At 63.5% G+C, this 41866-nt stretch carries 33 protein-coding genes and 3 tRNA genes (1 of these 36 running past the window's edge); 18 read left to right on the top strand and 18 right to left on the bottom strand.

From position 1 onward, the window contains the following. Positions 1-1220: 1220 nt before the first annotated feature. The 3 genes from LG30_RS0110515 to LG30_RS0110505 all read right to left on the bottom strand — a co-directional run bounded on the left by LG30_RS0110515 (position 1221) and on the right by LG30_RS0110505 (position 5139). Complete coding sequence (locus LG30_RS0110515) at positions 1221-3065, bottom strand: peptidase U32 family protein (RefSeq protein ID WP_033130642.1); 1845 nt, start codon at positions 3063-3065, stop codon at positions 1221-1223. Positions 3066-3419: 354 nt separating this feature from the next. Further along, a complete protein-coding gene (locus tag LG30_RS0110510) occupies positions 3420-4028 on the bottom strand; it encodes a LysE family translocator (protein WP_033130641.1) in 609 nt (202 codons plus the stop codon). 148 nt (positions 4029-4176) lie between these two features. Then, positions 4177-5139, bottom strand: a complete 963-nt coding sequence (locus tag LG30_RS0110505; protein ID WP_033130665.1) for a LysR family transcriptional regulator — start codon at positions 5137-5139, stop codon at positions 4177-4179. Between the two features lie 205 nt (positions 5140-5344). Between LG30_RS0110505 and LG30_RS0110500 the strand changes: the two genes are divergently transcribed. The 5 genes from LG30_RS0110500 to LG30_RS0110480 all read left to right on the top strand — a co-directional run bounded on the left by LG30_RS0110500 (position 5345) and on the right by LG30_RS0110480 (position 7474). Next, positions 5345-6430, top strand: coding sequence for a ketoacyl-ACP synthase III (locus LG30_RS0110500; RefSeq protein ID WP_033130640.1), 1086 nt, complete (start codon positions 5345-5347; stop codon positions 6428-6430). 296 nt (positions 6431-6726) lie between these two features. Then, a tRNA-Tyr gene (locus LG30_RS0110495) sits at positions 6727-6811 on the top strand. A gap of 32 nt (positions 6812-6843) precedes the next feature. Further along, positions 6844-6928: transfer RNA gene (locus LG30_RS0110490), tRNA-Tyr, on the top strand. A gap of 38 nt (positions 6929-6966) precedes the next feature. After that, a tRNA-Tyr gene (locus LG30_RS0110485) sits at positions 6967-7051 on the top strand. A 135-nt stretch (positions 7052-7186) separates the two neighbouring features. Continuing rightward, positions 7187-7474: a hypothetical protein gene (locus tag LG30_RS0110480; protein WP_033130639.1), complete on the top strand. Its 288-nt coding sequence runs from the start codon at positions 7187-7189 to the stop codon at positions 7472-7474. A 3-nt stretch (positions 7475-7477) separates the two neighbouring features. Here LG30_RS0110480 and LG30_RS0110475 read toward each other — a convergent pair whose 3' ends face one another. Next, positions 7478-8353, bottom strand: coding sequence for a patatin-like phospholipase family protein (locus LG30_RS0110475; RefSeq protein WP_033130638.1), 876 nt, complete (start codon positions 8351-8353; stop codon positions 7478-7480). Positions 8354-8618: 265 nt separating this feature from the next. Between LG30_RS0110475 and LG30_RS0110470 the strand changes: the two genes are divergently transcribed. Further along, positions 8619-9992, top strand: a complete 1374-nt coding sequence (locus LG30_RS0110470) for an endonuclease/exonuclease/phosphatase family protein (protein WP_033130637.1) — start codon at positions 8619-8621, stop codon at positions 9990-9992. A 51-nt stretch (positions 9993-10043) separates the two neighbouring features. Here the strand turns inward: LG30_RS0110470 and LG30_RS0110465 are convergent, their stop codons facing one another. Genes LG30_RS0110465 through dsrO form a run of 3 tightly spaced genes read right to left on the bottom strand, consistent with a single transcriptional unit; the run spans position 10044 to position 15050 of the window. Further along, positions 10044-13151, bottom strand: coding sequence for a tetrathionate reductase subunit A (locus tag LG30_RS0110465; protein ID WP_033130636.1), 3108 nt, complete (start codon positions 13149-13151; stop codon positions 10044-10046). After that, positions 13151-14278 (bottom strand): NrfD/PsrC family molybdoenzyme membrane anchor subunit, encoded by a 1128-nt coding sequence (nrfD, locus tag LG30_RS0110460; RefSeq protein WP_033130635.1) that lies wholly within the window; start codon positions 14276-14278, stop codon positions 13151-13153. The genes LG30_RS0110465 and nrfD overlap by 1 nt, the downstream gene beginning before the upstream one ends. Continuing rightward, positions 14268-15050 carry a sulfate reduction electron transfer complex DsrMKJOP subunit DsrO gene (dsrO, locus tag LG30_RS0110455; protein ID WP_033130634.1) on the bottom strand — a complete coding sequence of 261 codons (783 nt, stop codon included), beginning with the start codon at positions 15048-15050 and terminating at the stop codon, positions 14268-14270. The genes nrfD and dsrO overlap by 11 nt, the downstream gene beginning before the upstream one ends. A gap of 228 nt (positions 15051-15278) precedes the next feature. Here dsrO and LG30_RS0110450 point away from each other — a divergent pair, with 228 nt between their 5' ends. The 3 genes from LG30_RS0110450 to pepE all read left to right on the top strand — a co-directional run bounded on the left by LG30_RS0110450 (position 15279) and on the right by pepE (position 18650). Then, complete coding sequence (locus LG30_RS0110450; RefSeq protein ID WP_052100981.1) at positions 15279-17153, top strand: sensor histidine kinase; 1875 nt, start codon at positions 15279-15281, stop codon at positions 17151-17153. A gap of 1 nt (position 17154) precedes the next feature. Next, positions 17155-17763, top strand: a complete 609-nt coding sequence (locus tag LG30_RS0110445) for a response regulator transcription factor (RefSeq protein ID WP_033130633.1) — start codon at positions 17155-17157, stop codon at positions 17761-17763. A gap of 158 nt (positions 17764-17921) precedes the next feature. Then, entirely contained in the window at positions 17922-18650 is a 729-nt protein-coding gene (gene pepE, locus LG30_RS0110440) for a dipeptidase PepE (RefSeq protein WP_033130632.1), read from the top strand. Between the two features lie 92 nt (positions 18651-18742). Here the strand turns inward: pepE and LG30_RS0110435 are convergent, their stop codons facing one another. Genes LG30_RS0110435 through LG30_RS0110425 form a run of 3 tightly spaced genes read right to left on the bottom strand, consistent with a single transcriptional unit; the run spans position 18743 to position 21850 of the window. Next, positions 18743-20284 (bottom strand): DHA2 family efflux MFS transporter permease subunit, encoded by a 1542-nt coding sequence (locus tag LG30_RS0110435; protein ID WP_033130631.1) that lies wholly within the window; start codon positions 20282-20284, stop codon positions 18743-18745. A gap of 7 nt (positions 20285-20291) precedes the next feature. Then, positions 20292-21383: an HlyD family secretion protein gene (locus LG30_RS0110430; protein ID WP_033130630.1), complete on the bottom strand. Its 1092-nt coding sequence runs from the start codon at positions 21381-21383 to the stop codon at positions 20292-20294. Positions 21384-21421: 38 nt separating this feature from the next. Next, positions 21422-21850: a MarR family winged helix-turn-helix transcriptional regulator gene (locus LG30_RS0110425; protein ID WP_081966142.1), complete on the bottom strand. Its 429-nt coding sequence runs from the start codon at positions 21848-21850 to the stop codon at positions 21422-21424. 119 nt (positions 21851-21969) lie between these two features. On the opposite strand from LG30_RS0110425, the gene fumC reads away from it, so the two are divergent. After that, complete coding sequence (gene fumC / locus LG30_RS0110420) at positions 21970-23361, top strand: class II fumarate hydratase (protein WP_033130628.1); 1392 nt, start codon at positions 21970-21972, stop codon at positions 23359-23361. Between the two features lie 65 nt (positions 23362-23426). On the opposite strand, the gene LG30_RS0110415 is transcribed toward fumC, so the two are convergent. Beyond that, on the bottom strand, positions 23427-23864 hold the full coding sequence (locus LG30_RS0110415; protein ID WP_033130663.1) for a VOC family protein: 438 nt from the start codon (positions 23862-23864) through the stop codon (positions 23427-23429). A 363-nt stretch (positions 23865-24227) separates the two neighbouring features. Between LG30_RS0110415 and putA the strand changes: the two genes are divergently transcribed. Continuing rightward, complete coding sequence (putA, locus tag LG30_RS0110410) at positions 24228-28184, top strand: trifunctional transcriptional regulator/proline dehydrogenase/L-glutamate gamma-semialdehyde dehydrogenase (RefSeq protein ID WP_033130627.1); 3957 nt, start codon at positions 24228-24230, stop codon at positions 28182-28184. A gap of 256 nt (positions 28185-28440) precedes the next feature. Here the strand turns inward: putA and alr are convergent, their stop codons facing one another. Further along, complete coding sequence (gene alr / locus LG30_RS0110405) at positions 28441-29514, bottom strand: alanine racemase (protein ID WP_033130626.1); 1074 nt, start codon at positions 29512-29514, stop codon at positions 28441-28443. Positions 29515-29685: 171 nt separating this feature from the next. After that, on the bottom strand, positions 29686-31080 hold the full coding sequence (dnaB, locus tag LG30_RS0110400) for a replicative DNA helicase (protein ID WP_033130625.1): 1395 nt from the start codon (positions 31078-31080) through the stop codon (positions 29686-29688). A 424-nt stretch (positions 31081-31504) separates the two neighbouring features. Here dnaB and LG30_RS0110395 point away from each other — a divergent pair, with 424 nt between their 5' ends. Beyond that, a complete protein-coding gene (locus LG30_RS0110395; protein ID WP_033130624.1) occupies positions 31505-32359 on the top strand; it encodes a Tim44 domain-containing protein in 855 nt (284 codons plus the stop codon). A gap of 216 nt (positions 32360-32575) precedes the next feature. Here LG30_RS0110395 and ushA read toward each other — a convergent pair whose 3' ends face one another. Then, complete coding sequence (gene ushA / locus LG30_RS0110390) at positions 32576-34246, bottom strand: bifunctional UDP-sugar hydrolase/5'-nucleotidase UshA (RefSeq protein WP_033130623.1); 1671 nt, start codon at positions 34244-34246, stop codon at positions 32576-32578. Between the two features lie 260 nt (positions 34247-34506). On the opposite strand from ushA, the gene LG30_RS0110385 reads away from it, so the two are divergent. Beyond that, the gene (locus LG30_RS0110385) at positions 34507-34845 is read left to right on the top strand and encodes a DUF2956 domain-containing protein (protein WP_033130622.1); all 339 of its coding nucleotides are present in this window, start codon (positions 34507-34509) and stop codon (positions 34843-34845) included. Positions 34846-35064: 219 nt separating this feature from the next. Beyond that, entirely contained in the window at positions 35065-35400 is a 336-nt protein-coding gene (locus LG30_RS0110380) for a hypothetical protein (protein WP_033130621.1), read from the top strand. A 139-nt stretch (positions 35401-35539) separates the two neighbouring features. On the opposite strand, the gene LG30_RS0110375 is transcribed toward LG30_RS0110380, so the two are convergent. Continuing rightward, the gene (locus tag LG30_RS0110375) at positions 35540-36946 is read right to left on the bottom strand and encodes a sigma-54-dependent transcriptional regulator (protein WP_033130620.1); all 1407 of its coding nucleotides are present in this window, start codon (positions 36944-36946) and stop codon (positions 35540-35542) included. A 152-nt stretch (positions 36947-37098) separates the two neighbouring features. After that, on the bottom strand, positions 37099-37905 hold the full coding sequence (gene fkpA / locus LG30_RS0110370) for an FKBP-type peptidyl-prolyl cis-trans isomerase (protein ID WP_033130619.1): 807 nt from the start codon (positions 37903-37905) through the stop codon (positions 37099-37101). A 119-nt stretch (positions 37906-38024) separates the two neighbouring features. On the opposite strand from fkpA, the gene LG30_RS0110365 reads away from it, so the two are divergent. Together LG30_RS0110365 and LG30_RS0110360 are read left to right on the top strand one after the other, a co-directional pair. Further along, positions 38025-38993: a WD40 repeat domain-containing protein gene (locus LG30_RS0110365; protein WP_033130618.1), complete on the top strand. Its 969-nt coding sequence runs from the start codon at positions 38025-38027 to the stop codon at positions 38991-38993. Between the two features lie 15 nt (positions 38994-39008). Next, positions 39009-39224 carry a SlyX family protein gene (locus LG30_RS0110360; protein ID WP_005330500.1) on the top strand — a complete coding sequence of 72 codons (216 nt, stop codon included), beginning with the start codon at positions 39009-39011 and terminating at the stop codon, positions 39222-39224. A gap of 70 nt (positions 39225-39294) precedes the next feature. Here the strand turns inward: LG30_RS0110360 and LG30_RS0110355 are convergent, their stop codons facing one another. Next, entirely contained in the window at positions 39295-39933 is a 639-nt protein-coding gene (locus LG30_RS0110355; protein ID WP_033130617.1) for an FKBP-type peptidyl-prolyl cis-trans isomerase, read from the bottom strand. A gap of 144 nt (positions 39934-40077) precedes the next feature. Continuing rightward, entirely contained in the window at positions 40078-40284 is a 207-nt protein-coding gene (locus tag LG30_RS0110350; RefSeq protein WP_033130616.1) for a YheV family putative zinc ribbon protein, read from the bottom strand. A 39-nt stretch (positions 40285-40323) separates the two neighbouring features. On the opposite strand from LG30_RS0110350, the gene LG30_RS0110345 reads away from it, so the two are divergent. Both LG30_RS0110345 and LG30_RS0110340 read left to right on the top strand, forming a co-directional pair. Continuing rightward, positions 40324-40992 carry a hypothetical protein gene (locus LG30_RS0110345; protein WP_033130615.1) on the top strand — a complete coding sequence of 223 codons (669 nt, stop codon included), beginning with the start codon at positions 40324-40326 and terminating at the stop codon, positions 40990-40992. Positions 40993-41135: 143 nt separating this feature from the next. Then, positions 41136-41866, top strand: the 5' portion of a protein-coding gene (locus tag LG30_RS0110340) for a chemotaxis protein CheV (protein WP_033130614.1). It continues 169 nt past the right edge of the window; only the first 731 of its 900 coding nucleotides appear in the window; it begins with the start codon at positions 41136-41138; the stop codon falls past the right edge of the window.

The following is a 41866-nucleotide window of genomic DNA, read 5'->3' as shown; positions in this document are numbered from 1 at the left end:
ATTTAGTTGACCACTACAGGTAGCCCCTACAGTACTTGTTCTAGAGGCAATATGGAAAATGCACCGCCCTCAATGCATTACCCGCACCGACAGACTGCTGGCTATATTTTACAATCCATCGATTGGCGTTGGCGCAATTACTCTTCCCCCTTAATCCCAACACTGTTATGTCTGCATCCATCGCACAAGATAGATAAAGAGTGACTGGGCCATCGAAATTAATTTTGATATGGAATAAAAACATTGATATCGTTTAGTAAACCTTAGTCTTTATAAATTTAAACAATCTACGAAACTACTCCCTCCGACACCTCAATCGTCTAACGCATAAATAGATGATGTAGATGGGGGGTGTCCAAAGCAGGAGGGCTATAGGGAAAAAGAATGGGGAGGATAGCGAGGCTGCCGACAACTGCACAATCAATAGCACGAAGTTAAGAACAGCAGAAGCTACCCACGCACCATTAAAACCTTGGCAACGAGCACCGTAGAGAAGCGCATCGTAGAAATTGCAACCAGGGATACTGTAACCTCCGTATTCACTCGTCGTCGCAACCAAGATGCCTCCAAGTGCCCCTGTGAACAGAAATCCCGTATAACCGATAGCAACCCAGTATCTTACGGTTGTGAAAATCGATGAAGTGATGGACTGACTTTGAGGTGCGTACTCTGCCTCTGTGAGCTTGACGGTAGCCAGCAGGATGACGGCCGGAGTGACGATAGCCAACACAAGAATAAACAGTACTATCATTGCATACCTCCGCTACAGGTAAGGATTCTGGCTACCTCCCCCTTTGGATATAGAAATGGCCACATTTTTCATCTGACTTTATCGCCAAACAGGATCACTCGCAGAGAATGCAGCCACGAGGTCCTACACCGCACAGGATAGATAATGACTGGACCATTGAAGCCAATTTGGATATGTAATAACAAATTTAATCTCGCTTGGTAAATATTGGATTTCATAAACTCAGAGCCGCTGGTTTGATAAGCGAGGCGTAATCAGACGTTCGGAAAGAGAATTTTCAGACAGTTCAGTCGAAAACACTCTTCCCTGGAACACTGCACATTTACGCCCCCTCATCCCCAGCCCCTCCCCCATTTTTCAAAAGTAAGTGGGAAAAGGGAGTAGATACCACCGCTGGTAATGGATGGCACTATACAGATTGATCTCCTCTCCCCTAGTAAGGGAGCTAGGGTGAGAGGCCGCAAACGGATTACTTTTTCAAACTCCCCATCACCTGCATCTCGCAGCGCTTGCAGTCGAAGCGCAGGCGGAAACTGTCCTTGCCCATCTTGAGTTCGAGAGGCTCTGGCTTGAGGCCGGGCACCTCCTTGGGGCAGAGGTGCTGGCTGTAGCGGATGCAGTGCTTGGTGATCATCAGCATCACCTCCCCCTCCTCCTTGTTTGCCTCATAGGCGGGGGCGATGCGCTCCACCCCGTGCTCACGGAAGAAGTCCTCGGCAGCTTTGTTCAGCACGTTGCCAAGGTAGGAGAGCCGATGCTGGGGATAGGCCACATCCCGCAGCGCGATGCGCCGCTCTGGTCGTCGGTAGCTGGCGAGACGTGCCGCCTCCAGCGCCGCTATGCCGTCCCGGCGCAGGCCGTTGAGCATGGACACGGCAATAAACAGGGGAGAAGTGAATGCCAACTCAATCTTGCGCGCCACGAACAGGCTGTTGCCGAGCTTGGCGAGCTGATCCCGCGCCTGCTGCAGCGCCCGCTCGGGATTGTCGGCAGGCCGCTTGTCGTACGCCAGGGTGACGCTGGCCTCCACCCCCTGCTCGTCGCAGAGCGCGAGCCGCAATCCGGCGTCGCACTCCGATAACCGCATATCGACCCGGATGCGGCGATCCGCGCTCGGCTTTTCCAGCAGCTTGCTGAAGGCCTGATCGTGATTGCGGTAGATTTCGGCGCCGACCTTGAGCCCGGGCACGGGCACCGACAGCAGTAACTGCTTGCCTTCTACCTTGTTCAGCCGCATCCCCACCAGCTCGTCGTTCGGTTTGAAGAAGCCGAGGCCGTCGCCGTTGTTGAGGCTCAGGGCCTTGCCCTCTATCTCTATGCCGTCCCGGCTGATCTTGCTGACCCGACCGAGGGATTCGCCCAGGTATTTCGGGCTTCTGGGAGAGTCGATCCCCGGCTGGCGACCGTGCAGGAAGTAGTCGGTACTGCCCCGGTTGAAGCTCTTCTTCGGATCCGGCGTGAAGCCGTAGGAGCAGCGACCCGCCGACGCCGCCACCAGATCCGGGCGCCTCTCCAGGATGGCGTCCAGCTTCTGGCGATACCAGGCGGTGACGTTCTTCACGTAGTCCAGCCCCTTGAGCCGCCCCTCTATCTTGAAGGAGCGGATGCCCGCGGCGATCAGCGCCTCCAGGTTGTCGGTCTGATCCATGTCTTTGAGCGACAGCAGGTGGCCGCTCTCCACCAGCACCTCGCCGTCCGGCTTTTGCAGCGAGCAGGGCAAGCGGCACAGCTGGGCACACTCGCCCCGGTTCGCGCTGCGGCCGGTGCGGGCATAACTGATGTTGCACTGGCCGCTGTAGGAGACGCAGAGCGCGCCGTGGATGAAGAACTCCAGTTGCACATTAGTCTGGGCGCTGATCGCGCGGATCTGCTCCAAGGAGAGCTCGCGGGCCAGCACCACCTGGGAGAAGCCCACGTCTTGTAGAAACTTCACCTTCTCCGGCGTGCGGTTGTCGGTCTGGGTGCTGGCGTGCAGCGCGATGGGGGGCAAGTCCAGTGCCAGCAGCCCCATGTCCTGCACGATCAGCGCATCGGCCCCGGCTTCGTAGATCTGGTGGGTGAGGCGTCTGGCCTGCTCCAGCTCGTGGTCGTGCAGCAGGGTGTTGAAGGCGACGAACACCTGGGCGCCGAAGCGGTGGGCATGGCGCGCCAGCGCTTCTATGTCTTCGAGGGAGTTGCCGGCGGCGCTGCGGGCACCGAAGGCGGGGCCGCCCATGTAGACGGCATCGGCGCCATGGTTGATGGCTTCGATGCCGTAGGCGAGGTTCTTGGCCGGGGCCAGCAGTTCGAGGCGATTCTGGGTCTGATCGTGCATAGGTCTGGTTCGCAGGCGGCAGCAAAGGTGCCACTCTAGCGAGGACAGCGCCTCCCTGCCTTGATCCCGCTTAAGATCACCGCAAGATACAGGATTGGATCCGCGGCAACCCCGGAGCAGAAGATGCGGCTCTCGCCGGGCCGAGGCAAGCTTATATGCCCCCCCCTCATCCCCAACCCTTCTCCCGCGAGGGGAGAAGGGAGCAGAGAGATTGCGCGGGCTGCCCTGGCGCCAAACGCGGGTTTAGATCACCACCTTGAGCGCCAGGTCGATCAACATCAGACCGCTGACTTTATCGATGACGAAGGGTTTCGCCTTGCGTCAGGACCGCGATGGCTCGGCCGTGGGAGCACCTCAGATCACGACTTTCAGCGCCAGCCCCAACAGCACCAGGCCGCTGATCTTGTCGATGACGAAGGACTTCGCCTTGAGCCAGGCGAGCACAGGGCCGCGGGAGAGCACCAAGGCCACCAGCACGTACCAGACGGCGTCTATGCCCCCCGCGGTGAGCATAATGATGATGCCCTCGCGCCAGCCGGTGTCCGCATGGACGAACTGGCTGAACAGGGCGATGAAGAAGATGGCGAGCTGGGGGTTCAAGAAGGCCACCATGAAGCCCTCGAACGCCCCCTGGCGACCCTTCAGCCCATGGCCCTCCTCTTCCGCCCCGCCACTTGCGGGTTTCGCCAGCAACGCCTTGATGCCAAGCCAGGCGAGGAAAGCGGCGCCACCGTAGCGAATGATGTCGAACAGCAGCGGGGTCTGGGTGATCAGCAGCGAGAGGCCGAAGGCGGTGATCAGCGCGTAGATGCCGACCCCGAGCCCATGGCCAAGTGCCGTTACCACCCCATGCCCCTGTCCGCCCTGCACCGTATTGCGGATGATCAGCGCCAGACTGGGCCCCGGGCTGATGGCCCCCATCACACAAATTGCCGCCAGTGCCAGCCAACTCGTCAATTCCATACCCGTTCCTTGCTCACCTGAAAATGGATGTCGGTCCTCAGGTTAAGGGGGACAACATCATGCAAGAAGTGAAAGTTATGAATAGATCCCATAGCCAATGGTGATGAAACAGCACAATCGACTATTTGATACCGGAGTTCAGGGTTATTTAGACCCCGGGGCCTGTTGCCTGTGGCTTTCGCCCCAGGGTCTTGCGGCTCTCGTCGACGGTGCGCTGCAGGTGATCCCGCAGGAAGGGATAGGCCAGCTCCCGAAACCAGCGGTGGGCCGGATCCTGATGATGGCGCTGGTGCCACAGCAGATGATACTGCTGGGAACGGGTGGCGAAGGGCAGATCGCAGAAGCTCAGCTCGTGCTCCCGGGAGAGCTGCCAGGCGATGTGGGCCGGGGTGGTCATCAGGCAGTCGGTGCGCAGCAGCACCTCCACCGCCGCCTGGAAGAAGGGCACCCGGGCAAACCAGCGCCGACTCAGGCCTTGCGGCGCCAGCACCCGCTCCACCGGGCTGTCCTTGTCGCCGCCGCCGCTCACCTGCAGGTGGGGCCAGGCGAGGTAATCCTCCAGGGTCGGCGCCGTGCCGGACAGCGGATGGTGGCGCCCCATCAGGATCACCAGCCTGTCCTCCCCCTGATGCAGGCCGCGGATCTGATCCGGCACCAGATCCGTGATGGTGGAGACCAGATCCAGCTCGGACTGCCACAACTGCGGCAGCTGGCGCTTGTCCCACAGGCTGTATTCGAGGGCCGCCAGGGGCGCGGCTTTGGCCAGCGCCGCGCAGATGTCCGGCAGTATGTGCTGGGCCACATAGTCAGAGGAGGCGAGCCGGAACACCCGCTCGCAGCGGCCGGGCTCGAAGCCGGGCGCCGCGTAGAGCCGGTCCAGCGCGCCGAGGGAATCCGCAAGCTGGGCCGCCAGGCCCTCGGCCCTCGGGGTCAGCAGCCAGCGCTGCCCCTCCCGCACCAGCAGCTCGTCGCCAAATTCGCTGCGCAGCTGGGTCAGCTGCTTGCTGATGGAGGGCTGGCTCAGGTGCAGCAGCTCGGCCGCCCGGCTGATGTTGCGGGTCTCCAGCAAGATCTTGAGGGTCGGCAACAGATTGAGATTCGCTTTGTGCACTAACATCACCTCGGGGAAGAGAGCCGGTCCTGAGCCCCATCTTAGGCCAAGGCGGGGCGCTATTTTAAGCAAAATCACCGCCTTGTTCGCCACTCCCCTCATGCCCCTGCGGTAATATGACCACCAGATGACACTGGTTGACCCCTGCGGCATAATCGTCCGATTGCCCGTCCACGGGCGACTCATAACGAGAAGCGACCACAAGATGAAATACGCCAATATCACCGGCTGGGGCAAGTGCCTGCCCCCCGCAGTGCTGACCAACGACGATCTCAGCACCATCATGGACACCTCGGATGAGTGGATCTATCCGCGCACCGGCATCAAGGCACGCCGGGTTTCTCACGTCAGCACCCAGGCACTGGCCACCCTGGCCGGTCGCCGCGCCCTGGCCTGCGCCGGTCTGGACGCCGCTGAGCTCGATGGCATCATCCTGGCCACCGCCACTCCCGGCACCCTGGTCCCCAACGGCGCCTCCGCGGTGCAGCAAGCCCTCGGTGCCCACCGGGCGGCGGTGTTCGATCTCAATGCCGCCTGCACCGGCTTCGTCTACGCCCTCTCGGTCGCCACCTCTCTGGTCCAGACCGGCATGATGAGCAAGGTGCTGGTGATCGGCGCCGAGCGCCTCACCCAGTTGCTGGACTGGGCCAAACGCGACACCGCCGTGCTGTTCGGTGACGGCGCCGGCGCCGTGGTGATCGAGGCGAGCGACAACGAGTCCGGCCTGATTGCCAACAAGCTCGGCTGCGACAGCGAGGCCCGCGAGATCCTGCACGTGCCGAATTTTGGTACCGATCGGGTGCGTTTTGCCGATATCGACGGCCTCTTTACCTTCAACTTCGAGGGGCAGGAGATCTTCAAGCGGGCCGTACGCGGCATGGGCGAGGCCACCGGTGCCGTGCTGGCTCAGGCCGGCATCACCCCAGAACAGGTCGATCTCATCGTCCCGCACCAGGCCAACATGCGCATCATCGAGACCCTGGCCAAGCGCATGAACGCCCCCATGGACAAGGTAATGGTCAACATAGAGCACTACGGCAACACCTCGGCCGCCACCGTGCCCATCGCCCTGTGCGAGGCGTTGGAGCAGGGCCGGGTCAAGCCGAACTCCTATCTGCTGAGCGCCGCCTTCGGGGCCGGCCTGACCTGGGGCGCCGCCCTCATCAAGTGGGGCGACAGAGTCACCCCGATTGCACACTGCGATGCCGAGCTGCCACCCTGTGAGCAGAGCGCGCTGGAGCTGATCGCCCACGCCGTCGCGGGCTGCCAGCAGGCCCGCACCGAGGCCTGAGCCAGGCCGCCACTGCGTGCATAGACAAGACGCTGCGGCATGAACAAAAAGAGGAGCCATCGCTGGCTCCTCTTTTTCATCTCCTCCTTTTGTCTTTGCCGCCTCTTCCCTGCCGCCAATCACCCGTCCATATCCGCGCCTCGGCGGCTGCGCACAGCCCCCTGAAAGTCATTGAAAAGCGTGAATTTTGAGCTGAATAAATCAAAAAATAACCAAACGATATTTTTTTGTCGTCAGAATGGGCCTGAGGGGTTCACAACCTTACCGGATCTGGTAGTATGCGGCCTCGCACTTGGGGAGGGGTTCCCGAGCGGCCAAAGGGATCAGACTGTAAATCTGACGGCTCTGCCTTCGAAGGTTCGAATCCTTCTCCCTCCACCATTCAAGTGCGAAAAATCAGGAAAATACCCCGTGGAGGGGTTCCCGAGCGGCCAAAGGGATCAGACTGTAAATCTGACGGCTCTGCCTTCGAAGGTTCGAATCCTTCTCCCTCCACCATCTTCCTGAGCTGTATGTAAAAAAAGTAGTACCCCTGTGGAGGGGTTCCCGAGCGGCCAAAGGGATCAGACTGTAAATCTGACGGCTCTGCCTTCGAAGGTTCGAATCCTTCTCCCTCCACCATCCTTCAGAAAACCCGGCCCAGCGCCGGGTTTTCGCTTTTATGGCTAGATGCCATTTGGCACTGTCAGATCTGACAATTGCCCTCCCCCGCTTTTTTCGAAACAGTGGACTCCTCATCGCAAGGAGCGACCTCACATGTTTGAAATCTGGGATGAAACGGGCAAGGAACACGGATTGACCCTGCCCGAACTGCAGCAGCGCCTCTGCACCTATCGGGGTGAGGTCATGGTGCGCTACCTCAATCGTCTCGGCCTGCCAGCGACCCTGTTCCTGACCGTGCAACAGGGGCTGGCCTATCAGCGCTTCAAGGCCGGCACCCCGCCCCTGGACTGGGACTGGCTGGCGCAGTCCATCCATGCTGTGCCTGTCCGTGATGCCGACATTCACCCGAAGAATAATGCCCTGCGTCGGGCGGCCAACTGAGGCTTAGCGTCCCCGCTCTGCCCCAGCGCCCTGGCTGGCCGACCCGCTCTCGGCCAGATAGGCCAACCCCGCCTGCCAGCCCATCTGATAGCCCTGCTCCAGCCTGTCTCTGTCCGTGGTCATGCGGCCGACCCGAAAGCCCGCGGGGGGCACTATGACCCGGATGCGGCAATCCGCCGGCGGCTGGCGGATAAAGTCGATAGCGTCGTTGTAGCTGCGATGACGCACGAGGCTCGCCTCGGCCAGCGCCGGGGTGCGGCGCAGCAGGTGGCGGTGCAGGGCCGGCAAGCGCGGCGCCCTCTTGCGGTAGCCGAGCGGCCGGGACAGCACCACAGTGATCTCCCGCGCCCCCTGCTCGTAGGCGTGGCGCACCGGGATGGAGTCCGCCACCCCGCCGTCAGTCATGGCCTCCCCCCCTATGTGCACGAAGTCGCGATAGGCGAGTGGCACCGAGCAGGAGGCCTTGATCTGCTGCTCCAGCGCCTCTGCACTCCCCCTGAGATAGGCGGCCTGGCCGTCCGAGACCCGGGTGGTGACCACGGTCAGCGGCACTGGGTTGGCAGCGAAGCGCGCGAGATCCAGCCTGATCTCGCGGATGGTGATCTCCCACAGCCAGTCGAGATCGAGCCAGTGGCCGCCGCGCAGGAACTTGGCCAGGCTGATGAACTCGGGGCGACAGGAGTAATCGGTGATGACCCTGTGGTTGCGCCCCTGCTGACCGGCCAGATAGGCCGCCAGGTTGACCGCCCCCGCCGAGACCCCGATGCAGTGATCGAAGGCCGTCTTCCCCTTCGCCAGAAAGGCATCCAACACCCCGGCGGCGAAGATGCCGCGCATGGCGCCCCCCTCGACCACCAGGGCCGTTTGCTGCCGACTCATCCCGCCTCCCTCCCAACGCTATGGTGAATAGATTCAGACCCAGGTTCATTCACAGCAGGATTTATCGCTGCACCCTGACTGACCTCATGTTCCGACTCTTGGCGCCCTTTTTAACGACACTTTTTATGGCGTTTTTCACGGCACTTTGTGAATGGACACACAGTTTGGCCCATTCAGAGCCCCTCTTGCGATCGACATCCCTATAATGTCCGCGCCTCACTTGACCCTACAGAGGCATAACATCTTGATGCTACGGAATATTACAATGAAAAACATCAACAAAACCCTGGTCGCCGCTGCCATTTCCCTCGGAATGCTGGCAGGCTGTAACAGCCAAAATGACTCAGAGACCCCGATCCCCATGGTTCGCTTCGCGACTTTCAACCTCTCCTTCGATCGCACCGCTGCCGGCATGTTGAGCGCCGAGCTGGCGCTGGACCGCGCCGCTCAGGATGCCCTGCTGGCCCGCTATCAGGCCGGTGACGGCAGCCTCAGCCAGACCGAGATCACCCGCGCCAAAGACGTGCAGCAGATCCGCAATATCGCCGAGATAGTGCAGCGTACCCGCCCGGATGTGTTCCTGCTGAACGAATTCGACAACGACGGCAAGGGCGAGAGCACCGCCGATCTGAAGGCGTTCAACGACAACTACCTGGCCCATGCCCAGCACGGCGAGGTGCAGGCCATCAGCTACCCGGTGATGCAGAATTTCGCCACCAACACCGGCCTGATGAGCGGTCATGACCTCAATCTGGACGGCAAGCGCAATAGCGGGCCGGATGACGCCTGGGGCTTTGGCAACTACCACGGCCAGTACGCCTTCGCGGTGATGTCCCAGTATCCCATCGACACCAAAGGGATCCGCACCTTCCAGCACTTCAAGTGGAAGGACATGCCGGGCGAAGTCAACCCCGTCATCGACGACTGCAACAACCCCAAGGCGCCGATCCCTGCCGGCCGCCAGTGTGGCGAGCCCTGGTATGACGCCGCGGCCTGGGCCCAGTTCCCGCTCTCCTCCAAGAACCACGCGGACGTGCCGGTGCGGGTCAAGACCGCCAAGGGGGAAGAAGTGATCCACTTCCTCATCTCCCATCCGACCCCGCCCATCTTCGGCAACGCGGCGCGCCACAACGTCAAGCACAACAGGGCCGAGGTCGCCTTCTGGCAGGACTATGTGGAAGCCGCCAGCTACATGGTGGATGACGCGGGTAAGGCGGGTGGCTTGGCCGAGGGCGCTCGCTTCGTCATCGCCGGGGATCTCAACGCCGATCCCCAACTCGGCGACGGGGATCTGACCGCCATCCAGGACTTGCACAACCATGTGCTGGTCAACCAGGCGGTCACCAACGGCGCCCTCATTCCGGTGAGCCAGGGGGGTCCCGAGTGCCTCGCCAGCCAGCCGGATCAGTGCAAGCGTAACAACAACAGGCCGACCCCGGAGCGCATCACCAGCAGCAGTGGCCTGCAGCTCGATCACCTGATCCCCTCAGCCAACCTCAATGCGGTGGCCTCGGGGGTGTTCTGGCCCGCCAGCTTCGAGCCCGGCTACCACCTGGTGTATGACGCCAAGCTAGGCATCGCCAAGGGGGTCAGCTCGGATCACCGCCTTGTGTGGGTGGACTTCGAACTGGACAAGTGATCCACTCAATGAAAAGCGGGGCCATGATGGCCCCGCTTTTTGCATCTGGCGCTACACCAGCTTGTCGACCCGGGCCGGCAGGCCCTGGCGCGCCGAGGAGCCGATGGCCCAGTCCACCAGGGGGTAGCGGCCGTGGCGGCTGGGATCCAGCACCGCCAGATCGTTGAGGTTGACCCCGGCCCCGCGCAAGGGGCTGGCGACTACCTCCTTGCCGTCTACCCAGTGCGCCCGCGCCCCCAGCTCCTTGTGACCGAAGCCGTGCTCGATGGCGATGGCGTCCCTCTGCACCCCGGCCACGCACTCGGCCACCCCGATCACGCTGCCATTGGGGGTGCTGACCCGCACCCTGTCCCCGCTTTCTATGCCTAAGCGCGTCGCCGTCTCTGAGTTGAGCCGCACCCGGTTGCTGGGGTTCACCTGGCGCAGGCGATCCGAACCTATGCTCATGGAGCTCATGGTGTGGGACTTGTAGCTGGTGAGCAGCAGGGGCCACTGGGCCGGCTTGAACGCCTCGCTCAGCGGCGTGCCATCGGCGAGCTGGGCCAGGAAGAAGCGCGGGGTGCCGCTCAGGAACTGGCCGCTCTGGCTGTGACGGCGGCTGCCCACCGCCGGGTTCCACAGCATCAGGGGCTTGGGCCAGCGCTTGCTCGGCTGACCCGCCTCGTCGCGCCCCTTGGCGACCGGCTCGAAGCGCCCGCCCCTGGCGTAGAGATAGGCGGCGCGGCTCGCCTCCTCCGCGCTCAGGGTGGCGTTGAGGGTGGGCAGGATCCGCTCCACCCCGGACCAAGCGAGGTCTTCAGCGCCGATGGGAGGCACCGGCTGGCCGAGGTAGGCGACGTTGGCCGCCCCGTAGAGGGAGAAGTCCGCCGCCTTGTTGAGCCCATGCAGCTTGCCATCTTCCCCCTTGACCGATCCTTCCCCAAAGCCCGGCAGCTCCAAACGTTTAGCCACCGCGATAAGGAAGGACTCCATGCAGACGGGATCCCCCTCGGCGGTCTTGACCACCCTAGGCTCGATCACAGGCCAGCGCCCGGTCGAGACCTTGGTCATGACCCCGTGCCAGGCGGTTGCCCAGCCCCAGGACTCGTAGGTCAAGGTGTCAGGCACTATGTAGTCAGACAGCGCCGAGGATTCGTTGATGAAGCTGTCGATGCTGATGAACAGCGGCAGCACCCTGGGGTCTTTGAGCTGTTCACCTATGGCCTGGTGCAACCCGGCCTGACCGTAGAGGGGGTTGCCCATGTGGTTGATCCAGGCCTTGGCACGGTAGGGATAACCGCTCACTGCCGCGGTCAGGTGCTCGCCGAGCAGCGGGCCCGAGATCGGGAACCAGGGCTCGTGGGCCGGATAGGGGTTCTGCCCCGCCTCTTTCTTGCGACGATATTCGGAGGTCTTCTCGTAGGGGAACTTGGAGCGGGAGAGGAAGACACCTGCGGGTTTGACCATGCCGGGGAAGCTCTCCAGATCGTAGCGCGGCCCGCTCCCGAAGGGATTGAACTTGCCGCCGCTCGCCACCGCGCCGCCCTTGGCGTTGAGGTTTCCTATCATGGCGTTGAGCATCATGATGGCCCAGGCCGTGTAGAAACCGTTGGCACTCATGGTGCCGCCGTGGGTGATCACCGCCGCCCGGGTGCCGTGGCTGGTGAACTCCCGCGCCAGCTCCTTGATGTCGGCCACCGGCACGGCGCACTCGGCGCTGTATTGCTCCAGGGTGTGCTCCCGGCTCGCCTCGGCCAGCAGCTGGAAGCTGCTCTTGACCGCCAACTCCCCGCCCGGGGTCGAAATGCTGCGCGCCACCCAGAGTCGGGCCCGCTCGCAACGGCCGGCCGGTGTCGGCTCGTCACTCCCCTCCTCGACCACCAACACCTCATCCCCCTCGCCATAGGCTTCACCGCTGTGGGGCAGCCCCAGATCGCTGGCGTGCAGCATCTGGCCGAAGCGGGGGTGCGACTCGTCGCTTATCACCAGATGGCTGGCGTTGCTGAAGCCACGATAGCCGGCTCGCTCGGCAGCTTCTGCGTTGGGTGCCGCCAGGAAGGGCTCGGCGTAGCGGTCGTTGTCGATGATCCAGCGCAGCATGGCCAGGGCCAGGGCCGAGTCGGTGGCGGGCCTGATGGGCAGCCAGCGGTTGGCGGGGGCGGACGGCATGTTCACCGTGTTGGGCAGGCTGGGCGCCACCACAACGTAGGAGAACGGCTTGCCCTCCCGCGCCCGGTTCGCCGCCAGCTGGCGGGACTGGCGTTTGAAGGGGTTGCCGGACTGCTGGGGGGAGGTGCCCATGAACAGCAGGAAGTCGCTCTCGTCCCAGTCGGGCTTGAGGTGGGCATTCTTCTCCAGATCGTCCAGCAGGGCGCCGGCCCCGACCCGGAACGACAGGCCGCAGTAGGCGCCGTGGTTCGCGAAGTTGCGGGTGCCGAAGCCGTTGAAGGTGAAGCGCTTGATGAAGGCATCGCGGCCCTCGTCCGAGGCGTTGCTCACCAGCAGCTGGTTGGCCTTGGGGCCGTATTCCGGGTTGGCGGGATCGAGCGGCTCGGCGAGGTTGCGGATGGCCCTGAGCCCTTCAACCTGACCCTCCCCGAACAGATCGCCCCCCTCCACCACCTCCTCGATCAGCTGCTCGAACGGGATGCTCTGCCAGCGACCGCTGCCACGGGGGCCGACCCGCTTGAGGCAGCGGGTGACCCTGTGGGGACTGTCGAGCTGCTCCAGCATGGCGTTGCCCCGGGCGCAGGCGGTGGAGCGGCCGTCCAGCCCCCCTTCCTGATAGCCGCTGGTAGCGATCAGCGCCTGCTTGACCGGCGTCTTGAAGTCGATGTGATGCAGGGCGGAGAGCGGATGATAAGGGTTGCCGAGGATGCGTACTATCTTGTCGCTCTCGTTGTCGATGCGGGCCCGCACCCCGCACAGGGTCCAGCAGCCGAGGCACATGGTGTTGGCGAGGCGCTGGTTCGGGTTGGGGTGAAGCTCCCCCTGCCCGTCGACCCTGTACTCCACCGCCAGGGAGTTGCCGTGGATGGGATCCCGGGTCGGCTTGCCCGAGCTGCCGGTGGCCACCCCGCTCACCACCTGCTTGAGGGTGTCGCTGTAACCGGCCACGAAGAGCCCCGTGCCCCCGGCGATGGCGGCCCCCTTGAGAAACTTGCGTTTGCTGTGATCCATCAGAGTGCCTCGCGAGCGGAATGAGTGGTGGATGCCTGGGTGGCGGATGAATGTGTGACGGATGGCAGAGCCGAGGCGCGCACCAGCTCGGAGAGCGCCACCAGCAGGGCCAGCAGCAGGCCGAAGGTGCCGAGGATGCCAAGCACCCCGGCCGGCCCCCAGGCTATCTGGTAGACATAGACACCGGCCCCGTATTTCGGGACGAGTTGCCCCTGAATGAGCACCAGCCAGCGCAGGCCCCACACCAGGTGCAGCGCCAGCAGCGCCACCCCCCAGGATTGCAGGCGCAAAGAGAGCCTGTGCCCCGCCAGCAGCAGCAGGCCGAGCAGGCCCAGGGTCAACAGCAGCCAGTGGGCTGCCAGCCGCCAGCTCGGATCCAGCCGATAGAGGGCACTCGCCTCCGCCGCCGAGGCGCCGCCAAACAGGGCCCAGCCCAGCAGGGAGAGCGCGAGCAGGGCCAGGGTCGGGCGGATCTGGCGCAGCAGCCCCGCCTCGGTGTGCCCCTGCCAGCCCGCCAGCAGCCGGTTGAGCAGCAGCAGGGCGCTCTGGGCCGCCAGCACGGCGCTCAGCGCCAGCAACCATGGGAGCCAAGGGGTGTGCCAGAGCGGGCGCGCCTGCACCGCCATGGTCTCGAGCCCGGTGTAGAGGGCTATGCTGAGCCCGCTCAAAGCCGCCATCAGGGCAAGCGGTTTGAGCCAGGGCTCGCTGGGCCAATGTCCCAGGCAGAGCAGCCGCGCCAGGGCGGCGACCCTGTCATGATCCTCCCCACGCCTGGCCAGGTTGGGCCTTAGCAGCAGCCAGCCAAACAGCATTGAGAGCAGGCTGAACAGGGGCAGCAGATAGGCGCCGTACCACATGATGGAGCCGACGCGGGTCTGGGCGTAGAAGTGCCAGGCCCGGGCGGGCTGGTGCAGATCTGCCGTCAGGGCGATGGGGGCCACCACCCCTGCCCCCATCATCAGCACCGCCGCCAGGGTCTGCAGCCGACTATCCGGCGCCTTGCGCCACAGAGCGGCAGCTCCGAGCCAGAGCGCCCCGTAGGCCAATCCGATGAGGAAGAAATATTGCACCGCCCAGGGCAGCCAGGTGATGGGTTGATCCGGGGCCAGCAGTTCGTTAATGGTCATGGGCTATCTCCTTGCCATCGTCGGTCAGCAGGGTGCGCAGGGCCGGGTTGCCGTCTACCTTGCTGACGAAGGCCTCGTCCATGCCGAGATAGAAGACCCGCGGCTGGGTATGGGCCTCGGGCTTGAGCACCTTGAGGGCCGGCTCGTGTTCGCGCAGCAGGCGGCTTATCTGGCTCTCGGGATCGTTCAAGTCGCCAATGATGCGCGCCTCACCGACGCAACTCTCCACGCAGGCTGGCAGGAGCCCCGCCTCCAGCCGGTGGGCGCAGAAGGTGCACTTGTCGGCGGCGTGGGTCTCGTGGTTGATGAAGCGGGCGTCGTAGGGGCAGGCCTGCACGCAGTAGCCGCAGGCGACGCACCAGTCGTTGTTGACCACGACGATGCCGTCGTCCCGCTGGAAGGTGGCGCCGGTGGGGCAGACGTCGAGGCAGGCGGGCTCGGCGCAGTGGTTGCAGAGCCTCGGCAGCATAAAGAGAGACGCAGGGGCATCGAGGGCCGCCACGTCGCTCACCTCGTACTGGCTGACGGTGGTGCGAAACTGGCCGAGGGGGGGCTGGTTTTCGATGGTGCAGGCCACTGTGCAGGCCTGACAGCCGACGCAGCGGCGCAAGTCGATCAGCATGCCGTAACGCTTGCCGGGATCGCCCCGGCCTATGGCTGGACGGGCGCCTGGGGCATGGCGCGGGCTCCGGGCTTGAGCGACGGGGATCAGGGCCGCCCCGGCGGTGATGGCGGCAATGCCGGATAACAATCGGCGCTTGCTGGGCTCCATGGACTCTTCCTTCTGCTGGCTTGCCCAGGGGGCAAGCGTGGGGATGAGCCATTGTCCCCGCCACAAAAATCCGTCTCTATTGTGGTTTTCCACATAGCGGGGGCCCCCTTGATCCAGCGCAAGAAAAGCGGCGGGCCTCTGGCCGAACTGTGACGGGCCCCCCATTGCACACCCGACAGGGGGTCAAGCCGGCCCCTGATACCCCTCCCGGTGATAGACTGGCCGCCTATGTTCGCGCCCCTGTTCCTCCAACCCTTGCCATCATTCCGGTTCCGGCGGCTGAGCTGGCTGCTGTCCGGCCTGCTGCTCTGGCTGATGGCCCTGCCCGCTTTGGCTGCGTCCGAGCCGAGCCAGCCCGTGCCCGCATCAGCCCAAGCAGAGCCGGTGCGGATAGGCGTGCTGGCGACTCGTGGCCTCCCCCTCGCCCGGCAGCAGTGGCAACCGCTGATGGACTGGCTGGCACAGAGGGTGCCGGGCCAGCACTTCGCCCTGGTGCCGCTGGAGCTCGACGGCCTGGCCGAGGCCGTCGCCGATGAACGGATCGACTTTGTCATCACCAACCCGGGCCAGCTGGTCAGCCTGTCACGCCAGTATCCCCTCGCTTGGCTCGCGACCCTGAGGAGCCCGGACGGGGGTGACAACCTCGCCATCGGCGCCGCCCTGGTGGTGCGCGCCGACGCCCCCTTCCAGGGCTGGCAGGATCTCAAGGGAGAGGCGGTCGCCGCCGTGTCCCAGGAGGCCTTCGGTGGTTATCTCGCCTACCGTTTCGAGGCCTATCAGCAAGGTGTGCGGATAGATGACTTCTTTTCAGCGATAAACTTCACCGGATTCCCGCTGGATAGACTGATCTCCCAGCTGCAGCGCAAGGCGGTGGCCGCCGCCATAGTGCCTGTCTGCCAGCTCGAGCGCATGGCCCGGGAGGGCAAGATCACCTATGCGGATTTTCGGGTGCTCGACAGGCAGGCCGCCACCAGCCTCGGTTGCCAGAGCTCGACCCGGCTCTACCCGAACTGGTCCATCGCGAGCACGGAGCGGGTCTCCCCCGCACTGGCGCTGGCGGTCACCCGCGCCCTGTTCGCCCTGCCCCCGGACAGCGAGGCCGCCCGGGCCGCCGACTCGGCGGGCTGGACTGTGCCCACCAGCCCCCTCGCCATCGATCGCCTGCTCAAGGAGCTGGATCGCCACCCCTTGCAGAGCCCCTGGTGGCAGGAGGCCTGGCACTGGCTGCGCCAGCATCAAGAGTGGGGCTGGGGCGCCCTGCTGCTGCTGGCGCTGCTCGGCGGCCACCACCTGCTGCTGCAACACCTGTTCAACCGCAGCCAGCGACGACTGCTCAAAGCCCGCCACCGGCTCGATGAACAGGCTCGCCAGCTCGAGCAGGCCCGGCGCCTCGCGGAGCTTGGCGAGCTCGGTGCCAACATGGCCCACGAGATCAACCAGCCCCTGACCGCCATCGCCGGCTACAGCCAGGGGGCCCTGCGGCGCCTCGCCAAGCGGGAGCAGGCCACTCAGGATCCCGCCCTGACCCTGGCCCTGGAGCAGATAGGCCAGCAGGTAGAGCGCATCAGCCAGACCATAGGGCGGCTGCGATCCCGCTGGCAGAAGCGGCCCCGCATCCCCGAGCCCACGGATCTGGTGGCGCTGATGGCGCGGCTGACGCCGCTGCTGGAGCAGATGCTGGCACCGCTCGGCGTCGAGCTGATCCTCCGCTGGCAGGGCCAGCCACGCCGGCTCCTGCTGGATGGCACCGGGGTGGAGCAACTGCTGGTGAACCTCGTCAAGAATGGCGCCGAGAGCGCGGCGCAAACGGAAGAGATAGAACCCAGGGTCGAGCTGCGAATAGCCTTCGAGCCGGATCGGCTGCGGCTGGAGGTGCAGGACAACGGCCCCGGTCTCACGGCATCCCAGGTCCAGTTGCGGCAGGCGTTTTACAGCAGCAAGGCCGATGGCATGGGGCTCGGCCTCGCTATCTGCCGGGACGTGGTCGAGTTTCATCGTGGCCACTTCAGCCTGAGTGACGCCCAGCCCCGGGGCTGCCTCGCCCGGGTCGAGCTCCCCGTCCCGCCACCGGAGGCCAAGGCCTCCCAACCCCCGAGGAACTGACATGTCGACCACAGACCAACTCCCGCTCTATCTGGTCGATGACGATAGGGCCGTGCTCGACTCCCTCGGTTTCATGCTGGAGAGCTGCGATCTGGCGCTCAGCTGCTTTGACGATGGGGAGCGCTTCCTCGCCGAGGTGGCGCTCCACCAACCCGCCTGCCTGATCCTGGATTGCCGCATGCCGGGGCTGTCGGGCCCCGAGTTGCAGCAGAGACTGAAAGAGGCCCAGAGCCCCATCGCCATCCTCTTTCTCACCGGCCACGGGGACGTGCCCCTGGCGGTGGAATCCTTGAAACAGGGGGCGGTCGACTTCCTGCAAAAACCGGTGCAGCTGGCGCCTCTGCTCGCCGCCATAGCGCGGGCCGAGCAGGCGACCCTGGCCGCGGCGGCGCGGCTTGCCCATCGGCACGCTTTTGAGCGGCTCACCCCCCGCGAGCACCAGCTGTTGCAGCTCATCGCCCTGGGCCACAAGAACCAGCAGATAGCGAGCACACTCTGCATCTCGGTGCGCACCGTCGAGGTGTGCCGTGCCAGCCTGATGAAACGGCTCGAGGTCGACTCCCTGGCCGAGCTGATGCTGCTCTATGCAGACGTCCATTCGGCGCCCTGATGGCGGGGGGCATCCGGCCAAAAAATGGGCACTCCGCCGGCCGCCGGACACAAAACGCGATGAGATCACACACTTGGCGGCGCTATGGGGGTATGGTGCCCCCTCTGCCTTAATCGGGGCCCGTGCGGCCCTGCGCCTTTCGATATCGAGGAGTCACTATGGAACTGCTTCTTCTGAGCAACGGTAAAGCCACCGAATGTCCGGGTCTGCTCGGCTGGGCCCGGGATCGGGTGCAGAGCCTGCTCGCCCGCAAACAGGTCAAGCGCATCCTGCTCATCCCCTACGCGGTGATCCGCAGCGACTGGGACGCCAGGGCCAATGAGCTCGGCGAGAGCCTGGGAGTGGAAGCCGTCAGCATTCACCAGTTCGACGATCCTGTGGATGCCATCAACCGGGCCGACGCCATCTTCATCAGCGGCGGCAACACCTGGCGCCTGAACCAGCTACTGCACGAGTACGGCCTGATCGTGCCCATCCAGCGCGCCGTGCGCGAGCGCGGCGTACCCTATGTGGGCTGGAGCGCCGGTTGCAACGTGGCGACCCCGAGCATCCGCACCACCAACGACATGCCGGTGTGCAACGCCGCCGTGCTGCCGGCCCTCGGCCTCTTCCCCCAGCAGATCAATCCCCACTATCTGGATGCCAGCATCAGCGGCCACATGGGGGAGACCCGGGACGAGCGCCTCGCCGAGTTCTGTGCCATCAACCCGAGCGAGCACGTGGTGGCCCTGCGCGAGGCCAGTCTGCTGCAGATCAGTGGCGAGACCATCGAGTACTGGAGCGCCCGCGGCGAGGGTTTCAAGATCTTCAAGCACGGCGAGACGCCCCAGGAGTTTATGGATGCCGCCCCGCTTGCCGCGCTGACCCCCTTCACTCCCAGAGTCTGACGCGCTGGCATCGTCAGATGTGATGCATCAATGAAAAGAGGGATGGCCTTGGCCATCCCTCTTTTTTATCCGCGACACGCCAGGGCAAGCCCTTATTCCAGGATCGCCATCTCTTCGCGCTTGCCGGCCCCCCCCTTGGGGGTCTTGAGCAACAGCACCAGCGGCACCGCGCACAGGGTCACCCACATCATCAGCCGGAAATCCTGCAGATAGGCAAGCAGGCTGGCCTGACGGGTCACCTCGCCGTTAAGCATGGCGAGCCCCTTGGGGGTCATCAGCGCCGCCGCCCCCATCCCCTGCTGCAACCCGGTGTTGAAGGGGGTGATGTAGGAGGCGAACACCTCGTGGTTCATCTGGGTGCGCTGGGCCAGATAGGTGATCACCACGGAGATGCCGATGCTGCTGCCGATGTTGCGCACCAGGCTGAACAGCGCCGTCCCCTCGTTGCGATAGCGCGGGGCCAGGGTCGCGAAGGTGATGGTGGAGAGCGGCACGAAGATGAAGCCGAGCCCCAGCCCCTGCACTATGCCGGTGCGCACTATGTCCCAGCTGCTGATGTCGGTGTTGAACAGGGTCATCTCCCACATGGAGAAGCTGGTGAGCAGCAACCCGGTCAGGATGAGGTAACGCACGTCCACCCGGCCCGACAGCCTGCCCACCAGCATCATGGCGAACATGGTGCCCACACCGCGCGGGGCGAGCAGATAGCCCACGTCGATGACCGGATAGCCCATCAGGCCCTGCATAAAGGGCGGCAACAGCGTCATGGTCGCCAGCAGTATGATGCCGACGATGAAGATGAACACCAGGCCGACGCTGAAGTTGCGATCCTTGAACAGGGCCGGCTCTATGTAGGGGTGCGGGTGGGTGAAGATGTGCACCACGAACAGGTAAAATGCCATCACCATCAGGATGGTCTCGATGACGATCTCGGGGCTGGCGAACCAGTTCTGGGACTCCCCTCTGTCCAGCGCCATCTGCAGCGCCCCTATGCCGAGGCTGAGCAGGGCGAAGCCCAGCAGATCGAAGCGGCGGCTCGCATCGAGCCTGGTCTCCTCGATGAAGGCGGCGAGGCCGAACCAGGCCAGCAGGCCGAACGGCAGATTGATGTAGAACACCCAGCGCCAGTTGTAGTACTCGGTGAGCCAGCCGCCCAGGGAGGGCCCGAGGATGGGGCCCACCATGACACCAATGCCCCAGAGCGCCATGGCGGAGCCGTGCTTCTCCGGCGGATAGGTGTCGAGCAGTACCGCCTGGGAGAGCGGCACCAGGCTGGCGCCGAAGATCCCCTGCAGCAGGCGGAACAGCACGATTTGATCCAGGCTCTGGGCCGCGCCGCACAGCATGGAGGCGACGGTAAAGCCCGCCACCGACCACATGAACAACCTTTTACGGCCGATCCGCGCCGAGATGAAACCGGTCAGCGGCATGAAGATGGCCGCCGCCACTATGTAGGAGGTCAGCACCCAGGAGATCTGATCCTGGGTGGCCCCCATGGCCCCCTGCATGTGGGGCAGGGCGACGTTGGCGATGGTGGTGTCCAGCGCCTGCATGATGGTGGCCAACATCACCGACAGGGTGATGAAGCCACGCTGGGAGCGTTGATCGGCCCCCTGATGGCTTTGCGTTGTCATATCAACCTCAGAATGACCAGCCTAGCAGGCTGCGTTTGTGGCCAGTGTCGATCTTGGTCATGGCGCTCAGGCCCGCCCGCAACACGGGCTGATCCGTCACCTCGTCGAGCTTGATCCGCACCGCCACCCGCTGGGCGATCTTGACCCAGTTGCCGGTGGCGTTCTGGGCCGGGATCACCGAGAACTCGGAGCCGGTGGCCGGGCTCAGGCTCTGCACCACCCCGTGCCAACGGGCATCGGGATAGGTATCCACGCTGATGTCCACCTGCTGGCCTGGCTGCACATGGGTCAGCTCCGTCTCGGTGAAGTTCGCCTCTATCCAGGGGCTGTCCGTCTCCACCAGCATCATGGCGGTCATGCCCACCAGGCTGTATTGGCCGGGCTTGGGCAACTGGCTGGCGATGCCGTTGGCGGGGGCATAAATCTTGGTGCGGGCCAGATCCAGCTTGGCCTTGGCGAGACCGGCCGCTGCTTCCTGATAGGCGGGTTGCTGCTCGACCGGCAGGTTGACGTCGCCGTTCAGGGAGGCCTCTATCTGCTTGAGCCCCTCTTCCAGCGCCACCTGTTGCTGGGCGGTCTGGATGGTGAGCTGGCGCGCATCGTCATAGTTGGCGGTGGAGGTGAAGTGCTTGGCCACCAGATCCGCCTGACGGTGCTCCTCTTTCAGGGCATAGGCATGACGGGTGCGGGCCACGTCGATCTCCGCCTGCTGACCGCGATAGCTGGTCTGCAGCGCCACCAGATCGGTGCGCACCTTGGCCAGCTCCGCCTCGGCCTTGGTCACGGCCACCTGGAAGGACTCGGGATCCAGCTCGAACATCAGCTGGCCAGATTTGACCTGCTCGTTCTCGCCGACATAGACCCTGGCCACCCGGCCCAGTACCTCGGTACTGATAGGCACCTTGTCGGCCTTCACGTAGGCGTTGTCGGTCTCGACGTAACGGCCACCCAGCATGTAGATGGCACCGATGCCGAGCAGGGCCAGCGCCGGTACCACCACCAGCAACAGCAGGCGGGTCCGGCGAAGGTTGGCGCCGGGGCTCGGGGCAACGGGGCTCGGTGAGACGAGGCCCTGGGAGGAGGGAGAAGTGGCATTCATAAAAACGCTCCGCTAATGGTGCTTGAAGGAGAAAGGAATCAGGAGTGGGAGAGATTGGTGCGCAGGGTCTTGAGGGAGTCGCAGAGCGAGCGCGTCGCCTCCTCCCCCAGCTCGCCGATGGCGCGCTGATGCACCGCCGCCGAGGCCTGCTTGATCATCGCGAGATAGGGGGTCGCCGCCTCGGTCAGATAGAGCTGATAGGCCCGTCGATCGCTGGGATCGTTGCGTCGCTCCACCAGGCCGTTCTCGGCCAGCTGATCGAGCTGCCGCGCCAGGGTGATGGGCTGGATATCCAGCCGCTCCGCCAACTCCACCTGGCGGATCCCCTCATCGCGGGCGATATGGACCAGGGCGCGCGCCTGGGCCAGGGTCAGGCAACTGCCCTCCAGCTGCTGCTGGAACTGACGGCGCATCAGGCGCTGCACGTCGCCGATCAGGAATCCGAGGGAATCGGGTTGTTTGTTCATCATAGCCAACCTATATAATAAGCTTTACTTATTATATGCAAGGCGCAGAAATAAGCAAACTGGCCTCGGCCGCGCTTTATGGTCATGCTAGGGAACACCCAATCGGCAGGAGAGCGCGGATGAACATCAGGATGGAAAGAGACAGCCTGGGGGAGATAGCCGTCCCGGCGGACAGATTGTGGGGCGCCCAGACCCAGCGCTCCCTGCATCACTTCAACATCTCGGGGGAGCGCCAGCCCAGAGAGATCATCCTGGCCCTCGCCCGCATCAAGGCGGCCTGCGCCCGGGTCAACCACGATCTCGGGCTGCTGCCGGCGCGCAAGGCCCAGGCCATCATGGCCGCCGCCGACGAGATCCTGTGTGGCCAGCACGGGGACGAGTTTCCGCTGATGGTGTGGCAGACCGGCTCCGGCACCCAGACCAACATGAACCTCAACGAGGTGCTGGCGAACCGGGCGAGCGAGCTGCTCGGCGGCGCCCGGGGCGAGGCGCGGCTGGTGCACCCCAACGACGAGGTGAACAAGAGCCAGTCCAGCAACGACGTCTTCCCGAGCGCCATGAACCTGGCCGCCGTCATCGCCATCACGGGGCAGTTGCTGCCGGCGCTGGTCGCCCTCAAGGAGACCCTGGCCAGCAAGGCCGCCGCCTTCGACGACATCGTCAAGATTGGCCGCACCCACCTGCAGGATGCCACCCCCCTCACCCTGGGGCAGGAGATCTCCGGCTGGGTCGCCCAGCTCGGTCAGGGGGAGCGCCACCTGCGCGCCACCCTGCCCCATCTGTATGAGCTGGCCCTCGGCGGCACCGCGGTCGGTACCGGCCTGAACTGTCCCCCCGGCTTCGCCGAGGCGGTGGCCCGCACCCTCGCCGAGCAGACGGGCCTGCCGCTGGTCAGCGCCCCCAACAAGTTCGAGGCGCTGGCGGCGAGCGATGCCCAGGTGTTTGCCCACGGCGCCCTCAAGACGCTGGCGGCGTCCCTCATGAAGATCGCCAACGACGTGCGCTGGCTCGCGAGCGGCCCCCGCAGCGGACTCGGGGAGCTGATCATCCCCGAGAACGAGCCCGGCTCCTCCATCATGCCGGGCAAGGTCAACCCGACCCAGAGCGAGGCACTCACCATGCTGTGCGCCCAGGTGATGGGCAACGACGTGGCCATCAACATCGGCGGCGCCAGCGGCAACTTCGAGCTCAATGTATTCAGGCCCATGATCGCACACAACTTCCTGCAGAGCGTGCGGCTGCTGGCGGACGGCATGAAGAGCTTCAACGAGCACTGCGCCCTCGGCATCAGTCCGAACCGGGCCCGCATCGACGAGCTGCTGGCCAGCTCCCTGATGCTGGTGACCGCGCTCAATCCCCACATCGGCTACGACAAGGCGGCCGAGATCGCCAAGCACGCCCATCACCAAGGGCTGAGCCTGAGGGAGGCCGCCATCGCCTCGGGCCACCTCACGGCGCAGCAGTTCGATGCCTGGGTGGTGCCCGCCGAGATGGTGGGGCGCAGCAAATAAGGCCAGAAGCAGGCTATATAGATAAAAAGGGCGCCATGGCGCCCTTTTTCATGATAACCCCGCTATCAGGTCTTGCTCTGGCAGTTGAACATCCAGTGGGTGCCAAACTTGTCGACCAGAGATCCGAAGTAGTCCCCCCAGAACATCTCCTGCAACGCCATCTCCACCTTGCCCCCCGCCCCCAGGGCCGCAAATAACCTGTCGGTCTCGGCGCGGCTGTCCGGCTCCAGGTTGAGGTAACTGTTGTTGCCCTGCACCAGGGTGAAACCCATGCTGGCGGGGGCATCCGTTCCCATCAGCACATGGCCGCCGAGGATGGACAGCTCCACGTGCATCACCAGCTCCCCGTCCGCCTCGGACAGGGCGGGCTGGCCCGGGCAACCGGGGGAATCCTTGAATCGGTGGATGGGGCCGTTGAAGTCGCCGCCGAACACCTCCCGGTAGAACAGGAAGGCGGCCTCCGTCTCCCGGGGGAAATTGAGATAGGTACTGACACGTGCCATGGTGATCTCCTTGTCACTGATGTGGCTGGCCCGCTGGCCAGCTATCAGCATAGAAGAGTCGGCCGCGGGTGCTCCCTCGCCTGATGGCGGAGGTCATACGATCAAAGAGCAACCTCACATCATTCTGGGTTGCACCTTTTTCCAAGGCAAAGGGAGGTAAGCCACCAAGTCCCTCATCTCCCGGCAAAAAATGCCGGTGGCGGCACCTCGTCCGGCCCTATCCCCAGCCCATATGGCACGGCTTAATTCAGCAATGTAGCGCAGGCATTAAAATTTATACTTGCGGGTTGCACCAGGTTGCACCATTATCGCCAAAATTTAACCATCCGGTAATACTGTTACCTTCTCGACACAGGAAGTCCCATGGCCACCACCACTCTTGGCGTTAAACTCGATGATGCGACCCGCGACCGGCTCAAGCAGGCGGCGCAGACCCTGGATCGCACCCCGCACTGGCTGATCAAGCAGGCGATCTTCACCTATCTGGAACAGCTGGATCGCGGCCTGACCCCGCCCGAGCAGTCCGGCCTGGCCGCCGCCGCTGGGGAAGAAGCCGTCGAGGCGCTGACCGAGCAGGGCATCCAGGTCTTCCTCGAGTTCGCCGAGAGCATCTTGCCGCAGTCCGTGCTGCGTGCCGCCATCACCTCCGCCTATCGCCGTCCCGAGACCGAGGCCGTGCCCATGCTGCTGGAGCAGGCCCGCCTGCCCAAGGACAAGGCCGAGGCGACCCAGAAGCTCGCCTTGAGCATCGCCGAGAAGCTGCGCAACCAGAAGGGTGCCAGCGGCCGTCAGGGCCTGGTGCAGGGCCTGTTGCAGGAGTTCTCTCTCTCCTCCCAGGAAGGGGTGGCGCTGATGTGTCTGGCGGAGGCGCTGCTGCGCATCCCGGACAAGGCGACCCGTGACGCCCTCATCCGCGACAAGATCAGCGGTGGCAACTGGAGCCAGCATCTGGGCAACAGCACCTCATTGTTCGTCAACGCCGCCTCCTGGGGCCTGCTCATCACCGGCAAGCTGGTGGCCACCCATAACGAGGCCGGCCTCAACAGCTCCCTCAAGGGGCTGATCGGCAAGGGCGGCGAGCCGCTGATCCGCAAGGGTGTCGACATGGCCATGCGGCTGATGGGTGAGCAGTTCGTCACCGGCGAGACCATAGCCGAGGCGCTGGCGAACGCCGGCAGCACCGAGAGCAAGGGCTTCCGCTATTCCTACGACATGCTGGGCGAGGCGGCCCTGACCGAGGAGGACGCCAAGCGCTATCTGGCCTCCTACGAGCAGGCCATCCACGCCATCGGCAAGGCCTCCCACGGCCGCGGCATCTACGAGGGCCCGGGCATCTCCATCAAGCTCTCCGCCCTGCACCCGCGCTACAGCCGCGCCCAGTACGATCGGGTGATGGAAGAGCTCTACCCCACCCTGCTCTCCCTGACCCAGCTCGCCAAGCAGTACGACATCGGCATCAACATCGACGCCGAGGAGGCCGATCGGCTGGAGATCTCCCTCGATCTGCTGGAGCGGCTCTGCTTCGATCCGAGCCTCGCCGATTGGAATGGCATCGGCTTCGTCATTCAGGCCTATCAGAAGCGCTGCCCCTATGCCATCGACTACGTCATCGACTTGGCCAAGCGCAGCCGTCACCGCCTGATGATCCGGCTGGTGAAGGGCGCCTACTGGGACAGCGAGATCAAACGCGCCCAGCAGGACGGCCTGGAAGGCTATCCGGTCTATACCCGCAAGCCCTACACCGATCTCTCCTACCTCGCCTGTGCCCGCAAGCTGCTGGCGGTACCGGAAGCCATCTACCCGCAGTTCGCCACCCACAACGCCCACTCCCTGTCGGCCATCTACCAGCTGGCCGGGCAGAACTACTACCCTGGCCAGTACGAGTTCCAGTGCCTGCACGGCATGGGTGAACCGCTGTACGAACAGGTAGTCGGCAAGGTCGCCGACGGCAAGCTCGGTCGCCCCTGCCGCATCTATGCGCCGGTCGGCAGCCACGAGACCCTGCTCGCCTACTTGGTGCGCCGCCTGCTGGAGAACGGGGCCAACACCTCCTTCGTCAACCGCATCGCGGACAACAGCATCTCGCTGCAGGATCTGGTGCAGGATCCGGTGCAGCAGATCGAGCAGATGGCCGCCCGCGAAGGCACCCTGGGCCTGCCGCACCCGCGCATCCCCCTGCCCCGGGATCTGTACGGCGACGCCCGCCCGAACTCCGAAGGACTGGATCTCGCGAACGAACATCGCCTCGGATCCCTGTCCGCCGCCCTGCTCGGCAGCACCAATACCCGCTATCAGGCGCTGCCCATGTTGGGTACCGAGGTGCCGGCACCGACCGAGTTCCAGGCTGTGGTCAACCCGGCGGATCACCGTGATCTGGTTGGTCAGGTGAGTGAAGCCACTCCCGAGCTGGTCGACAGTGCGCTGGCCTGCGCTCTGGCCAGCGGCCAGATCTGGCAATCGACTCCGCCGGCCGAGCGTGCCGCCGTGCTGGACAGAGCCGCCAATCTGATGGAGTCAGAGCTGCAGCCCCTGATGGGCCTGCTGGTGCGCGAATCCGGCAAGACCTTCAGCAACGCCATCGCCGAGGTGCGCGAGGCGGTGGACTTCCTGCGTTACTACGCCGCCCAGGCCCGCAACCACTTCGCCAACGACAGCCACAGGCCGCTGGGCCCCGTGGTCTGCATCAGCCCCTGGAACTTCCCGCTGGCCATCTTCAGCGGTCAGGTCTGCGCCGCGCTGGCAGCCGGCAATACGGTGCTGGCGAAACCCGCCGAGCAGACCCCCCTCATCGCCGCCCAGGCGGTGCGCATCCTGCGCGAGGCAGGGGTCCCCGAGGGCGCGGTGCAACTGCTGCCGGGCCGCGGTGAGACGGTGGGCGCGGCGCTTATCGCCGACGAGCGGATCCGTGGCGTCATGTTCACCGGCTCCACCGAGGTGGCGGGCATCATCTCCCGCAACCTGGCCGGTCGCCTCGATGCCCAGGGCCGCACCATCCCCCTCATCGCCGAGACCGGTGGCCAGAACGCCATGATCGTCGACTCCTCCGCCCTGACCGAGCAGGTGGTGATGGACGTCATCTCCTCGGCGTTCGACAGCGCCGGCCAGCGCTGCTCCGCCCTGCGGGTGCTGTGCGTGCAGGACGATGTGGCGGAGCGGGTGATCCGCATGCTCAAGGGGGCCATGGCCGAGTACAAGGTCGGCAACCCCGAGCACCTCTCCACCGACATAGGCCCTGTCATCGACGCCGAGGCCAAGGCCAATATCGAGCAGCACATCAAGGCCATGACCGACAAGAGTCGCAAGGTGCATCAAATTGCCCGTGTCCCTCTGTGTGCAGACAAGGGCGCCGATTACAGCCGCGGCACCTTCGTGCTGCCGACCCTGATCGAGCTCGACAGCCTGGATGAACTCGGCCGCGAGGTGTTCGGCCCGGTGCTGCACCTGGTGCGTTACCCGCGCGCCAAGCTCGGCGAGCTGCTCGCGCAGATCAACGACAGCGGCTACGGCCTGACGCTGGGGGTGCATACCCGGATCGACGAGACCATCGCCCAGGTGGTCAACACCGCCAAGGTCGGCAACCTCTACGTGAACCGCAACATAGTGGGTGCCGTGGTAGGGGTGCAGCCCTTCGGTGGCGAGGGTCTCTCCGGCACCGGTCCCAAGGCCGGTGGTCCGCTCTACATGTACCGCCTGCTGGCGACCCGCCCGCAGGATGCGGTGGCCAGCCATCTGCGCCAGGAGCCGGGTGCAATCCAGCGCACCGAGGCGACCAAGCCGGTCCTGCAGGCGCTGCGCAACTGGGCAGCCAAGCAAGAGAAAGCGCTGGTAGCCCTGTGCGACCAGTATGGCGAGCTGGCCCAGAGCGGTCTGACCCAGGTGCTGGTCGGCCCCACCGGTGAGCGCAACACTTACAGCCTGCTACCCAGGGAGCGGGTGCTCTGTCTGGCCGAGGATAAAGCGGATCTGCTGGCCCAGCTGGCGGCCTGTCTCGCGGTCGGGACGCAAGTGCTGTGGCAGGACAACGCCCAGAACCGTACCCTGCAAGCCGGCCTGCCGGCCGAGGCACGGGGCCGCATCCAGCTGGTGGCGGACTGGGCCAACGGCGACATCGGCTTCGATGCCCTGCTGCACCACGGCGACTCGGATCAGCTGATCGAGGTGAGCAAGCTCGCCGCCGCGCGCCCTGGCGCCATCGTCGGCGTGCACGGCCTGCACCGTGGCGAGACCGACATCCCCCTGGAGCGCCTGCTGATCGAGCACGCCCTCTCGGTCAACACCGCCGCCGCCGGTGGCAACGCCAGCCTGATGACCATAGGCTAAGCACCACACACCGACAGAGAGCCAGGCCCCGCAGACGCGGGGCTTGTTCTTTCGGCCATGGGATAAACGAGCATAAAAGAAGGCCGCCCTTATCGGGGCGGCCTTCTTGTTCCCCCTTCTCCCCTCGCGGGAGAAGGGTCGGGGATGAGGGGACTCGCCTACACATACTCCATAAAGACCCGAGAGGTGAGTTTGGTGATCGACTCGTAGGGAGAAGTTGTGCCTATCTCCTCGGCCGCCATCCCAAGTCAAAGGGTTAGACGTACTCCATAAACACTCTGGACGTCAGCTTGGTGATCAGCTCATAAGGAATGGTGCCAATCTCGTCGGCGACCCGCTCCACTGGCAAACCTTCGCCCCAGAGCACGGCCTCGTCGCCAGCCTTGTCGGTGGCACCCGGGCCCAAGTCCACTGTGGTCATGTCCATGGAGACCCGGCCCACCAGGGGCACTATGCGGCCATTGACCAGCACAGAGGTGCCGTTGGGTGCCATGCGGGGATAGCCGTCGCCATAGCCGATGGCGATGACGCCGAGTCGGGTATCCCGGGTCGACACCCAGTTGGCGCCATAGCCCACCGGCTCGCCGGCCTTGTGATCTCGCACCGCGATGAGCTGGGTCTTGAGGGTCATCACCGGCTTGAGGTCAAAATCCGCCGCCACCGTGTTAGGGAAAGGCGACACACCGTACAGGATGACGCCGGGGCGCACCCAGTCGCAGTGGGAGTCCGGCCAGGCCAGGATACCCGCCGAGTTCGCCATGGCGCGCTCGCCTTTGAGCGGCGCGGTCAGGCGGCTGAAGAGATCGATCTGCTCACGGGTGGTGGGCTGCTCGAGCTCATCGGAGCGGCTGAAGTGGGTCATGATGTTGAACGGCTGCACCACGTTCTTGCAGCGGGCCAGCCGCTCGATAAAGGCGGGCATCTCCTCGGCCCGCACCCCGAGCCGGTGCATGCCGGTGTCGAGCTTGAGCCAGGCCACCACGGGGGCCGGCAGCTCGGCCTGCTCCAGGGCCTCGAGCTGCTCCCAGGTGTGCACCGCCGTCTGCAGGTTGTTGGCTGCCAGCACCGGCAGATCCGCGCTCGAGAAGAAGCCCTCCAGCAGCACTATGGGTTTGACCACGGCGCAGGAGCGCAGCATCAGCGCCTCCTCGATGCGGGCCACCGCATAGGCGTCCGCATCCACCAGGGTGCGGGCCACCGGCAGCAGACCATGGCCATAGGCGTTGGCCTTGACCACGGCGATGATCTTGCAGGAAGGGGCGTGGCGCTTGACCACGGCGAGGTTGTGGCGCAGGGCCGAGGTATCGATTTGGGCAATAGCCGCTTTCATCTGTTTTCCCTTACGAGGGCATGATGGCGCACGCGCGCCAGGCACCGAGTGGTGTCATCCCTTGATAGTCATCGTCTAAGGCCGGACCGGCAGAATTGTCGAACCGGGAAAACTGTGTCTGGAATCAGGGGGGACTTACGCACTGATATGAGTGCGCAGACCGGCCCTTACTTAGTAATCGTCATCAAACGCCGGACCGGCATAGTTGTCGAACCGGGAGAACTGGCCCTGGAAGGTGAGGCGCACCCGGCCTATGGGGCCGTTACGCTGCTTGCCGATGATGATCTCGGCAATCCCCTTGTCGGGACTGTCGTCGTGATAGACCTCATCACGGTAGATAAACATGATCAGATCCGCATCCTGCTCGATGGAGCCTGATTCCCGCAGATCCGAGTTGACCGGGCGCTTGTCGGCGCGCTGCTCCAGGCTCCGGTTCAGCTGGGAGAGCGCCACCACCGGGCATTGCAGCTCTTTCGCCAGCGCCTTGAGGGAGCGGGAGATTTCACCGATTTCCAGGGTCCGGTTGTCGGACAGCGCCGGCACCCGCATCAGCTGCAGGTAGTCGATCATGATCATGGAGAGGCCACCGTGCTCCCGGGCGATGCGCCGCGCACGGGAACGCACGTCGGTCGGGGTCAGGCCGGAGGCGTCATCGATGTACATCTTGCCCTTCTCCAGCAGCAGCCCCATGGTGGAGGAGAGGCGCGCCCAATCTTCGTCGTCGAGCTGGCCGGTCCGCACCTTGGTCTGATCGATGCGCCCCACAGAGGCGAGCATACGCATGATGATCTGCTCGGAGGGCATCTCCAGGGAGAAGATCAGCACCGGTTTGTCGGCGGTGAGCGCCGCGTGCTCGCACAGGTTCATGGCAAACGTCGTCTTGCCCATGGAGGGACGGGCCGCCACTATGATGAGATCCGAGCGCTGCAGGCCGGCGGTCATCTTGTCGAGATCGCCGTAACCGCTGGAGACGCCAGTCACCCCGTTGTGAGGGGTCTTGAACAGCTCTTCAATCTTGTCGACCGTCTGCTCCAGGATGAGCTTGAGCGGCTGGGGGCCCTCGTTGGCGCTGGTGCGCTGCTCGGCAATCTGGAACACCTTGCTCTCGGCCAAGTCCAGCAGATCGCCGGAGGTACGGCCCTGGGGCTCGTAACCCGCCTCGACTATCTCGTTGGCGACCGAGATCATCTCCCGTACCACGGCCCGCTCACGCACGATTTCGGCGTAGGCGTTGATGTTGGCGGCGCTCGGGGTGTTCTTGGCGATCTCCACCAGATAGGCAAAACCTCCCGACTCTTCCAACTGCTCGGAGCGCTCCAGCTCCTCCTGCAATGTGATGAGATCGATGGGGTTACCCGCGTTGGAGAGACGGGTCATGGCCTGGAAGATGAGACGGTGGGGACGGCTGTAGAAATCCTTGTCGATCACCCGCTCGGCGACCCTGTCCCAGGCCTCGTTATCCAGCATCAGGCCGCCCAGTACGGACTGCTCGGCCTCAAAGGAGTGGGGGGGAACTTTCAGCTGTTGTGTCTTGGCGTCTTTTTTCGCCGTCACTTGCTCTGCCATACACATAAAAACCGCAGCGGGAAGGGGACGGGAATTTTACAAAAGAAACCCCGCCACCGCGAGCGCTAATGCGCGCCATTCACTTCACCCTCCTCCCAGGGGTTGCTGGCGCAGCCTGCGCTCATCGTGCTTCGGGACCATGGCGCAGCCTCACAGCACGAGGAAGGGCCACACCAGGACCGGATCCTGCACCTTGCTTCTCATCTTGTTGCGCAGCCTGCGCACCGTCCGGCTCGGTCGTCTGTTTTTCATAGCGCTTCTCCTGCAAAAGCCCCTGAATGGGGCACAATCTGTTCATGAATAATTCATGCCAAACATGTTAATCATAGTCGCAAGCTGCACCACAAAAAGGGACTGGCAGCCTGCCATGCGCCTCGTACAAGCAGAGCATGCCCCCATCCACATGAGAGTGAAAAGAGTCAAAATGAAAAAGATGCTGACCCTGTTTGCCGTGATCCTGGCCATTGGCCTCGGGGCACCCATCGCCGAAGCCAAGAAATTTGGTGGCGGCAAATCCTTTGGCAAGAGCTACAAGACGGCGCCGGCGCAACCGGCTCCGGCCGCAGCACCAGTGAACGGCAAGAACCCGACCCTGGCCGCGGCGCCCAAGAAGAGCGGCATGATGGGCGGCCTGCTCGGCGGCCTGCTGGCCGGCGGCCTGTTCGCCTACCTGCTGGGTAGCGGCGCCTTCGAAGGTCTGCAGGGCATGGACATGCTGCTGATCGCCATGCTGGCCCTGGGTGCCGTCTTCCTGTTCCGCACCCTGCGCAAGAACAAGGCGGCGACGGCCCGGCCACAGGCCGCCTATGCGGGTTATCAGCCGCCATCGGCCGCCCCGCAGCAGTTCGAGCAGAGCCACAGCGCCCCCCAGGCCACCGGTTTTGCCGACAGTGACGTGCCCTTCCGCCTGCCCCCGGGCTTCGACATGAATGGCTTCCTGTCCGGTGCCCGCGATCACTACCGCACCCTGCAAGAAGCCTGGAACAAGAACGATCTGGAGAAGATTCGCGAATACGTGAGCCCGGAGCTGTTCGAACAGCTCAAGGCCGACCGCGCCGAGCTGACCGGCGAGCAGCATACCGAAGTGATGTATGTGGACACCCAGCTGGTTCGTGCCGACTACGGCAGCGACTGGGCCCAGGTCAGCGTGCGCTTCAGCGGCCGCTACATGGACCGTCAGGAGCAGGTAGAGGAAGACATCAAAGAGGTATGGCACCTCGAGCGTAACCTGGCCAAGGACAATGCCCCCTGGCACATCGCCGGTATCGAGCAGCTGTAATAGGCTCAATCCGGTAAATCTCAAAAAGGCGACCTCAGGGTCGCCTTTTTATTTGCGCCCTGGCGCTGAGCCATTTCACCTGGCTCAGGTTACCGCGCCCAATGGCCAGTCATTAATAACAACCTCGTCAATGTAATGATCCGCCATGAATAACGCGCGAATAAAAAAGGCAGCCCATGGCTGCCTTTTTTTAATTAGACCGAGGATGCCTGGGTATTATTGGCAACCCGCAGTCGAGGGGGAATTCAAATAACTGACTTCGCCATTGGGCTGATAATCGGCCACCTGGATGGTCTTCTTCAACTCGATGAACTCTTTCAATACGGCGGCATCCACCAGACCGGCATTGATGGTGTTGATCTTCGGATAACCGTCACCGCCAGACGCGCTGAAGCTCGGGATGGCGAAGCTGTAGGTCGCCGCCGGATCGAAGGCCTTGCCACCGACATCGCTGATGGTCACGCTCTTGGCCTGGCAATCCACCGCCATGCTGATGCCGCCAAACTGGGCATAGCCACCCGTGGTGCGGGTCTTGGTCGCTACCTGGCCCAGGTAGGTCGCCAGCTCGCTGCCCTTCATCTCGGCCTTGTTCACCGTGTTGCCAAAGGGGTGTACCAGCAGCACGCTGCGGTAGCTGATGTCGCCGGCGACGATGGAGTCACGCACCCCACCGGAGTTGACGATGGCAAAGTCGGTGTTCAGCTTCTGCGCCGTGGCGGTGGTGATGAGGCGGCCCAGGTTGGTCTGCTGGCTGCGCACCACGGCCCTGTCCCCTTCCAGCTTGCCGTCGGTGGAGCCGATCACCACGCCGAGTTCCTGCTGCCCTTTCTCCTGATAGCCGAGCAACGTGTTGTACAGCTCAGGATCCTTGGTGATCTCTTCTTGAATGAAGGCACCCTTGCTGTCTTTCAGGTTGACCGGGATCAGGTCGTAGCGGGTGAGGGTCAGTTTGCCATTCTGGTAGTCAAACTGGGCACGGCCCACATACTTGCCCCACTCGTGGGCCTGCATGATCCAGGTGCCGTTCTGCTGATCCGGCTGGCAGTCGTCCCCCGGCTGGAAGTTGGCGTATTTGTCCGGGGTACCCGGCTCCATGCAGACCGGGTTCTGGGAGTGACCACCTATGATGGCGTCCAGGGTGCCGGCCGGCAGCGCGCGCGCCATCTCGACGTCACCAGGGGCATTGCTGCCGTGCTGACCATTCTCGTAGTGGCCCATGTGGGTGATGGCGAAGACCAGATTCGCTTCTTTATCGCTGCGGATCTGCTTGCCAAGCTTGGCGGCCTCCGTGGTCGGATCGCGGAACTCCAGGGTCTGGACGTTGTTGGGATCCACCAGCTGGGCGGTGTCTTCGGTGGTCAGGCCCAGCACGGCAACCTTGAGGCCGTTCTCCAGCTTGAACACCTTGTAGGGGTCGAAGTAGCGCTTGCCGCTGGCCTTGTCGTAGATGTTGGCAGAGATCATGGGGAATTTGGCCCACTCACGCTGTTTTTCCAGGATAGTCAAAGGGTTGTCAAATTCGTGGTTGCCCACGGCCATGGCATCGTAACGAATGCTGTTCATGGCCATGAAGTCCGGCTCCGCATCCTGCAGATCCGACTCGGGTACCCCGGTGTTCACGTCACCACCGGAGAGCACCAGCACCTCGCTGCCGGCCGCCTTGGCCTCGGCACGCAGCCGCTCGACCAGGGTCTTTTGGGCCGCCATACCATATTCACCCTTGTCGTTGTGCCAGAAACGGCCATGGGTATCGTTGGTGTGCAGGACGGTGAGTTTGCAGACATTTTCGCTGCAGGGGGCGACACTTTCATTCTTGGAGGAATTACAACCACTCAGCGCGGCGAGTACAGCCAGTGCGACACTTCCTTTGACAAATTTATAATTCATTTCCATATCACCTTGTTATTTTGTTATTGGACGACCCAAGCCATCGGGTCGGGCGGTAATATAACAAACAACATGTGACGATTTTTCATCGACGACTCACAAATTCCGCTAAATGTGATCACCCACGCAACCTGATTTAGCGTTCTGATATCCAGCCCCTTTTTCAGTGCGACACCAGGTTATTTCGTCGGCCCAAATGGCAGTCTGCGGGAAGCAGTTATGGCATACTTCCCGCCAACCGACGCCAAGGAGCACCTCGAATGGCAAAGTACGACAAGATTTCCCCCGAGACCCAGCAAGAGGCGATGAAGATCGCCCGCGCCAACCAGAAACCGGGCCAGACCAAGGAGCAGACCCAGCTGATCGCGCAAGGGATCCAGAAGGGCGTAGATGAATACAAGAAGCAGATGAAGGCGCGGGCACGGGAGGCCAATCGCCAGAAGAAACTGCACGCCAAGGCCAAGTCTCTTCCGCAAGGCGAACAGGAGGAAGAGATCGAAGTCGAGATGATCGAGATCTCCCGCCAGCACCCACTGCCCTGGATACTGCTGGCGCTGAGCTGGCTGGCATTTGCCGGCGCCTGGTTCTGGCTGCGCTGATCCCGGCTCGGGCAAACCTTTGCCCTGGGATCGGCTTCACAGGCCGGGGCAACCAGGCTGGTCATCCCTCACCCGGGCTGAGTAAACTCGCCCCCCATCGTCTGGAGACCCGCCACGGTCGATCTACGCTCAGACGGCGACGGCCCTGACTGCCGTCACCCGCAGGAGGTCGATGAGCTCGGCCTCCTTCAACCTGCCATCATCTGGAGAACTTCCGTCATGAATCCGGCCCCGCTTTATCTGTTGGCCCCCCTGGTGCTGTTCATCGTGACCCTGGTGCTCTATCGCATCTCACCGCTGCGGGCCGTCGCCTCAGGCAGCGCCCGCTGGTTCATCCTGCCCGCCTTCACCCTGTTTATCCTGCTTATCGTCATCAACGGCGCCGCCGATCCCACCCAGCGCAGTCCGGGCTTTCATTGGCTGATGCCCGGGCTTGGCTTTGCCTTGAGCCTGTTCCCCGCGCTGCCCAAGGCCCTGGTGCCCCGTCTGGCCATCAAGGAAGGGGCCTTCGCCGCCCTAGGCCTGATGCTGATGAGCCTGGCCATGGTCTATTAGGCCAAGAGAGCCCTGTGGTAATGAAGATGAGAGATGAGAGGGCTGATATTCAGCCCTCTTTCAGCGCTGGCTCGTTTCTTCCAAGCCCTGCTGCTTGCGGTAGATGGCTAGAGGACAAGAGGGCTGATATTCAGCCCTCTCAGCGCTGGCTAGCGTCTTCCCAGCCCTGCTTCTTGCGGTAAATTGTGGAGGGACTGATCTCCAGCAGGGCCGCGGCCTTGGGGATGTTGCCATCACAGCTGGCGATGGCCTGCTCTATGGTCTCCTTCTCCACCAGCCAGAGCGGGCGGATCGGGGCGCTGGGCCGCGCTGGGGGGCTCACAGCATCCACGTCGTCCAACCCAGACGCCGGCACGGCGCCGGCGCGGGCGCCATTGAGGGGCGGCGGCAGAATGTCCGGGCTCACCAGCTCCCTGTCGTTGAGCACGACGATATTGCGCACCACGTTCTGCAGCTCGCGCACGTTGCCGGGCCAGGGGTAATCGAGCAGTACCCGCGCCGTCTCGGCATCGAAATCCCTGAAACGCTTGTTCTCTTCTTTCGCATAGCGCAGCAGAAGATCCCGCGCCAGCAGCAGTATGTCTTCGCCGCGCTCGCGCAGGGGCGGCAGGCCGAGCGGGATCACATGCAGGCGGTAGTAGAGATCCTCCCGAAAGCGCCCTGCCTTCACCTCCACCAGGGGATCCCGGTTGGTGGCGCAGACGAAGCGCACGTCCACCGTCTCCAGCTTGCCGCTGCCGACCCGCTGCAGGGTGCCGGTCTGGATGAAGCGCAGCAGCTTGCTCTGCAGATCCAGGTCCATCTCGCAGATCTCGTCGAGGAACAGGGTGCCGCCGTCCGCCAGGCTGGCCGCCCCCTTGCGATCCCCCTGGGCACCGGTAAACGACCCCTTCACGTGGCCGAAGATCTCGCTCTCCATCAGGTCGTGGGGAATGGCGGCACAATTGAGCGCGATGAAGGGTTGCTCCCGGCGCGGACTGCATTGATGGATGGCCTCGGCACACACCTCCTTGCCGGTGCCGCTCTCGCCGGTGATGAACACGGTCGCCTTGCTCGGCGCCGCGCTCTCTATGATGCGGTACACCGCCTGCATCGGCATGGAGGCACCGATGAAGCCGGCGAAGGAGCTGCGCTCGAAGTTCTCCCGATACTGGGCCACCAGCGAGCTCAGTTGTTGGTGGGTCAGGGCATTGCGCGCGGTGGCGCACAGCCGCTTGCCGTCGAACGGCTTGGTCAGGAAGTCGAAGGCGCCGTGGCGCATCGCCTCCACCGCCACGTCCACCGAGCCGTGGGCGGTGATCACCACCACGGAGCAGGGCAGTTGTTGCTCGGTGATCTGCTGCAGTATGTCCATGCCGGACATGTCGGGCAGCTCCAGATCCAGCAGCACCACCGGTGGCGGGCTCGTCAGCAGCTGCGCCAGCGCCTGCTGGCCACAGTCGGCCAGCAACACCTCATAGCCATCCTGGGCTAGGTACTGCTCATAGACGACCGCCAGACTGCGGGTGTCTTCCACCAACAGGACGCGAGGTTTGCTTTCAGCCACGGGATCCATCCTTGCGATTGATTTTGTTGTCTATTCTGGGGGCTAGCCGCCACACACTCAAGATGTGGCTACCCTATTTCTTCTCCCGCCAACGGCGGGTCGAACCAAGTAAAAACGGCTCCCTGAGGAGCCGTTTTTGTGCAGCATTCTGCTTATTTTTTGGTGTTGTCGCCATCGGCAGCCGGCTTTTCGATGGCCAGCAGCTCGACGTCGAAGACCAGCACGGCGTTCGCCGGGATGGAGCCTGCACCGTGCTCGCCGTAGGCCAGCTTGGACGGCAGGACAAACTTGAACTTGGAGCCGACCGGCATCAGTTGCACGCCTTCGGTCCAACCCGGGATCACCTGGTTGAGCGGGAAGGTGGCTGGCTCGCCACGATCGACGGAGCTGTCAAACTTGGTGCCATCGATCAGGGTACCGGTGTAGTGAACCTTGACGATGTCGGTGGCCTTGGGCTTGGCGCCCTCACCCAGCTTCTCGACCTGATATTGCAGGCCGGACTCGGTGCTCTTCACGCCCTCTTTCTTGGCGTTGGCGGCCAGGAACTCTTCGCCCTTCTTCAGGCTATCCACGGCATCTTTGTCAGCCTTGGCCTTGGTCAACTCGTTGATCTTGGCGTCGTACTGCTGCAGAACCTTCTGGATCTCTTCGTCGGTCATGCTGGCTTCTTTGCCCAGACCGTCGGTCACCCCTTTGAGGATGACGGTGTTATCCAGCTTGATACCCAACTCCTGCTGACGTTCCAGGGTGTTGGCGATATAACGACCCATGGAGAGGCCGATCGCGTAGCCAGACTGCTCTTCAAAGCTCTTGGCTTCAGCCTTGGGGGCCTCTGCCGGCTTGCTGGCTTCTGCCTTCACCTCTGCGGTATTGGCAGCAGGTTTTTCATCTTTTTGGCAACCAGTCAGACCAACGGCAACGGCCGCAGCCAGCAGGGACACCTTCAGAAAATTGTTCATCCGTTTCTCCAAAACTCTAAATACCGCTCTCGGTTCCTTCGTGAAATGAGAGGTTTATCGTGATAAGCGCCTTATACTAACGCCGTGATCGCAGGTAACGAAAGCATGAGACAGGAAAAATGATCAAAAGTGCCATTTATCTCATCGCTATTTGCCTGACGCTGATGGGCTGCAAACAGAGCTCACTTCCCGGCCAGCAGATCCCCCTCGCCAAACAAGGCTTGCTGAGTGCGGATCTGAGCCTCGACGGCAAGCAAGCCATCGTCTCCAGCCTGAGCCAGGGCACGGTGGTGTGGGAGCTGGCACAGGGCAAGGAACGCTGGCGCTGGCGTCAGTCCGATGACGACAACGACTTCGTGACCCTCACCCGTTTCTCGCCAGACGACAGCCACGCCATCACGGCCACCCAGCACGCCTTCGCCATCTGGCGCCTGCAAGATGGCCAGTCCCAAGGCTACTACTCGCTTCCTGAATCCAGCCTGAGGGACGCCGCATTGTCTGCCGATGGTCGCCAGGTGCTGATCGGCCGCGCCGATGGCAAGGCGGAGCTGGTGGATACCCGAAGCGGCCGCCGGCTGCAGTTTCTCGGTCATACCGAACAGGTCAATACGGTGGATCTCAGTGCCAATGGTCGTTACGCCCTCACCGGGGGCAACGACTACAGCGCCTATTTGTGGGATACCCGCAGCGGCCAGGTGATATGGCGCTTCAATCATGGCGGCCGGGTGGTGATGGCGAGGCTGGACTCGGCGGGGCGCTTAGCCTTCACCGCCGACAGCCGTCAGGCCAGCATCTGGGACTTGAAAACCGGCAAGGAGCTAAGCCGGCTGCGGCTCGATCATCGCTTCGAGGTTCATACCAGCGCCCGTTTCGCCAATGACGACCGCTGGCTCATCACCGGCGCCTCCTCCCGCCAGCTCTCCCTGTGGCGGGTGAGCGACGGCAGCCTGCTGCAGCGCTGGCGTGTCTCGCCCCATCCCGAAGTGAAACCGCCGAGCGCTGTGGTCTATGGCGTGGCTTTGCGCGACAATAACCACCTCGTCAGCGCCAGTTCCAGTGGCCTGGCCGAAATCTGGACTATCAAGTAAAGGACCAAAAGGCCCATGAGTCAGCAAGTTAACGATCGTCTCGAGACCCTGGAAAGCCGTCTCGCCTATGCCGAATACACGGTGGAGCAACTCAACGAGGAGGTGACCACCCAGGGCCGTGAACTCGACCGGCTCAAGCATCAGATCCAGCTGTTGGTCGACAAGCTGCAGAGCGTGCAACCGAGTCAAATCGCCAGCATGGCCGAAGAGACGCCGCCACCGCACTACTGAGCGCGCTCACGCAAAACCATAAAAAAACCCGCGATAGACGCGGGTTTTTTTATCAAGCCAGAGGCTGAACTCAGTGCTGGTGACCCTTGCCACCGCAACCGCCGCCACCGCAGCAACCGCCGTGGCCCTGGTCATCACCGTGGTCATGGCCGTGGTCGTGAGCGTGACCGCCACCACCGCAGCAACCGCCGTGCTCATGGCCGTGGTCGTGATCATGATCGTGGCCATGATCGTGACCGCAACCACCGGCACCGTGAACGTGGCCATGGGCCAGCTCTTCGGCGGTCGCGGCGCGAACGTCCTTGATCTCGACCTTGAAGCCCAGGGTCACACCGGCCAGCGGATGGTTGCCATCCACCTTGATGAACTCTTCGGACACTTCAACCACGGTCACCGGACGGTGGCCATCGTCGGTCTCGGCAACGAAAGTATCGCCTTCAGACACTTCCATGCCATCGAACAGCTCGCCAGGCACTTCCTGCACCAAGCTTTCGTCGTATTCGCCATAGGCCTGGGTCGGTGCCAGGGTGACGTCAAACGCCTCGCCCACGCTGCGACCTTCCAGCTCGGCTTCGAGGCCGGCGACCAGATAACGGGTACCGTGCAGATACACCAGAGGCTCTTTACCGACAGTGGTGTCGATGACTTCACCGTGTTCGTCGGTGACCGTGTATTCCAGCGTAACCACGCTCAGGGGAGCTACTTTCATGTCAGGGATCCTGCGGATAGAAAAAACGGGCCCAGAATACCTTAAAAAGGTGGCCAAGCATATGGCAGGGCCCCCTCCGATATGCCGAAAAACTCATCAACCCGGCACTAGGCTGGCTTTCTTTTGGACCTATGAGGTTGACCCCTATTCGGGCCTGAATACCCCGATTACCTGTTCGGCCTCGCGGGTCGCCTTGTCCACCTCGGCCTGGGTCTGCACCTGGGTATCCCCGCAGTCGACACAGGTCACCTTCTCGACTCCATGCTCCATATACAGCATCATGGTGTCCATCTTGCCGCACGCCGGACAAACCGCACCGGCAATGAAGCGTTTTTTACGTCTGGTTTCCATTTTTGTTACCTCCAGGCAGCATCATATCAGGGTTTCACCATGCATCACGCCATCGAATATCAGCATTTTTCCACTCCTCATCTGCAGGTCGGTGCCCGCAAGCGTGTCCCCATGGGGCAACTGCTGCGCGTCACCCAGGGAGCGGCGCTGCTAAGACTCGGCGCTCATGAGCTGTTGCTGACGGCGGGCAGCCACTTCTGGCTCTGCGCCGATGCCCTCGCCGCCTTCACCCCCCTGGCTGGCAGCCACACCGATCGGCTGGTCTGCTCGGTGCGCGTCGATCAACCCGCCCAGGCCGGCTGGTTGCAACCCACCCCGCTGCTGGATGCTTTGCTGGATAGCCTCGCCAGCTGGGACCGGGAACACGACTGGCAAGGAGCCTATGGCCACCGCCTGCGGGTGATCCAGGACGAGTTGCTCGGCTGCACCCTCCGCTCACAGGGAGATCAGGGATTACAAAGCGCCTGGCGTGCGCTGCAGGCGGGCGACCTCGCCGCTGGGCAATCCCTCATGACCGCCGGACTGGATCACGTGGCCCTCGGCGCCCAGTGGCAACTGCTGCAGGCGGTGCGCCTGCTCAGAAGTGGCAGCAAGCCGGCCCAGGTGGTGGCAAAACTCGGGTTCAGGGATGAGGCCGCACTGGCCGAGTCTTGCCTGCACTGGCATGGCCTGACCCTCGACTCCCTGCTGCAGTCCCCCTCGGCCTGAGCCTGATGAGGAAAGAAATAATGGTGAAAGGGATCCAGTTTTGCGGCCCCCGGTCGTTAACAACTGACGGATCATCGCTATCATCATCTTCTATGCTGAACACCGAATCGACCGCCACCGTTTAGATCAACAGGACATCCGCCATGACGAGCAAGGCCAACCAATCCCAGGGCATGTTGCTGTTTCACCTCTCCGCCAGGCAATCCTTCGCCATCGGTACTCTCAAGGTGAAGGAGATAGTCCCCTACACCCAGCTCACCGCCCTGCCCCATTCGCACCCGACCGTGCTCGGTGCCGCCAACATGCGGGGCACCACCATCCCGGTGATCGACATGGCCATGGCGGTGGGGTACAGGCGCATCACCCGGGAGGAGATGGCGCAGTGCTTCATCATCATCACCGACTGCCGCCGCACCCTGGTGGGCTTCCTGGTGCGTGGCATCGACAAGATCACCGAGTGCAACTGGCGTGACATAGAGCCGCCCCCGCCCTCCCTCGGCCAAAACGTGTTCGTGACCGGGGTGACCAAGGTCGGTGAGCAGCTGATCCAGCTGCTGGATGTGGAGCTGATCCTGTCCCGGGTCTATCCGGACGATCCCAGCCACCTCTATCCGGTGCTGACCGACGTGCAGCGTGAACGGCTCAAGCCGATGCGGATCCTGCTGGTGGACGACTCCTCGGTCGCCCGCCGCCAGCTGATGGCGGCCCTCGATTACATCAACATTCCCTACGAGGTGTGCACCAACGGACGCGATGCCCTCAGCCTGATGCAGAGCAAGGTCGGCCAGGGCAACCCCATCGACATCCTGGTGAGCGACATCGAGATGCCGGGACTGGACGGCTACGAGCTGGCCTTCGAGGTGCAGAGCGATCC

This window comes from Aeromonas aquatica, assembly GCF_000764655.1.
GTDB classification, from domain to species: Bacteria; Pseudomonadota; Gammaproteobacteria; order Enterobacterales; family Aeromonadaceae; genus Aeromonas; species Aeromonas aquatica.
Note: the sequence above shows the minus strand (reverse complement) of the source record. Positions and strands in the feature narration are given on the sequence as shown.

Bases quoted from the DNA above. Each gene is read 5' to 3' on its own strand.
- LG30_RS0110515 (WP_033130642.1), bottom strand. From the start codon at position 3,065: ATGCACGATCAGACCCAGAATCGCCTCGAACTGCTGGCCCCGGCCAAG.
- LG30_RS0110510 (WP_033130641.1), bottom strand. From the start codon at position 4,028: ATGGAATTGACGAGTTGGCTGGCACTGGCGGCAATTTGTGTGATGGGG.
- LG30_RS0110500 (WP_033130640.1), top strand. From the start codon at position 5,345: ATGAAATACGCCAATATCACCGGCTGGGGCAAGTGCCTGCCCCCCGCA.
- LG30_RS0110480 (WP_033130639.1), top strand. From the start codon at position 7,187: ATGTTTGAAATCTGGGATGAAACGGGCAAGGAACACGGATTGACCCTG.
- LG30_RS0110475 (WP_033130638.1), bottom strand. From the start codon at position 8,353: ATGAGTCGGCAGCAAACGGCCCTGGTGGTCGAGGGGGGCGCCATGCGC.
- LG30_RS0110470 (WP_033130637.1), top strand. From the start codon at position 8,619: ATGAAAAACATCAACAAAACCCTGGTCGCCGCTGCCATTTCCCTCGGA.
- LG30_RS0110465 (WP_033130636.1), bottom strand. From the start codon at position 13,151: ATGGATCACAGCAAACGCAAGTTTCTCAAGGGGGCCGCCATCGCCGGG.
- nrfD (WP_033130635.1), bottom strand. From the start codon at position 14,278: ATGACCATTAACGAACTGCTGGCCCCGGATCAACCCATCACCTGGCTG.
- dsrO (WP_033130634.1), bottom strand. From the start codon at position 15,050: ATGGAGCCCAGCAAGCGCCGATTGTTATCCGGCATTGCCGCCATCACC.
- LG30_RS0110450 (WP_052100981.1), top strand. From the start codon at position 15,279: ATGTTCGCGCCCCTGTTCCTCCAACCCTTGCCATCATTCCGGTTCCGG.
- LG30_RS0110445 (WP_033130633.1), top strand. From the start codon at position 17,155: ATGTCGACCACAGACCAACTCCCGCTCTATCTGGTCGATGACGATAGG.
- pepE (WP_033130632.1), top strand. From the start codon at position 17,922: ATGGAACTGCTTCTTCTGAGCAACGGTAAAGCCACCGAATGTCCGGGT.
- LG30_RS0110435 (WP_033130631.1), bottom strand. From the start codon at position 20,284: ATGACAACGCAAAGCCATCAGGGGGCCGATCAACGCTCCCAGCGTGGC.
- LG30_RS0110430 (WP_033130630.1), bottom strand. From the start codon at position 21,383: ATGAATGCCACTTCTCCCTCCTCCCAGGGCCTCGTCTCACCGAGCCCC.
- LG30_RS0110425 (WP_081966142.1), bottom strand. From the start codon at position 21,850: ATGAACAAACAACCCGATTCCCTCGGATTCCTGATCGGCGACGTGCAG.
- fumC (WP_033130628.1), top strand. From the start codon at position 21,970: ATGAACATCAGGATGGAAAGAGACAGCCTGGGGGAGATAGCCGTCCCG.
- LG30_RS0110415 (WP_033130663.1), bottom strand. From the start codon at position 23,864: ATGGCACGTGTCAGTACCTATCTCAATTTCCCCCGGGAGACGGAGGCC.
- putA (WP_033130627.1), top strand. From the start codon at position 24,228: ATGGCCACCACCACTCTTGGCGTTAAACTCGATGATGCGACCCGCGAC.
- alr (WP_033130626.1), bottom strand. From the start codon at position 29,514: ATGAAAGCGGCTATTGCCCAAATCGATACCTCGGCCCTGCGCCACAAC.
- dnaB (WP_033130625.1), bottom strand. From the start codon at position 31,080: ATGGCAGAGCAAGTGACGGCGAAAAAAGACGCCAAGACACAACAGCTG.
- LG30_RS0110395 (WP_033130624.1), top strand. From the start codon at position 31,505: ATGAAAAAGATGCTGACCCTGTTTGCCGTGATCCTGGCCATTGGCCTC.
- ushA (WP_033130623.1), bottom strand. From the start codon at position 34,246: ATGAATTATAAATTTGTCAAAGGAAGTGTCGCACTGGCTGTACTCGCC.
- LG30_RS0110385 (WP_033130622.1), top strand. From the start codon at position 34,507: ATGGCAAAGTACGACAAGATTTCCCCCGAGACCCAGCAAGAGGCGATG.
- LG30_RS0110380 (WP_033130621.1), top strand. From the start codon at position 35,065: ATGAATCCGGCCCCGCTTTATCTGTTGGCCCCCCTGGTGCTGTTCATC.
- fkpA (WP_033130619.1), bottom strand. From the start codon at position 37,905: ATGAACAATTTTCTGAAGGTGTCCCTGCTGGCTGCGGCCGTTGCCGTT.
- LG30_RS0110365 (WP_033130618.1), top strand. From the start codon at position 38,025: ATGATCAAAAGTGCCATTTATCTCATCGCTATTTGCCTGACGCTGATG.
- LG30_RS0110360 (WP_005330500.1), top strand. From the start codon at position 39,009: ATGAGTCAGCAAGTTAACGATCGTCTCGAGACCCTGGAAAGCCGTCTC.
- LG30_RS0110355 (WP_033130617.1), bottom strand. From the start codon at position 39,933: ATGAAAGTAGCTCCCCTGAGCGTGGTTACGCTGGAATACACGGTCACC.
- LG30_RS0110350 (WP_033130616.1), bottom strand. From the start codon at position 40,284: ATGGAAACCAGACGTAAAAAACGCTTCATTGCCGGTGCGGTTTGTCCG.
- LG30_RS0110345 (WP_033130615.1), top strand. From the start codon at position 40,324: ATGCATCACGCCATCGAATATCAGCATTTTTCCACTCCTCATCTGCAG.